This is a genomic window from Sphingomonas sp. JUb134, from assembly GCF_004341505.2.
In the GTDB taxonomy this organism is placed as follows: Bacteria; Pseudomonadota; Alphaproteobacteria; order Sphingomonadales; family Sphingomonadaceae; genus Sphingomonas.
On sequence record NZ_SLYP02000001.1, the window covers coordinates 755,001 to 810,322 of the forward strand.

52 protein-coding genes, 2 tRNA genes and 2 rRNA genes (1 of these 56 only partly in view) are annotated in these 55,322 nt (G+C 69.1%); 31 read left to right on the forward strand and 25 right to left on the reverse strand.

Going from position 1 to position 55,322, the window contains the following annotated elements; genetic code table 11:
• Positions 1-69 precede the first annotated feature (69 nt).
• From EDF69_RS03500 to EDF69_RS03510, 3 genes are all read left to right on the forward strand, one after another.
• Positions 70-2,863: ribosomal RNA gene (locus tag EDF69_RS03500) — 23S ribosomal RNA — on the forward strand.
• Positions 2,864-2,960: 97 nt separating this feature from the next.
• Positions 2,961-3,075 (forward strand): 5S ribosomal RNA (gene rrf / locus EDF69_RS03505).
• Between the two features lie 48 nt (positions 3,076-3,123).
• Positions 3,124-3,200: transfer RNA gene (locus EDF69_RS03510), tRNA-Met, on the forward strand.
• A gap of 339 nt (positions 3,201-3,539) precedes the next feature.
• Here EDF69_RS03510 and EDF69_RS03515 read toward each other — a convergent pair.
• Positions 3,540-4,541 carry a LacI family DNA-binding transcriptional regulator gene (locus EDF69_RS03515; RefSeq protein ID WP_132883930.1) on the reverse strand — a complete coding sequence of 334 codons (1,002 nt, stop codon included), beginning with the start codon at positions 4,539-4,541 and terminating at the stop codon, positions 3,540-3,542.
• Positions 4,542-4,662: 121 nt separating this feature from the next.
• On the opposite strand from EDF69_RS03515, the gene EDF69_RS03520 reads away from it, so the two are divergent.
• From EDF69_RS03520 to EDF69_RS03555, 8 genes are read left to right on the forward strand one after another with little or no spacing between them, the layout of a single operon-like run.
• A complete protein-coding gene (locus EDF69_RS03520) occupies positions 4,663-5,913 on the forward strand; it encodes an MFS transporter (protein WP_132883931.1) in 1,251 nt (416 codons plus the stop codon).
• The gene (locus tag EDF69_RS03525; RefSeq protein ID WP_132883932.1) at positions 5,910-6,974 is read left to right on the forward strand and encodes a sugar phosphate isomerase/epimerase family protein; all 1,065 of its coding nucleotides are present in this window, start codon (positions 5,910-5,912) and stop codon (positions 6,972-6,974) included. Before EDF69_RS03520 ends, EDF69_RS03525 begins: the two co-directional genes overlap by 4 nt.
• Positions 6,974-8,119 carry a Gfo/Idh/MocA family protein gene (locus EDF69_RS03530; protein WP_204991304.1) on the forward strand — a complete coding sequence of 382 codons (1,146 nt, stop codon included), beginning with the start codon at positions 6,974-6,976 and terminating at the stop codon, positions 8,117-8,119. The genes EDF69_RS03525 and EDF69_RS03530 overlap by 1 nt, the downstream gene beginning before the upstream one ends.
• A complete protein-coding gene (locus tag EDF69_RS03535; RefSeq protein WP_125961338.1) occupies positions 8,116-8,487 on the forward strand; it encodes a c-type cytochrome in 372 nt (123 codons plus the stop codon). The genes EDF69_RS03530 and EDF69_RS03535 overlap by 4 nt, the downstream gene beginning before the upstream one ends.
• 13 nt (positions 8,488-8,500) lie before the next feature.
• Positions 8,501-9,415 (forward strand): hydroxypyruvate isomerase family protein, encoded by a 915-nt coding sequence (locus EDF69_RS03540; protein WP_132883933.1) that lies wholly within the window; start codon positions 8,501-8,503, stop codon positions 9,413-9,415.
• A gap of 44 nt (positions 9,416-9,459) precedes the next feature.
• On the forward strand, positions 9,460-10,029 hold the full coding sequence (locus tag EDF69_RS03545) for a gluconate 2-dehydrogenase subunit 3 family protein (RefSeq protein ID WP_132883934.1): 570 nt from the start codon (positions 9,460-9,462) through the stop codon (positions 10,027-10,029).
• Complete coding sequence (locus EDF69_RS03550; protein WP_132883935.1) at positions 10,026-10,868, forward strand: sugar phosphate isomerase/epimerase family protein; 843 nt, start codon at positions 10,026-10,028, stop codon at positions 10,866-10,868. The genes EDF69_RS03545 and EDF69_RS03550 overlap by 4 nt, the downstream gene beginning before the upstream one ends.
• Before the next feature lie 26 nt (positions 10,869-10,894).
• Positions 10,895-12,568, forward strand: coding sequence for a GMC family oxidoreductase (locus tag EDF69_RS03555; RefSeq protein WP_132883936.1), 1,674 nt, complete (start codon positions 10,895-10,897; stop codon positions 12,566-12,568).
• Positions 12,569-12,664: 96 nt separating this feature from the next.
• On the opposite strand, the gene EDF69_RS03560 is transcribed toward EDF69_RS03555, so the two are convergent.
• The 4 genes from EDF69_RS03560 to EDF69_RS03575 form a co-directional block, all read right to left on the reverse strand.
• The gene (locus EDF69_RS03560) at positions 12,665-14,149 is read right to left on the reverse strand and encodes a carbohydrate porin (protein ID WP_165890045.1); all 1,485 of its coding nucleotides are present in this window, start codon (positions 14,147-14,149) and stop codon (positions 12,665-12,667) included.
• A 61-nt stretch (positions 14,150-14,210) separates the two neighbouring features.
• Complete coding sequence (dctA, locus tag EDF69_RS03565; RefSeq protein ID WP_132883938.1) at positions 14,211-15,530, reverse strand: C4-dicarboxylate transporter DctA; 1,320 nt, start codon at positions 15,528-15,530, stop codon at positions 14,211-14,213.
• Between the two features lie 35 nt (positions 15,531-15,565).
• Positions 15,566-16,621, reverse strand: coding sequence for a 4-oxalomesaconate tautomerase (locus tag EDF69_RS03570; RefSeq protein WP_132883939.1), 1,056 nt, complete (start codon positions 16,619-16,621; stop codon positions 15,566-15,568).
• Complete coding sequence (locus tag EDF69_RS03575; RefSeq protein ID WP_132883940.1) at positions 16,614-17,285, reverse strand: 4-carboxy-4-hydroxy-2-oxoadipate aldolase/oxaloacetate decarboxylase; 672 nt, start codon at positions 17,283-17,285, stop codon at positions 16,614-16,616. Before EDF69_RS03575 ends, EDF69_RS03570 begins: the two co-directional genes overlap by 8 nt.
• 104 nt (positions 17,286-17,389) lie before the next feature.
• On the opposite strand from EDF69_RS03575, the gene EDF69_RS03580 reads away from it, so the two are divergent.
• From EDF69_RS03580 to EDF69_RS03595, 4 genes are read left to right on the forward strand one after another with little or no spacing between them, the layout of a single operon-like run.
• Positions 17,390-18,640, forward strand: a complete 1,251-nt coding sequence (locus EDF69_RS03580) for a LysR family transcriptional regulator (protein ID WP_132883941.1) — start codon at positions 17,390-17,392, stop codon at positions 18,638-18,640.
• Between the two features lie 28 nt (positions 18,641-18,668).
• A complete protein-coding gene (locus EDF69_RS03585; RefSeq protein ID WP_132883942.1) occupies positions 18,669-19,556 on the forward strand; it encodes an NAD(P)-dependent oxidoreductase in 888 nt (295 codons plus the stop codon).
• Positions 19,553-20,575: an amidohydrolase family protein gene (locus tag EDF69_RS03590; protein WP_132883943.1), complete on the forward strand. Its 1,023-nt coding sequence runs from the start codon at positions 19,553-19,555 to the stop codon at positions 20,573-20,575. The genes EDF69_RS03585 and EDF69_RS03590 overlap by 4 nt, the downstream gene beginning before the upstream one ends.
• Positions 20,575-21,468 carry an amidohydrolase family protein gene (locus EDF69_RS03595; protein ID WP_132883944.1) on the forward strand — a complete coding sequence of 298 codons (894 nt, stop codon included), beginning with the start codon at positions 20,575-20,577 and terminating at the stop codon, positions 21,466-21,468. The genes EDF69_RS03590 and EDF69_RS03595 overlap by 1 nt, the downstream gene beginning before the upstream one ends.
• Positions 21,469-21,483: 15 nt before the next feature.
• On the opposite strand, the gene mgrA is transcribed toward EDF69_RS03595, so the two are convergent.
• From mgrA to EDF69_RS03630, 7 genes are all read right to left on the reverse strand, one after another.
• A complete protein-coding gene (gene mgrA / locus EDF69_RS03600; RefSeq protein ID WP_132883945.1) occupies positions 21,484-22,563 on the reverse strand; it encodes an L-glyceraldehyde 3-phosphate reductase in 1,080 nt (359 codons plus the stop codon).
• Between the two features lie 160 nt (positions 22,564-22,723).
• The gene (locus EDF69_RS03605) at positions 22,724-23,221 is read right to left on the reverse strand and encodes a hypothetical protein (RefSeq protein WP_132883946.1); all 498 of its coding nucleotides are present in this window, start codon (positions 23,219-23,221) and stop codon (positions 22,724-22,726) included.
• A 98-nt stretch (positions 23,222-23,319) separates the two neighbouring features.
• A complete protein-coding gene (aroC, locus tag EDF69_RS03610) occupies positions 23,320-24,399 on the reverse strand; it encodes a chorismate synthase (RefSeq protein ID WP_132883947.1) in 1,080 nt (359 codons plus the stop codon).
• Entirely contained in the window at positions 24,396-24,923 is a 528-nt protein-coding gene (locus EDF69_RS03615; RefSeq protein WP_132883948.1) for a GNAT family N-acetyltransferase, read from the reverse strand. Before EDF69_RS03615 ends, aroC begins: the two co-directional genes overlap by 4 nt.
• Positions 24,920-25,723, reverse strand: coding sequence for an enoyl-ACP reductase FabI (gene fabI, locus EDF69_RS03620; RefSeq protein WP_125961322.1), 804 nt, complete (start codon positions 25,721-25,723; stop codon positions 24,920-24,922). Before fabI ends, EDF69_RS03615 begins: the two co-directional genes overlap by 4 nt.
• On the reverse strand, positions 25,720-26,595 hold the full coding sequence (locus EDF69_RS03625; protein ID WP_132884007.1) for a YihY/virulence factor BrkB family protein: 876 nt from the start codon (positions 26,593-26,595) through the stop codon (positions 25,720-25,722). Before EDF69_RS03625 ends, fabI begins: the two co-directional genes overlap by 4 nt.
• A gap of 95 nt (positions 26,596-26,690) precedes the next feature.
• On the reverse strand, positions 26,691-27,614 hold the full coding sequence (locus EDF69_RS03630) for a DnaJ C-terminal domain-containing protein (RefSeq protein ID WP_132883949.1): 924 nt from the start codon (positions 27,612-27,614) through the stop codon (positions 26,691-26,693).
• A 96-nt stretch (positions 27,615-27,710) separates the two neighbouring features.
• On the opposite strand from EDF69_RS03630, the gene EDF69_RS03635 reads away from it, so the two are divergent.
• Positions 27,711-28,400: a DUF4197 domain-containing protein gene (locus EDF69_RS03635; RefSeq protein ID WP_132883950.1), complete on the forward strand. Its 690-nt coding sequence runs from the start codon at positions 27,711-27,713 to the stop codon at positions 28,398-28,400.
• Positions 28,401-28,409: 9 nt separating this feature from the next.
• Here EDF69_RS03635 and EDF69_RS03640 read toward each other — a convergent pair whose 3' ends face one another.
• The 4 genes from EDF69_RS03640 to ku form a co-directional block, all read right to left on the reverse strand.
• The gene (locus tag EDF69_RS03640) at positions 28,410-29,291 is read right to left on the reverse strand and encodes a transglutaminase family protein (protein WP_132884008.1); all 882 of its coding nucleotides are present in this window, start codon (positions 29,289-29,291) and stop codon (positions 28,410-28,412) included.
• Complete coding sequence (locus EDF69_RS03645; RefSeq protein ID WP_132883951.1) at positions 29,291-31,777, reverse strand: circularly permuted type 2 ATP-grasp protein; 2,487 nt, start codon at positions 31,775-31,777, stop codon at positions 29,291-29,293. Before EDF69_RS03645 ends, EDF69_RS03640 begins: the two co-directional genes overlap by 1 nt.
• An 81-nt stretch (positions 31,778-31,858) precedes the next feature.
• A complete protein-coding gene (ligD, locus tag EDF69_RS03650) occupies positions 31,859-34,366 on the reverse strand; it encodes a DNA ligase D (RefSeq protein WP_132883952.1) in 2,508 nt (835 codons plus the stop codon).
• Between the two features lie 127 nt (positions 34,367-34,493).
• Positions 34,494-35,432 (reverse strand): non-homologous end joining protein Ku, encoded by a 939-nt coding sequence (gene ku / locus EDF69_RS03655; RefSeq protein ID WP_132883953.1) that lies wholly within the window; start codon positions 35,430-35,432, stop codon positions 34,494-34,496.
• 122 nt (positions 35,433-35,554) lie between these two features.
• Here ku and pdxH point away from each other — a divergent pair, with 122 nt between their 5' ends.
• The 3 genes from pdxH to EDF69_RS03670 are packed head-to-tail and all read left to right on the forward strand — an operon-like array spanning position 35,555 to position 37,883.
• Positions 35,555-36,136: a pyridoxamine 5'-phosphate oxidase gene (gene pdxH, locus EDF69_RS03660; protein WP_132883954.1), complete on the forward strand. Its 582-nt coding sequence runs from the start codon at positions 35,555-35,557 to the stop codon at positions 36,134-36,136.
• Positions 36,133-37,086, forward strand: a complete 954-nt coding sequence (locus tag EDF69_RS03665) for a cation diffusion facilitator family transporter (protein ID WP_132883955.1) — start codon at positions 36,133-36,135, stop codon at positions 37,084-37,086. Before pdxH ends, EDF69_RS03665 begins: the two co-directional genes overlap by 4 nt.
• 2 nt (positions 37,087-37,088) lie before the next feature.
• Positions 37,089-37,883, forward strand: a complete 795-nt coding sequence (locus EDF69_RS03670) for a PhzF family phenazine biosynthesis protein (RefSeq protein WP_132883956.1) — start codon at positions 37,089-37,091, stop codon at positions 37,881-37,883.
• A gap of 221 nt (positions 37,884-38,104) precedes the next feature.
• Here the strand turns inward: EDF69_RS03670 and mnmA are convergent, their stop codons facing one another.
• Positions 38,105-39,214 (reverse strand): tRNA 2-thiouridine(34) synthase MnmA, encoded by a 1,110-nt coding sequence (mnmA, locus tag EDF69_RS03675; protein ID WP_132883957.1) that lies wholly within the window; start codon positions 39,212-39,214, stop codon positions 38,105-38,107.
• A 124-nt stretch (positions 39,215-39,338) separates the two neighbouring features.
• Here mnmA and EDF69_RS03680 point away from each other — a divergent pair, with 124 nt between their 5' ends.
• The 3 genes from EDF69_RS03680 to EDF69_RS03690 all read left to right on the forward strand — a co-directional run bounded on the left by EDF69_RS03680 (position 39,339) and on the right by EDF69_RS03690 (position 41,370).
• On the forward strand, positions 39,339-39,584 hold the full coding sequence (locus EDF69_RS03680; RefSeq protein WP_204991305.1) for a hypothetical protein: 246 nt from the start codon (positions 39,339-39,341) through the stop codon (positions 39,582-39,584).
• Between the two features lie 86 nt (positions 39,585-39,670).
• Complete coding sequence (gene sciP, locus EDF69_RS03685) at positions 39,671-39,970, forward strand: CtrA inhibitor SciP (protein WP_125961312.1); 300 nt, start codon at positions 39,671-39,673, stop codon at positions 39,968-39,970.
• A gap of 110 nt (positions 39,971-40,080) precedes the next feature.
• Positions 40,081-41,370: an adenylosuccinate synthase gene (locus EDF69_RS03690; protein WP_132883958.1), complete on the forward strand. Its 1,290-nt coding sequence runs from the start codon at positions 40,081-40,083 to the stop codon at positions 41,368-41,370.
• A gap of 278 nt (positions 41,371-41,648) precedes the next feature.
• Here EDF69_RS03690 and EDF69_RS03695 read toward each other — a convergent pair whose 3' ends face one another.
• From EDF69_RS03695 to EDF69_RS03710, 4 genes are all read right to left on the reverse strand, one after another.
• Complete coding sequence (locus EDF69_RS03695; protein ID WP_132883959.1) at positions 41,649-42,557, reverse strand: prephenate/arogenate dehydrogenase family protein; 909 nt, start codon at positions 42,555-42,557, stop codon at positions 41,649-41,651.
• Positions 42,557-43,648 (reverse strand): histidinol-phosphate transaminase, encoded by a 1,092-nt coding sequence (gene hisC / locus EDF69_RS03700; RefSeq protein ID WP_132883960.1) that lies wholly within the window; start codon positions 43,646-43,648, stop codon positions 42,557-42,559. The genes EDF69_RS03695 and hisC overlap by 1 nt, the downstream gene beginning before the upstream one ends.
• A gap of 253 nt (positions 43,649-43,901) precedes the next feature.
• A complete protein-coding gene (locus tag EDF69_RS03705; protein WP_132883961.1) occupies positions 43,902-44,594 on the reverse strand; it encodes an RlmE family RNA methyltransferase in 693 nt (230 codons plus the stop codon).
• Entirely contained in the window at positions 44,591-45,634 is a 1,044-nt protein-coding gene (locus EDF69_RS03710; RefSeq protein ID WP_204991306.1) for a Ppx/GppA phosphatase family protein, read from the reverse strand. Before EDF69_RS03710 ends, EDF69_RS03705 begins: the two co-directional genes overlap by 4 nt.
• A gap of 250 nt (positions 45,635-45,884) precedes the next feature.
• On the opposite strand from EDF69_RS03710, the gene EDF69_RS03715 reads away from it, so the two are divergent.
• Positions 45,885-45,958 (forward strand) — tRNA-Gln (locus EDF69_RS03715).
• A gap of 114 nt (positions 45,959-46,072) precedes the next feature.
• Positions 46,073-46,942, forward strand: coding sequence for a PEP-CTERM sorting domain-containing protein (locus tag EDF69_RS03720; RefSeq protein ID WP_132883962.1), 870 nt, complete (start codon positions 46,073-46,075; stop codon positions 46,940-46,942).
• Between the two features lie 104 nt (positions 46,943-47,046).
• Here EDF69_RS03720 and EDF69_RS03725 read toward each other — a convergent pair whose 3' ends face one another.
• Positions 47,047-47,604, reverse strand: coding sequence for a hypothetical protein (locus EDF69_RS03725; protein WP_132883963.1), 558 nt, complete (start codon positions 47,602-47,604; stop codon positions 47,047-47,049).
• A 64-nt stretch (positions 47,605-47,668) separates the two neighbouring features.
• Between EDF69_RS03725 and EDF69_RS03730 the strand changes: the two genes are divergently transcribed.
• Both EDF69_RS03730 and EDF69_RS03735 read left to right on the forward strand, forming a co-directional pair.
• A complete protein-coding gene (locus EDF69_RS03730) occupies positions 47,669-48,340 on the forward strand; it encodes a glutathione S-transferase family protein (protein ID WP_125961305.1) in 672 nt (223 codons plus the stop codon).
• 255 nt (positions 48,341-48,595) lie between these two features.
• Positions 48,596-49,447 (forward strand): glucose 1-dehydrogenase, encoded by an 852-nt coding sequence (locus EDF69_RS03735; RefSeq protein WP_125961304.1) that lies wholly within the window; start codon positions 48,596-48,598, stop codon positions 49,445-49,447.
• Between the two features lie 62 nt (positions 49,448-49,509).
• Here the strand turns inward: EDF69_RS03735 and EDF69_RS03740 are convergent, their stop codons facing one another.
• Entirely contained in the window at positions 49,510-50,133 is a 624-nt protein-coding gene (locus EDF69_RS03740; protein WP_132883964.1) for a YbhB/YbcL family Raf kinase inhibitor-like protein, read from the reverse strand.
• Positions 50,134-50,683: 550 nt separating this feature from the next.
• A complete protein-coding gene (locus EDF69_RS03745; protein ID WP_239555275.1) occupies positions 50,684-51,247 on the reverse strand; it encodes a peroxiredoxin in 564 nt (187 codons plus the stop codon).
• Between the two features lie 111 nt (positions 51,248-51,358).
• On the opposite strand from EDF69_RS03745, the gene hisN reads away from it, so the two are divergent.
• Positions 51,359-52,144 (forward strand): histidinol-phosphatase, encoded by a 786-nt coding sequence (gene hisN / locus EDF69_RS03750; RefSeq protein WP_132883965.1) that lies wholly within the window; start codon positions 51,359-51,361, stop codon positions 52,142-52,144.
• Between the two features lie 171 nt (positions 52,145-52,315).
• Here the strand turns inward: hisN and mscL are convergent, their stop codons facing one another.
• Positions 52,316-52,786 carry a large conductance mechanosensitive channel protein MscL gene (mscL, locus tag EDF69_RS03755; protein ID WP_132883966.1) on the reverse strand — a complete coding sequence of 157 codons (471 nt, stop codon included), beginning with the start codon at positions 52,784-52,786 and terminating at the stop codon, positions 52,316-52,318.
• Between the two features lie 82 nt (positions 52,787-52,868).
• Between mscL and EDF69_RS03760 the strand changes: the two genes are divergently transcribed.
• The 4 genes in view from EDF69_RS03760 to EDF69_RS03775 are tightly spaced (at most 8 nt apart) and all read left to right on the forward strand, a layout consistent with a single transcriptional unit that may run on beyond the window.
• Positions 52,869-53,459 carry a LemA family protein gene (locus tag EDF69_RS03760; protein ID WP_125961300.1) on the forward strand — a complete coding sequence of 197 codons (591 nt, stop codon included), beginning with the start codon at positions 52,869-52,871 and terminating at the stop codon, positions 53,457-53,459.
• Between the two features lie 8 nt (positions 53,460-53,467).
• The gene (locus EDF69_RS03765) at positions 53,468-54,364 is read left to right on the forward strand and encodes a TPM domain-containing protein (protein ID WP_132883967.1); all 897 of its coding nucleotides are present in this window, start codon (positions 53,468-53,470) and stop codon (positions 54,362-54,364) included.
• The gene (locus EDF69_RS03770; RefSeq protein ID WP_425336583.1) at positions 54,364-55,035 is read left to right on the forward strand and encodes a TPM domain-containing protein; all 672 of its coding nucleotides are present in this window, start codon (positions 54,364-54,366) and stop codon (positions 55,033-55,035) included. The genes EDF69_RS03765 and EDF69_RS03770 overlap by 1 nt, the downstream gene beginning before the upstream one ends.
• Positions 55,032-55,322 carry the 5' portion of an NUDIX hydrolase gene (locus tag EDF69_RS03775; RefSeq protein ID WP_132883968.1) on the forward strand. It continues 246 nt past the right edge of the window, so the window shows 291 of its 537 coding nt (coding positions 1-291); it begins with the start codon at positions 55,032-55,034; its stop codon lies off the right edge, out of view. The genes EDF69_RS03770 and EDF69_RS03775 overlap by 4 nt, the downstream gene beginning before the upstream one ends.

A 55,322-nucleotide genomic window follows, 5' to 3' on the forward strand; every position in this document is an offset into this window, starting at 1 on the left:
ACACTGCTCTGCCGAGTTTCGTGTCGGTCGCAAGACCGATCCAGTGTTGTCGTTGGTGGTGTGGACTCTCAAGCGTGAGGTAAGGGCAATTCGTGGATGCCTTGGCATGTACAGGCGATGAAGGACGTGGCACGCTGCGATAAGCGTCGGTGAGGTGTGAGCAACCTTTGACCCGACGATTTCCGAATGGGGGAACCCACCTTCACCATTTAATTCAGCCGGTGTGCGAACATCGGCCGGGTTAAATGGGAAAGGTATCACCGAAGTGAATACATAGCTTTGGTGAAGCGAACCCGGTGAACTGAAACATCTCAGTAGCCGGAGGAAAAGACATCAACCGAGATTCCGTTAGTAGTGGCGAGCGAACGCGGACCAGGCCAGTGCCTGATATTCAACTAGCAGAACACTCTGGAAAGTGTGGCCATAGCGGGTGACAGCCCCGTATGCGAAAGTGATGTATCAGGACTCGAGTAGGGCGGGACACGTGAAATCCTGTCTGAACATGGGGGGACCACCCTCCAAGCCTAAATACTCGTACATGACCGATAGCGAACTAGTACCGTGAGGGAAAGGTGAAAAGCACCCCGATGAGGGGAGTGAAACAGTACCTGAAACGGATTGCCTACAAGCAGTGGGAGCATCTTTAGGGTGTGACCGCGTACCTCTTGCATAATGGGTCTGTGACTTAATGTATCAAGCAAGCTTAAGCCGTTAGGTGTAGGCGTAGCGAAAGCGAGTCTGAATAGGGCGACCATAGTTTGATGCATTAGACCCGAAACCCGGCGATCTATGCATGACCAGGATGAAGGTGCGGTAACACGCACTGGAGGTCCGAACCGATTAACGTTGAAAAGTTACCGGATGAGTTGTGCTTAGGGGTGAAAGGCCAATCAAGCCGGGAAATAGCTGGTTCTCCGCGAAAACTATTGAGGTAGTGCCTCGAGCGAATACCCTAGGGGGTAGAGCACTGGATGGGCTAGGGGGTCGCGAGATCTACCAAACCTAACCAAACTCCGAATACCTAGGAGTACTACTCGGGAGACAGACGGCGGGTGCTAAGGTCCGTCGTCAAAAGGGAAACAGCCCTGACCTACAGCTAAGGTCCCCAAGTCGTGTCTAAGTGGGAAAGCATGTGGGAATCCCAAAACAACCAGGAGGTTGGCTTAGAAGCAGCCATCCTTTAAAGAAAGCGTAACAGCTCACTGGTCTAAACAAGGGTTCCTGCGGCGAAGATGTAACGGGGCTCAAGACACGCACCGAAGCTTAGGGTGTGCACTTTGTGCACGCGGTAGCGGAGCGTTCCGTACGCCTGTGAAGCGGGAGGGTAACCGACCGTGGAGGTATCGGAAGTGCGAATGCAGACATGAGTAGCGATAAAGAGGGTGAGATGCCCTCTCGCCGAAAGACCAAGGGTTCCTGCGCAAGGCTAATCCGCGCAGGGTGAGCCGGCCCCTAAGACGAGCCCGAAGGGGGTAGTCGATGGGAATGCGGTTAATATTCCGCAGCCTGGTGGTGTGTGACGGATGGCGTGTGTTGTCAGCTCTTATCGGATTGAGCTGGCTTCGAAGCTGTCCCGGGAAATAGCCCCACCGTATAGACCGTACCCGAAACCGACACAGGTGGTCAGGTAGAGTATACCAAGGCGCTTGAGAGAAGTGTCCTGAAGGAACTCGGCAAATTGCCTCCGTACCTTCGGAAGAAGGAGGCCCCATGTAAGCGCAAGCTCTCATGGGGGGCACAGGCCAGGGGGTAGCGACTGTTTAGCAAAAACACAGGGCTCTGCTAAGTCGGCTTCAAGACGACGTATAGGGTCTGACGCCTGCCCGGTGCCTGAAGGTTAAGTGGAGGGGTGCAAGCTCCGAAATGAAGCCCAGGTAAACGGCGGCCGTAACTATAACGGTCCTAAGGTAGCGAAATTCCTTGTCGGGTAAGTTCCGACCTGCACGAATGGCGTAACGACTTCCCCACTGTCTCCAGGACATGCTCAGCGAAATTGAATTCTCCGTGAAGATGCGGAGTACCCGCGGTTAGACGGAAAGACCCCGTGCACCTTTACTGCAGCTTCAGAGTGGCAGTGGACAAGAACTGTGTAGAATAGGTGGGAGGCTTTGAAGCACCGGCGCCAGCTGGTGTGGAGCCATCAAGTGAAATACCACCCTGTTGTTGTTTACTGTCTAACCTCGAACCATGAAACTGGTTCAGGGACCCTCTGTGGCGGGTAGTTTGACTGGGGCGGTCGCCTCCTAAAGAGTAACGGAGGCGCGCGAAGGTTGGCTCAGGTCGGTTGGAAACCGACTGTTAGAGTGCAATGGCATAAGCCAGCCTGACTGCGAGACTGACAAGTCGAGCAGAGACGAAAGTCGGTCATAGTGATCCGGTGGTCCCTCGTGGAAGGGCCATCGCTCAACGGATAAAAGGTACGCCGGGGATAACAGGCTGATAACCCCCAAGAGCTCATATCGACGGGGTTGTTTGGCACCTCGATGTCGGCTCATCACATCCTGGGGCTGGAGCAGGTCCCAAGGGTTTGGCTGTTCGCCAATTAAAGTGGTACGTGAGCTGGGTTCAGAACGTCGCGAGACAGTTTGGTCCCTATCTGCCGTGGGCGTCGAAATTTGAGAGGAGTTGACCCTAGTACGAGAGGACCGGGTTGAACGTACCTCTGGTGTACCTGTCGTCGTGCCAACGGCGCAGCAGGGTAGCTATGTACGGACGGGATAACCGCTGAAAGCATCTAAGCGGGAAGCCTCCCTCGAGATAAGATTTCTTAGGACGGTCGGAGACCACGACCTTGATAGATCGGATGTGGAAGCGCGGTAACGCGTGTAGCTAACCGATACTAATTGTCCTATTCGCGCTTGAAGAGTCCCACCATCAACGACAACCCTGGTTGTCCAAGATGTGGATGTACCCTCAGCCTTAACATCGATTTGAAAAACTTGTGTGCACCGGCTTCATTGCTTGGTGGCTATAGCGTCTGTGACCCACCCGATCCCATCCCGAACTCGGCCGTGAAACCAGACCGCGCCAATGGTACTATCGCTCAAGCGATGGAAGAGTAGGTCGTCGCCAGGCATTGAAGCCCGTGCACACACAACCCATTCACAATGCAATTCACCCTGGCGCGGGGTGGAGCAGCCCGGTAGCTCGTCAGGCTCATAACCTGAAGGTCACAGGTTCAAATCCTGTCCCCGCAACCAAACACCAAAGCCCGCTTGTCGCAAGACAGCGGGCTTTCGTGCGTCCGGCGTATGGGCGAGCCCGAGCTAAAGCAGGGCCGCTTGAGGCGCCCATTCGACCTTCGACGCTGTGGCCTGATCGCAGGCACCCCGCCACTCACCCCGACGCGCCCCGCTCTCCAACAAGGCGCACCCAACTGGACCCCGGCCTCCCCCGGGGTACGAAAAGGGCTGTCTGGAGGCGGGGGCGCCTTGGCTCTCGGACGCCTTGGGCAACTCTAGCGATCTAGCGGGCTAGTGGTCCGCGCAGGGTTGGCGAAGATCCTCAAGCACCGCTGCGGCCGACCACTGGCGGCGGCGCTAGCGGCGGGCCGGGGCGGTGCTGCTGCGGACCAAGAGCTCGTGGGCGAGGGTCAGCTGGCGACGGGCGGGGGTGGCGCCGCGCAGGATGTCGACCAGCAGTTCGACGGCGCGCTGGCCGATCAGGCCCTTGGGCTGGGCGACCGTGGTGAGCGACGGCGAGAAGAAGCGGGCGAGCGGCAGGTCGTCGAAGCCGATCACCGAGACCTGGTCGGGACAGGAGAGGCCCGCCTGGGCGATCGCGCTGATCGCGCCCATCGCCATCTCGTCGCTGAAGCAGAAGATCGCAGTGACTCCGCCCGCAACCAGTTCCCCCGCGCGCTGGAAGGCGGAGGCGGCGGAATAGTCGCCGGCGCGCAGCTGCAGTTGGTCGCCGAGGCCGTGGCGGTCGGCGGCGCGCAGGGCGCCCGTCAGGCGATCGCGGCTGATCGGGCTGATCGCCGGGCCGGTGATGACGCCGATGTCGCGGTGCCCGAGCGCGATCAGATGCTCGATTGCGTCGCTGCTGGCGGCGGCATTGTCGATGTGGACGCTCGGCACGCCGATGTCGGGGCTGTACTCGCAGCCGTTGACGATCGGCGCTGCCGTCCCCTGGGCGGCGAGCAGCGGGGCGAGGCTGGCCGGCAGGCGGTGGCCGAGGAACACCAGCCCGTCGACCTCGCGGCGCGAGAGCATGTCGGCGTACTGATCCTCCACCTCCGGATCGTGGCGGGTGTCGCCCACCACCACCGAATAGCCGGCATCGCGTGCCGCCTCCTCCGCGCCGCGGATGACACTGGCAAAGAAGGGGTTGGAGATGTCGGGCACGGTCAGCAGGATCTTGGCGGCGCGCAGCGTGCGCAGGCTGCGCGCGGCGACGTTGGGCTGGTAGCCGAGCGCATCGACGGCATCGAGCACGCGCCGGCGCGTCTGCTCGGCCACGCGCGCAGGCTGGCTGAGCACGCGCGACACCGTCGCGGTGGAGACCCCGGCGACGGCGGCGACCTGGATGATCGTCGTCATCCCCGCTTCATGTCGCCTGCGGCCAAGCGTGTCGATAGGGGTGATGTAATCCTTTACATGCCGGTTCGCGCTGTTAGGCTGCCCCCAAGAGCAGGAAAACTGCAGCGGAGGGGATGAGCGCATGGTCGCTGCCGAAGGGACGTTGACGGGTGACGTGCGCCCGGCGTCGGGAATGCTGACGGGGCGGCTGAGCGCCCTGATGTTCATGCAGTTCTTCGTCTGGGGCGCGTGGAACGTGACCCTGGGCCTGGTGATGCAGACGGTCGGCATCGGCAATTTGATCGCCAACGCCTTTTCGGTGGGGCCGATCGCCTCGATCGTCGGCTCGTTCCTGCTCGGCATGGCGGCCGCGCGCTATTTCAGCCCCAAGATGCTGATGGTGATCCTGCACCTGGTGGGCGGCGTGTTGCTGTTCGTGCTGCCGTCGCTGGTGACGCCCGAGCATGGCGACAGCTTCGTCTGGCTGCTGCTGGGCTACATGATCCTCTACATGCCGACCGTGGGCCTGGCGAACACCATCGCCCTCAAGAGCTTCGGCGAGCGGGTCGACCGCTTCCCGTTCGTGCGCGCGTTCGGCACGCTGGGCTGGATCGCGGCTGGGCTGATCATCGGCTGGGCGGGTCTGTCGGCGAGCCCGCAGATCTTCACCATCGCCGCGGTCGTCTCGATCGCGCTCGGGCTCTACAGCGTCACCCTGCCCAATGTGGAGGCGGACGCGCCGCGCGACGAGAGCGTGATCCGCCAGGTGCTGTGCGTCGAGGCGTTCGGCCTGGTGCGCCAGCGTTCGTTCCTGATCTTCATCGCCTGCGCGACGCTGATCTCGATCCCGCTGGCGATGTATTACGCCTATGCCTCCGCCTACATCGGCACCGCCGGTATCGAGAATGTCGGTGGCACCATGTCGATCGGGCAGATGTCCGAGCTCGCCTTCATGTTCTCCATGCCGTGGCTCTATCGCCGCTTCGGGGTGAAGCCGCTGCTGCTGGTGGGCATGATCGCCTGGGCGGTGCGCTATGCGCTGTTCGCGATCGGCGACGGCGGCGACTCGCTGTGGGCGATCTACCTGGGCGTGGCGCTGCACGGCGTGTGCTACGACTTCTTCTTCGTGGCGGGCGCGATCTACACCGGCACCATCGCCTCGCCCAAGGGCGTCAACGCGCAGGCGCAGGGGATGCTGACGCTGTTCACCTATGGCGTGGGCATGCTGCTCGGCTCGCAGATCGGCGGCCTGCTCTATGCCCAGCTGCCCGAGACGCCGAGCGTCGCCGACTGGCAGCACATGTGGTGGTACCCCGCGATCGCGGCGGCGGTGGTCGCGATCCTGTTCCAGATCAGCTTCCGCGACGAGACCAAGGGAGAGGCGCGCGCATGACCGCGATGAAGGGGCCGGGCATCTTCCTGGCACAGTTCCTGGGCGACACCGCGCCGTTCGACACGCTCGACGGGCTGGCCGAATGGGCAGCGGACCTGGGCTTCGTGGGCGTGCAGATCCCGTGCGACCCGCGGCTGATCGACCTAAAGACCGCGGCCGAGAGCAGGGACTATTGCGACGACCTGCGCGGGCGGCTCGCACGGTTCGGGATCGAGCCGACCGAATTGTCGACGCATCTCCAGGGGCAGCTGGTGGCGGTGCACCCGGCCTATGACGCGCTGTTCGACGGCTTTGCGCCGCCCGAGGTGCACGGCAAGCCCGCCGAGCGCCAGGCCTGGGCGGTCGAGCAGGTGACGCTGGCGGCGAAGGCGAGCGCCAACCTGGGGCTGTCGGCGCATGCGACCTTCTCGGGCGCGCTGGCCTGGCCCTATGTGTATCCCTGGCCGCAGCGGCCCACGGGGCTGGTCGAGGAGGCGTTTGCCGAACTGGCACGGCGCTGGACGCCGATCCTGAACGCGTTCGAGGATGCGGGCGTCGACTGTGCGTTCGAGGTCCACGCGGGCGAGGACATTCACGACGGCGCGTCGTGGGAGCGGTTCCTGGCGGCGGTGGGCGAGCACCCCCGCGCCCGCCTCCTGTTCGATCCGTCGCACTATGTGCTGCAGCAGCTGGACTATCTCGACTTCATCGACCGCTATCACGACCGGATCTCGTGCTTCCATGTGAAGGACGCCGAGTTCAACCCGAGCGGCCGGTCGGGCGTCTATGGCGGCTATGAAAGCTGGGTGAACCGGGCCGGGCGCTTCCGCTCGACCGGGGACGGCCAGGTCGACTTCGTCGGCGTGTTCAGCAAGCTTGCCCAATATGGCTACAAGGGCTGGGCGGTGCTGGAGTGGGAATGCGCGCTCAAGCGTTCCGAGGACGGGGCGCGCGAAGGCGCACCGTTCATTCGCGACCACATCATCCGCGTGACCGAGCGCCCGTTCGACGACTTCGCGGCGAGCGGCGTCGATCGGGCCGCGATCCGATCGCTGCTGGGCCTGAAGGAAGGCGACGCGTGATGCGGCAGCCGCTCCGGCTCGGCATGGTGGGTGGCGGCGAGGGCGCGTTCATCGGCGCCGTGCACCGCATGGCCGCCGCGCTGGATGGCGACTGGCGGCTGACCGCAGGCGCGTTCAGCACCGATGCGCGGCGCAACACCCGCACCGGCGAGCAGCTGGGGCTCGATCCCGCGCGCGTCTATGGCTCGATCGATGCGATGCTGGCGGCCGAGCGCGCGCTGCCGGCCGAGGCGCGCATCGATGCGCTGGCGATCGTGACGCCGAACCACCTCCACGCGCCGATGGCGATCGCCGCGCTGGAGGCGGGCTTCCACGTGTTCTGCGAAAAGCCGATGGCGATGAGCGTCGCCGAGGCGGAGGCGATCGCGGCGGCGGCCGAGGCCAGCGGGCGGAGGTTCGCGCTGGCCTTTACCTACAGCGGCTATGCGCTGGTCGAGGAGGCGCGGGCCCGCATCGCGCGCGGCGACCTGGGCGCGATCCGGTTGGTGCAGGTCGAATACCTCCAGGGCTGGCTGAGCGCGCCGATCGACGAGGCCGGCAACAAGCAGGCCGAGTGGCGCACCGACCCGGCGCGGGCCGGGATCGGCGGCTGCCTGGGCGACATCGCCACCCACGCGTTTCAGCTGGCCGAGCATGTCTCCGGCCTGCGTGCCGAGGCGGTGGCGGCGGACCTGACCATCCATGTGCCGGGACGGCGGCTCGACGACGACGTGAGCGCATTGCTGCGCTTCGACGGCGGCGCGCGCGGCACGCTCAAGGCGAGCCAGGTCGCGGCCGGCGAGGAGAATGGCCTGAAGCTGCGCATCCATGGCGAGCGCGGCGGGCTGGGATGGGCGCAGATGGAGCCCAACACGCTGACGCTGCGCTGGCTGGATCGGCCGGCCGAGATCCTGCGCGCGGGCGGCCCAGGCTTGAGCGACGGCGCGAACGGGCTGCTGCGCACCCCCGCCGGGCACCCCGAGGGCTATGTCGAGGCGTTCGCCAACCTCTACCGCGGCTTTGCCGTGGCGTTGCGCGGCGAGGGGGAGCGGTGGTTCCCCGGCGTCGGCGACGGGCTGCGCACCATGAAATTCGTCGAGGCCGTGGTCGCCAATGCGGCCTCGGACCGGAAGTGGACCAGCATCGATCCGGGAGAGAGTGTATGAAGCGTATCATCAGCCTGGGGGCGGCGGCAGCGATGCTGGCCGTCACCGCGGCACCTGCCGTCGCGCAGACCGCGCCGCCGCCGGCCTTTGCCGCCTGCAAGGCGTGCCACACGGTCGACAAGGGCGGCCGCAACGGCGTCGGCCCGAACCTGAACGGCGTGGTCGGCCGGCCCGCGGCCGCGGTGCCGGGCTTCAACTATTCCAACGCCATGAAGGCGTCGAAGCTGCGCTGGGACGAGGCGACGCTGGACCAGTTCCTGGCCGCGCCGACCAAGAAGGTGCCGGGCACGCGCATGCCGATCGGCATGGCCGACGCCGCCAAGCGCAAGGCGATCATCGCGTTCCTGAAGGCGCAGGGCGGCAAATGATCGGGCGGGGGGCATGACGGTCTCGCGTCGCACCGTGCTGGCTGCCGGCGCGGTCGCGCCGCTCGCGGCGAGCGCCGGCCTGGCGCAGGGCGACGGCGGCTCCAACGCCGCCCGCTTTTCGCTCGGCTATGCGCCGCATGAGGGCAGCTTCGCGAGCCGCGGCGGCCTGCTCGAGCAGATCGCCTATGCCGCCGACCAGGGCTTCACCGCCTGGGAAGACAATGAGGCGCGCAGCCGGCCGGTCGCGGAACAGCAGCGCATGGCCAAGGCGCTGCAGCAGCGCGGCATGGCGATGGGCGTGTTCGTCGCCAGCATGCCGAAATGGTCGCAGTCGCGGCCGCTGCTGGGTGCCAACGACGGGGCCGAGCGCGAGGCGTTCCTGGCCGACGTCCGCAGCGCCATCGACGTCGCCAAGCGGCTGAATGCGACGCGCATGACGGTGGTCACCGGCTTCATGGACCCCAAGGTGCCGGTGGAGATCCAGACCGCGCGGGTGATCGATGTCATGCGCCGCGCCGGCGACATCGTGGCGCCCCACGGCATCGCGATGGTGATGGAGCCGCTCAACACGCGCACCAACCATCCCGGCGTCTACATGCAGAGCATCGCCCAGGGCTATGCCGTGGCGCGCGGTGCCAACAGCCCGGGCGTGAAGATCCTGGCCGACCTCTATCACGAGCAGATCCAGTCCGGGAACCTGATCCCGGTGATGGACGCCTGCTGGAGCGAGATCGGCTATATCCAGTTCGGCGACAATCCCGGGCGCAACGAGCCCGGCACCGGCGAGATCCATTACGCCAACATCGTTCGGTGGCTCCGCCAGCGCCGCTATGCCGGGGTGATCGGCATGGAGCACGGCAATTCGGTCAAGGGCCGCGCCGGCGAGGACCGGCTGATCGCCGCCTATCGGGAAATCGACGCACAATAAGAAGGGGAGGCACGAATGCTTCGCACCACGGGAGGAGAGGCCAAGTGATCGATCGCAGAACGGCGCTTGCCGGCGTCGTCACGATGTTCGGGGCGGGACTGTTCGCGCCGATCGCGCGCGCGGCCGGTGCGGCCCAGGCATCGCGGGTGCCGGTGATCTCCGACGGCCCGCCGAGCACGGCGGTGTTCACGCCGGACCAGCGCGCGCTGGTGACGGCGCTGAGCGAGCGGATCATCCCGACCACCGATACGCCGGGCGCGATCGCCGCGGGCGTGCCGATGTTCATCGAGAAGCTGCTCGCCGACTGGGGCGTGCCGGACGATCGCAAGCCGATCCTGGCCGGGCTCGACGCGGTCGAAGCCCGCAGCCTGAAGGACTATAAGGTTTCTGCCGCCAAGGCGACGCCCAAGCAGCAGGATGCGCTGCTGACGCTGGCGATGAACGGCCAGATCCCGGGCGGCAAGGACTTCTTCGAGGCGATGCGCCAGATGGTGATCACCGGCTATTACACGTCGGAGATCGGCATCACCCAGGAGCGCGAATATCTGCCGGTGCCGGGCGAATACAACGGCGCCTTTCCCTATTCCCAAGTCAACAAGGTCTACAGCGCATGATCAGCCGCCGTACCCTGCTCGCGGGCGCCGGGGGCGCCGCGGCCATCGCCCTGTCGAACCGGATCGTCCCGGCCGCCCATGCCGCCCAGATCCCGGCGGTGGGGCTCCAGCTCTACACCGTGCGCGAGCTCTTCCAGAAGGACCCGGTGGCGACGCTGGGGCAGGTGGCGCGCATCGGCTATCGCGAGGTCGAGTTCGGCGGCGGCGGCTATGACGCGATGGATCATGCGCTGCTGCGCCGGACGATGGACCGGCTGGGCCTGCGCGCGCCGTCGGTGCACATCGGCTATGACGCGCTGCTCGGCCAGTTCGAGCGATCGGTGACCATGGCGAAGACCTTGGGCGCCGACACGGTGGTGCTGCCGTACATGACGGACCAGCACCGCACGGAAGCCGGATGGAAGGCGGCGCTGCCCAACATCGCGCGGTTCGGCGCCGATCTGAAGAAGGCGGGGCTGGGCTTTGCCTACCACAACCACGACTTCGAATTCACGGTGAAGCCGGGCGGCAAGAGCCTGTTCGACCGGCTGATCGAGGAGATCGACCCGTCGCTGGTGCAGGTGGAGCTCGACCTCTACTGGGCCGCGCACGCGGGCGAGGACGTGGCCGGGCTGATCGAGCGGCTGAACCGCCGCATCTATGCCTATCACGTCAAGGACATGCGCGCCGACCGCAGCATGACGGCCGTGGGCCAGGGCAAGACCGACTTCGCCGCGCTGTTCCGCCTGAAGGGAAGCGCCGGGGTCCGCCACTTCTATGTCGAGAACGACGAGGCGCCCGCGCCCTATCTTCCGGACATCACCACCAGCTTCAAGACGCTCCGCGCGCTGCGGTTCTGAGCACGTACGGGCAGGGGAACAACATCATGGCTTCGACCAACAGGTTCGACGCGATCGTCATCGGATCGGGCGTGAGCGGAGGCTTCGCCGCCAAGGAACTGACCGAAAAGGGGCTGCGCGTCCTGATGCTCGACCGGGGCGTCATGGTCGAGCACGGCGAGGGCTATCCGTACGACGGCAAGCCCGCGTCCGAGGTGCCGGCGCGCAACATCATGCCCAAGCCGGTGATGGACAGTAACTACTTCATCGCGCGTCACGGCTATGTGCAGCCCAGCAACCAGCGCTTCTACAACGACGACCGGCAGAACCCCTATGCCTATGACGAGGGGGACAAGTTCTACTGGATCCGCCCGGGTGCGGTGGGCGGCAAGTCGCTGATCTGGGGCCGGTGGAGCTTCCGCTGGGCGCCCGAAGATTTCGAGGCGAACAAGCGCGACGGCATCGATGGCGCCTGGCCGATCGGCTATGACGACGTCGCGCCCTGGTACAGCTATGTCGAGAAATATGTCGGCGTGTCCGGCTCGCGCGAGAACCTGCCCTATCTGCCGGACAGCGAGTTCCAGCCGCCGATGCCGATGAACGTCGCCGAGCAGTGGCTGAAGCAGCGGCTGGAGACGAAGTTCCCGGGCCGCAAGCTGATCCACACCCGCCTGTCCAACCTGACCGAGGACAAGCCCGAGCAGAACCGCACCAAGTGCCAGATGCGCAACCAGTGCAGCAACGGCTGCTCGTTCGGGGCCTATTTCTCGACCCAGGCGGTGACGCTGCCGGCGGCGCGCGCGACCGGGCGGCTGACGCTCCAGTCGGACGCGGTGGTGACCAACGTCGAATATGATCCCGCGCGCAAGCGGGTGACGGGGGTGCGCTATGTCGATGCCAAGACGGGCCAGGCGCAGACGGTGTCGGCCGATCTGGTGTTCGTCTGCGCATCGGCGATGGCGTCCGTGCAGATCCTGATGAACTCGCGCGCGCCGGGAAGCGAGCGCAGCCATTTCGACAGCAGCGGAACGCTGGGCCGCTATGTGATGGACCATATCTTCCGCGTGGGCGTGTCGGGCGAGATCCCCGGCATGACCGACCTGATCGAATATGGCCGGCGGCCGGGCGGCGTTTATATCCCGCGTTTCCGCAACATCGGCGGCGAGGAGGGCGTCGGGTTCAAGCGCGGCTATGGCTATCAGGGCAGCGCCAGCCGCGACCCGTCGCCGCCGGTCGGCTTCGGCGCGTCGATGAAGCAGGGCCTGCGCCGCTATGCGCCGTGGAAGTTCAGCATGGGCGCGTTCGGCGAATGCCTGCCGTACAAGGACAACCGCGTCTCGCTCCACGCCAGCAAGGTGGACCGGTTCGGGATACCGCTGATGCGGTTCGACGTGCGCTTCCGCGACAACGAGCTCAAGATGATGGCGGACGCGCGGGTGCAGGGCGAGGCGATGCTGAAGGGCGCCGGCCTCCTCAACGTGCGCAGCTGGGAGGGCGAGCATGTGCCCGGCGACGCCATTCACGAGATGGGCGGCGCGCGCATGGGCGCCGATCCCCGCACCTCGGTGCTGAACGGCTGGAACCAGGCGCACGACGCGTCCAACCTCTATGTCACGGACGGCGCGCAGATGGCGTCGGCCTCCTGCGTCAACCCGTCGCTGACCTACATGGCGATGACCGCGCGTGCGGCCGACCATGCGGTGAAGCAGCTGCGGGCGTAACCGGCGGCGCCCCGGGGGACTGCCCCCGGGGCGCTGCGCCTGACCGCGAGAGGCTTTGCGCGTGCTGCTGCGGGTCGGGTCCGCCCCACGCGGGGCCTAGCCTCCGAACAGCTGCGCCAGGTGCACGTCGACGCGCAGGCCCAGCACCACGGCGTCCGGAATGTCGGTCTTGCGGCTGGTCGCGTAGATCGGGTCCGGATTGATGACGTACTGGACGTTGGGCATGATCCGGAGCCCGGGCAGCGCCGCCCAGCCATAGTTCAGCTCGGTGATGATCTCGTTCGCCTCGGGCGATCCGGTGCCGCCCGCCTTGGCGCGCAGGTCGCGGAGATAGGCGATCTGCTGGTCGCTGAAATGCGTGTTGGTGACGAGCAGGCCGATCGTGTCGTTGTCGCGGCCCTTGAACGTCCCGGTCTTCACGAACCCGGCCGAGGCGAACCAGTCGATCGACTGGACGTTGCCGGCGTTGAGGAAGAAGCGCCCGAACAGCGCCAGGTTGCGCTTGCTGGCGCCTTGCGCGCGCGACACCGTCTGGTCCGCCATCGCATACAGGCCCAGCCGGTTGCCGCCGCGCCCGGCGCGGGGAAGGCCGCTCAGCGCCGCCGAATTGCCGTTCGCGTCATAATAGGGGCTCTGGCCGCCGTCGGTGTTGAGATAGAAGCCGAGCCGATAGCGACGCGGCAGGCGCTCCTGCGCGAAGCTGGTCTGGTAGCCGACCTCGCCCGGGATCAGCACGCCCGTTCCCTTGCCGAGCGAGAAGTCGAGCCCGCCCTTGCCCTTGGCATTGAGGTCGTTGTTGTATTCGAAGGCGCCGGTCTGGACGTACCAGCGGTCGTCGATCGCGTAGCGCGCCTTGGCCGCCCAGGAGGAGTTCGGATAGGCGGTGATGCCGATGTCGCTGATCGCGCCATAGGCGGTGAGGCAGCTGGTGTTGCTCATGAACGCGCAGTTGAGCGGCGAGTTGTTGAAATAGCTGTTCACTGCCGCGCGCCCGACCATCAGGTTGAGCTTGCCGAAATCGTGCTCGATGTTGAGCTGGGTGAGGCGGGGGCCGGAGACGGGGCGCCACGTCTGCTGGAAGCTGATCGAATTGCCGATCGAGTCCCGGCCCAGGCTGTCGCCGGTGAACCATGCGCCCTGGACGTGGAGCTTGGTGTCGGACCAGCCGAGCGCCTTTTCGAGATCGATGTCGGCAGCTGCCATCACCCAGTGCGATTCGGCGCTGCCGTGGCGCACGCCGCCGATCGGATTGGCGGCGACGTTGCCGACGAAGTCGAGCGTGAGATCGACGCCCTGGTCGTTGAGCGAGCGCAGCGCCTTGCCGATGGCGTTGTTGCGCTGGAACCGGGCGAAGCCGGTGGGCGCCTTGCTCTGGTCCGCGGGCGCCGCCTGCTTGGCACCGGGGGAGAAGGCGGCGGCGGCGTCGCGGCCGCTCTCGCGCTCGCCCTCGCCGGTCAGCGGCGGTGCGCTGGTGGTGGGGGCGGCGGTGGCGGGCACGTCGCGCGTGTCGGGCGGCAGCGGCGCCGCCTGCGCCTGTCCGGCGAGCAGCAGCGCGGCTGCGGTGGTGGTCAGAACGGGCATCGGAATCTCCTGTCCGGCCGCGTTCGCGCCGCGGCCGGTTATCATGGTCGTCGCAGCCGGATCAGGCGGCGGCGATGTCGTGCTTGGCGCGCAGCTTGCGCGTGCCGATGGTGGCGGCGAGGGTCCGCTCGTCGAGCTTGCCCTCCCACTTGGCGATCACGACGGTGGCGAGCGCATTGCCGATCAGGTTCACGAAGGTGAGCCCTTCGGCGAGGATGCGGTGGATGCCCAGGATCAGCGCGATGCTGGCGACCGGGATGACGCCCGTGGTGTTGAGCGTCGCGGCCAGCACGACGAAGGCCGCACCGGCGATGCCCGCCGCGCCCTTGGACGTGAGCAGCAGCACCGCGATCAGCGCCAGCTCGTGCCCGAAGGTGAGGTGGGTGTTGGTCGCCTGCGCCAGGAACACCGCGACGGTGGTGAGGTAGAGGCAGGTGCCGTCGAGGTTAAACGAATAGCCCGCGGGGATCACGAAGCCGACGACGCTTTCCTCGCAGCCGACCTTCTGCATCTTCTGGATGAGGCGCGGCAGCACCGTCTCGGTCGAGGTGGTGGCGGCGACCACGACGATCTCGTCCCACAGATAGCCGAGCAGGCGCCACAGGCTGACGCCGCACCACCAGGCGACCCCGCCCAGCACCACCCCGGTGAACAGGGCGCAGACGGCGAAGAACTCCAGGATCAGCTCGCCCAGCGACAGCAGCGATGCGGTGCCGAACTGGCCGACGGTGAAGGCGATCGCGCCGAACGCGCCCAGCGGCGCGAAGTACATGATGTAGCCGATGATCCGGAAGAAGCCCTGCGACGCGCTGTCGATCACGTCGATGACGGGCTTCGCGCGCTCGCCGATGGAGGCGATGGCGATGCCGAACAGCACCGCCACGAACAGCACCTGCAGCACATGCGCCTCGGTCAGCGCGCTCACGAAGGTGTCGGGGATGATCGCCATCAGATAGCTGGTGATCGACTGGTCGTGGGCGGAGGCGACATAGCCCTGGATCGAGGCGGTATCGATCGCGGCGGCGTCGATGTTCATGCCGGCGCCGGGCTGCCACAGGTTGACCGCGACCAGGCCGAAGACCAGCGCGATGATCGTGATCACCTCGAAATAGACGATCGACTTCAGCGCGACCCGGCCCACCGCGGTCATGTCGTTCATGCCGGCGATGCCGTGGACGACCGTCACGAAGATGATCGGGCCGATCATCATGCGGATGAGCTTGATGAAGGCGTCGCCGAACGGCTTCATCGCGACGGCGGTGCCGGGTGCGAAGTGGCCGAGCAGGATGCCGATCACCGTGCCGGCGAGCACCTGGAACCACAGCTGGCCCAGGATGCCGAACCGTCCGGCCCGCTTCGTCGTCTCTCCTATGCTTGTCATTCTTTTTATCTCTCGTTGGGGCGGCGGGCGGCGGTTCAGCCGAACAACATGCCGTCGAACAATTTGCGGGCGGTGCGCAGCATGGCCGCGCCGGTGATCGTGCCGCGCTCGTCCACGTCGATCACGCAACCGGTGGCGCCGGTCGGATGCTCGACGTCGACCGTCTTGGACCGGCCCTCCGGCACCACCGCCAGCGCGTGGGCGGGCGATCCGTCGATCAGGCAGGCGGTGGCGACGCTGACCGCGCCCAGCACGCCGATCGAGGCGTGGCAGCGGTGCGGGATGAAGGAGCGCACGCTGATGGCGCCGCCGTGTCGCGGGGCGGCGACCAGCATCATCTTGGGCACCGATTGGTCGGCGACATCGCCCAGGTTCATCATCGGCCCAGCCTCCAGCCGGATCGCCTCGATCCGCGCCTTGAGCGACTCGTCGGCGTCGAGGGTCTCGCGATCCTCATAGCCGGTGATGCCGACATCGGCGGCGCGCAGCACCACGCAGGGCATGCCGTTGTCGATCAGCGTGGTCTCCACGCCCCCGATCACGTCCACGGCGTTGCCGGTGGGGAGCAGCGCGCCGCAGCTGGAGCCGGCGATGTCGGCAAAGGCGAGCGGCACCGGGGCGGCGGTGCCGGGAACGCCGTCGATGCGGGCATCGCCTTCATAGGTGACGGTGCCGCCGGGGGTGCGGACGGTCGCGGTGGCGAGCTTGCCGGTGTTGACCATGAAGATCGAGACCGGGGTCTCGCCCTCCTGCGCCTCGACCAGCCCGCGCTCGATCGCGAACGGGCCGACGCCGGCGAGCATGTTGCCGCAGTTCTGCGCATCGGTGACGATCGCCTGGTCGACGAACACCTGGAGGAAGAGATAGTCGACGTCGGCGCCTTCATGGGCCGAGCGGGAGACAACGGCGACCTTGGACGTCAGCGGGTCGGCGCCGCCCATGCCGTCGATCTGGCGCGGATCGGGCGAGCCGAAGGCGCGCAGCAGGAAGGCGTCGCGTGCGGCCGGCTCCGCGGGCAGGTCTTCGGCGAGGAAGAAGCCGCCCTTGGACGTGCCGCCGCGCATCCACATCGCGCGAATGCCCTCAGACATAGCGAAGGCCCTTCTGTTCCAGCCGCTCGCGCATCGCATAGATGTCGAGGCCGAGTTCGCCCTTGGCCAGCCGCTCGCGCTTCTCGGCTTCCTTGGCCTCGCGCGCCTGCGCCTTTTCGAGCACCGCCGCGGCATCGGTGCGGCGGACCACGCAGACGCCGTCGTCGTCGGCGACGATCACGTCGCCCGCGTTCACCAGCTCGCCCGCGCAGACGATCGGCACGTTGACCGATCCCAGCGTCTCCTTGACCGTGCCCTGCGCCGAGATCGCGCGCGACCAGACGGGGAAGCCCATCTCGGTCAGGTCGCGCACGTCGCGCACGCCCGCGTCGATCACCAGCCCGCGGCAGCCGCGCGCCAGGGCGGAGGTGGCGAGCAGGTCGCCGAAATAGCCGTCCTCGCACGGGGAGGTCGGTGCCACCACCAGGATATCGCCTTCTTTCAATTGCTCGATGGCGACGTGCATCATCCAATTGTCGCCCGGCGGCACCGACACGGTGACCGCACAGCCGGCGATGCGTGCGCCGGAATAGATGGGGCGCAGGCGGCTGCCGAGCAGGCCGATGCGGCCCTGCGCCTCGTGCACGGTGGCGACGCCGGCATGGGCGAGACCGGCGACGACGGCCGGATCGGCGCGTTCTACGGTGGTGACGACGCTGGGCATCCTGGCTCCTTCGACAAACTCGTTGCGCCGCTCTCTAGGCCGCCGTTCCGGAATCGGGGACGTGGATTTGCGCACGAGCCATAAGCTGTGCTGAAGTGTGTCACATGATCGCATTCGCTCAGATGAACCTGCGGCACCTGGATGCGGTGGCGCAGGCGGCGCGCTTGGGAAGCATCAGCGCCGCGTCCCAGGCCATGAACCTGTCGCAGCCGGCGCTGACCCAGGCGGTGGCGAAGGTCGAGGCGCAGCTGGGCCACGCATTGTTCGACCGTCAGCCGGGCGGCGTGAGCCCCACCGAGGCCGGGCGGCTCATGACGGCGCGGATCGAGCGGGCGCTCGCCTATGTCGCGCGCGGCGGCCATCGCGTGCGGCGGGGCGCGCGCCTGCCGCCGCTGCCGCGCGTGGAACGGCGAATCACGCTCGGCCAGCTGCGCGCGCTGATCGCGGTGGACGAGGCGGGGAGCTTCGCGCTCGCCTCCACCCGCACCGGCATCTCGCAGCCAGCGCTGCATCGTGCCGCGCGGGAACTGGAGCAGCTGCTGGGCGTGCCGCTGCTCACCCGCCAGGGGCGCACGGTGCAGCCGACCCGGGCGGCGGTGCGGCTGCTGCGCTTCGCCAGGCTGGCGCGTGCCGAGCTGCAGGCGGGCGTGGATGAGCTGGAGGCGCTGCGCAACCAGGGGGCGGGACGCGTCACCGTCGGCACCATGCCGCTCGCCCGCGCGATCCTCCTGCCGCAGACGCTGGCGCGCTTCGCCCGCGCCTATCCGGGTGCGTCGGTGAACGTGGTCGAGGGGCCGTATCTGGAGATGCTGGGGGCGCTTCGGCAGGGCGACCTGGACCTTTTGGTCGGGGCGATGCGCGATCCCCTGCCGGTGGGCGACGTGGTGCAGGCGCCGCTGTTCCTGGACGATCCGGTGATCGTCGGGCGCGCCGGGCATCCGCTGCGCGCCGAGCCCGGCTTCGCATTCGAGCGGCTATTGGATTTCCCGTGGGTCATCGCCGCGGAAGGGGCGCCGGTGCGCGCGCGCTGGGAGCGGATGTTCGTCGATCGCGGGCTGGAGCCGCCGCGGCTGCGGATCGAGTGCGGATCGGTGCTGGTGCTGCGCGGGCTGATGCTGGAGGACGACTGGCTGACGCTGATGTCGCGCGACCAGTTTCTGTTCGAGCAGCGTGCGGGGCTGCTGGCCGAGATCGCCGGCGCGGGCGAGACGCTGCGCCGGAGCATCGGCCTCACCCACCGGGACGACTGGCACCCGACGCAGCTGCAAAGCGCGTTCGTGGCACTGTTCCGGGAGGTGTGCGCGGACTGGACTTCCGGAAAAGCAATGGAGAGCCAACCGTTCCGATATGCCTGAGGACGTGCCGGCGCACTAGCTCGGGAGCATGGACCGAGCAGTATCCCTGGCGTTCATCGGCTTCGGCGAAGCCGCGCAGGCCTTTTGCGAAGGCTGGGGCGCGCAGCCGCCGGGCGCGATCCGCGCCTTTGACATCAAGACCGAAGGTGCGGCCGCCGTCGCCAAGCGCGCCGACTATGCGCGCTGGCAGGTCACCGGCTGCGACCGCGCCGCCGACGCGCTCCGCGGCGCCGGGGCGGTGCTGAGCCTGGTCACTGCGGACCAGGCGCTTGCGGCGGCGAGCGATGCGGCGGCGGGGCTCGAACCGGGAAGCCTGTTCTTCGACATGAACAGCGTCGCGCCCGAGACCAAGCGCGCCGCGGCGGCCGCGATCGAGGCGGCCGGCGGCCGCTATGTCGACGTGGCGGTGATGGCGCCGGTGCGCCCCGCGCTGCTGTCGGTACCGCTGCTGGTGGCGGGACCCCATGCCGGGGCGGGCCGGGCGCTGCTGGAGCGGATCGGCTTCCAGGCGCGCGTAGTCCCCGGCGAAGTCGGTGCCGCGAGCGCGATCAAGATGCTGCGCTCGATCGTCATCAAGGGGCTGGAGGCGCTGACCGCCGAATGCCTGCTGTCCGCACGCGCCGCCGGGGTCGAGGAGGAGGTGCTCGCCTCGCTCGACGCGAGCTTCCCCGGCTGGGACTGGCGGACGCGGGCCGACTACAACCTCGACCGCATGCTCGTCCACGGGCTGCGCCGCGCCGCCGAGATGCGCGAATCCGCCGCCACCGTCGCCGGGCTCGGCCAGTCGGGCGCCATGGCGGCCGCCACCGTCGACTGGCAGCATCGGCTGGGCAGCCTCGGCCTCTCTCCGCTTCCCGAGGGGCTGGCCGCCAAGGCCGATGCCGTCCTCGCCGCCACAGGAAAGCACGACCAATGATCATCGACTGCCACGGACATTATACGACGGCTCCTGCCAAGCACACCGAGTGGCGCGAGCAGCAGAAGGGCGCGTTCAAGGCGGGCGGGGACATCGACCCCGCCTATCCGCCGATCAGCGACGACGAGATCCGCGAGACGATCGAGGCCAACCAGCTGCGGCTGCTGCGCGAGCGCGGGGCCGACATGACGATCTTTTCGCCGCGCGCCTCCGCCATGGCGCCGCACGTCGGCGATGCCGCCACCAACCGCATCTGGGCCGAGCGCTCGAACGACCTGATCAAGCGGGTGGTCGACCTCTACCCCGAGACGTTCGTCGGCGTGTGCCAGCTGCCGCAGACGCCGGAGCTGTCGATCGACCAGTCGATCGCCGAGCTGGAGCGATGCGTGACCGAGCTGGGCTTCGTCGGCTGCAACCTCAATCCCGACCCGTCGGGCGGCAAGTTCAGCGCGCCGCCGCTCACCGACCGCGCCTGGTACCCGTTCTTCGAGAAGATGGTCGAGCTGGACGTGCCGGCGATGATCCACGTGTCGGGCAGCTGCAACCCGGCCATGCACGCGACCGGCGCCTATTACATCGCCGCCGACACCATCGCCTTCATGCAGTTCATCGAGGGCGACCTGTTCCGGGATTTCCCCGACCTGCGCTTCATCATCCCGCACGGCGGCGGCGCGGTGCCCTATCACTGGGGGCGATATCGCGGCCTTTCGGACATGCTCAAGCGCCCGCCGCTTGCCGAGCATGTCATGAAGAACGTGTTCTTCGACACCTGCGTCTATCATCAGCCGGGAATCGACCTGCTGTTCGAGGTGATCGACGTGGACAACATCCTGTTCGGGTCGGAGATGGTGGGCGCGGTGCGCGGTATCGATCCGCAGACCGGGCAGTATTTCGACGACACCAAGCGCTATATCGACGCGCTGGCGATTTCCGACGCGGACAAGCGCAAGGTGTTCGAGGGCAACGCCCGCCGCGTCTATCCGCGGCTGGACGCGCAGCTGAAGGCACGGGGGCTCTGATGGCCGACTTCCAGATGGATCCGAACTGGCTGTGCTGGGATCCGGCGCCGAGCACGCCGCGCTTCACGCCGCCGCCGGGCGCCGTCGACGCGCATTGCCATGTGTTCGGGCCGGGCGACGTGTTTCCCTATGCGCCGGAGCGCAAGTACACGCCGTGCGACGCCAGCAAGGAGCAGCTGTTCGCGTTGCGCGATCATCTGGGCTTTGCGCGCAACGTGATCGTGCAGGCGACCTGCCACGGCGCCGACAATCGCGCGCTGGTCGATGCGCTCGAGGCGTCCGAAGGCCGCGCGCGCGGCGTGGCGACGGTGCGCGACACGGTGACGGACGAAGAACTGGCGGCGCTGGACGCGGCCGGCGTCCGCGGCGTGCGCTTCAACTTCGTGCGGCGGCTCGTCGATCCCAAACCCGACGCCTATTACCGCGCGATCATCGACCGGATCGCGCCGCTCGGCTGGCACGTCGTGATCTATTTCGAGGCGGCCGACCTGGAGGAGCGCTGGGACTTCTTCACGTCGCTGCCGACGACCGTCGTGGTCGACCATATGGGCCGACCGGACGTGACCAAGCCGGTCGACGGGCCGGAGTTCGGCCGCTTCGTACGGCTGATGGCCGAGCACGAGAATGTCTGGAGCAAGGTCAGCTGCCCCGAGCGGCTGTCGAAGTCGGGTCCGCCGAGCTATGACGACGTGGTCCCGTTCGCGCGCACGCTGGTGGAGCGCTTCCCGGACCGGGTGCTGTGGGGCACGGACTGGCCGCACCCCAACATGACCAGCCACATGCCCGACGACGGCGCGCTGGTGGACATCATCCCGCGCATCGCCCCGAGCGAAGACCTGCAGCGGCGGCTGCTGGTCGACAATCCGATGCGGCTCTACTGGGGCGCCCGCTAGGAGCGCCCCGTCCGGTCAGGCGGCGCTGCGGCCGCCGGCCGGCGGCGTCTCCCGGAGGCTGGAGGAGCCTTCCCACAGGTTGATCCCGCCTTCGGCCGCATGGGCGTCGATGCGGGCGAGCTCGTCGTCCGAGAAGTCGAGGCGGTTTAGCGCGTCGAGGCTGTCGTCGAGCTGGGCGACGGTGGGCGCGCCGATCAGCGCGGAGGTGACGCGAGGATCGCGCAGCACCCAGGCGATCGCCATCTGGGCGAGGCTCTGGCCGCGCGCCTGTGCGATCTCACCCAGCGCCCGTACCCGCGCGAGATTCTCTTCCGTCAGCAGCCCCTGCGATAGCGAGCCGCCGCGCGACGCGCGGGCATCGGCGGGGACGCCGCCGAGATACTTGTTGGTGAGCATGCCCTGGGCGAGCGGGGAAAAGGCGATGCAGCCGGTGCCGAGGTCGGCGAGCGTCTCCAGCAGGCCCCCTTCGATCCAGCGGTTGAGCATCGAATAGCTCGGCTGGTGGATGAGGAGCGGCACCTTGTGCGCGGCGAGGATGGCGGCGGCCTGGCGGGTCAGCTCGGGCGAGTAGGAGGAGATGCCGACGTAGAGCGCCTTGCCCTGGGCGTGGATCTGGGCGAGCGCGCCCATCGTCTCTTCCAGCGGCGTGTCGGGATCGACACGGTGCGAATAGAAGATGTCGACATAGTCGAGGCCCATGCGCTTCAGGCTCTGGTCGCAGCTGGCGATCAGATACTTCTTGCTGCCGCCGATGCCGCCATAGGGGCCCGGCCACATGTCCCAGCCGGCCTTGGTGGAGATCAGCAGCTCGTCGCGGTGGGCGCGGAAGTCGTGCGCCATCACGCGCCCGAAATTCTCCTCGGCCGAGCCATAGGGCGGGCCATAGTTGTTCGCGAGATCGAAGTGGGTGACGCCGCGATCGAACGCGCGGCGCAGGATCGCGCGGCCGGTCTCGAACACGTCCGCGCCGCCGAAATTCTGCCAGAGGCCGAGGCTGATCGCCGGCAGGTCCAGGCCGCTGCGACCGCACCGCCGGTAGGGCATGCGCCCGTCATAGCGGGCGGGATCAGGCTGGTAGGGGGGCTCGAACGACATTCGGCAGGTCTCCGGTTGCGGGGGCCTGCGCCTTGTAGATGCAACGGCGTGTCGGAGCTATTCCGGACGCGGCCCCGGAAAGGGAAAGCGCGCGCCAGCCAGCGGCGCGATGCCACTGGCTGGACGTGCGAAGGGTCCCGGCGGGTGCCGGGAGGGGCGATCAGCGGCCGCCCGAGCTGCCGCCGGTGCCGCCACCCGAGCTGCCACCGGTGCCGGTGGTGCCGCTGCCGGTGCTGCCGGTGCCCATCGTCCCGGTCGTTCCGGTGCCGGTGGTGCCGGTCGTGCCAGTGCCGGTGGTACCAGTGCCCGTGGTGCCGCTGCCGCCGGAGCTGCTCCAGCTACCGCTGGTGCCGCCCGAGCTGCCGGGGAGGCCGTCCGGAGACGTGGTGGTCGGGCCGCCCGGTGCGGTCGTGGTGGAACCGCGGTTGGTGCGCGAACCGCGGCGCGACGGGCGATCGGACCGGTCGGGGGTCGTCGTCGTCGACGTGTCCGGGCTGGTGGTCTGCGTGCCGCGCTGCGTGTCCGTCGTGGTTTCCGTGCCGGGGGTCGTGGTCGGATTGGCCGTCGGGTTCGTCGTCGTCGGACTCGTGGTCGTCTGTGCGATCGCGGCGGCTGAGCCACAAACCGCCAGCATACCGATCAGGATTGTCTTGCGCATGATGGGGTTTCCTTCTCCAAAACCGAGGGCTCAACGCCGTGGCTTCGAAGAAGTGCCATGTTTTCGCCAAGATTCTCGGCCGAAAAATCCTTAGATTATCATAGGTTGATTCCACCGCATTGGGCGCGGTGGAGCAGTTTCTGATCGGCGAGGACTAGCGCGACCATCGCCTCTACTACGGGCACGCCGCGAATGCCGACGCAGGGATCGTGCCGGCCGCGGGTGGCGAGCGTCGTCGCCTCTCCGGCCCGGTTGATGGTCTCCATCGGCGTCAGGATCGAGCTGGTCGGCTTGAAGGCGACGCGCAGGCGGACCGGCTGGCCGGTGGCGATCCCGCCCGCGATGCCGCCGGCGTGGTTGGCGAGGAAGCGGGGGCCGTCCTCGCCGGGGCGCATCGGATCGGCGTTCTCCTCGCCGGAAAGCGCGGCGGCCGCGAAGCCGTCGCCGATCTCGACGCCCTTGACCGCATTGATCGACATGGCGGCGGCGGCGAGCTCGCTGTCGAGCTTGGCATAGAGCGGCGCGCCCCAGCCGGCGGGGACGCCGGTCGCTTCGCAGGCGACCACGGCGCCGAGCGACGAGCCGGCCTTGCGTGCGCGGTCGACCAGCGCCTCCCAGCGGAGGGCGGCTTGCGGGTCGGGGCAGAAGAAGGGGTTGCGCCCGATCTCGGCGGCATCGAAGTTCGCATAGTCGATGGTGTCGCCGCCGATCGCCTCGACCCAGGCGGTGATCGTCACCTCCGGGATCACCAGCCGGGCGACGGCGCCGGCCGCCACGCGCGACGCGGTCTCACGCGCGGAGGAACGCCCGCCGCCGCGATAGTCGCGGAAGCCGTACTTGGCGTCGTACGCATAGTCGGCATGACCCGGGCGATAGGCCTGGGCGACCTCCGAATAATCCTTGGAGCGCTGGTCGACGTTCTCGATCATCAGCGAGATCGGGGTACCGGTGGTGCGGCCTTCGAACACGCCGGAGAGGATGCGGACTTCGTCGGGCTCGCGGCGCTGGGTGGTGAAGCGCGAGGTGCCGGGGCGGCGCGCGTCGAGGAACGGCTGGATGTCGGCCTCGGTGAGGGCGATTCCCGGCGGGCATCCGTCGACCACGGCGCCGATGGCGGGGCCATGGCTCTCGCCCCAGGTGGTGAAGCGGAACACCCGCCCGAAGCTGTTGACGCTCATGCGGCCTCCCCGAGCAGCGCAAAGGCGCCGGCGTGCGTCGCGTCACCGCGGACGCCGCAGGGCATGGCGCCCTGCTGCAGCGGCAGCGCCAGCAGATAGTCGCCCGCGTAGGGCGAGGCGAAGCCCTTCGCCCAATCGGCCGCAAAGCCGAAGCGGCCGTAATAGTCCGGATCGCCGAGCACAAAGCACAGGTGCACGCCCGCATCGGCGAGATGCTGGAGCCCTGCGCGGACCAGCGCCTCGCCCACGCCCTGGCGGCGGTGGGAGGCGGCGACCGCGACCGGCGCGAGCGCCACCGCGGCGACGGGCTTGCCCGCGATGTCCACGGCCATGCGGCTGAACGCCACCATGCCCGCGAGCATGCCGTCGTCCTCGTCATCGGCGACCAGCGTCAGCACCATGTCGCCGTCGATGCACAGCCGCTGGACCAGCATCGCCTCGTCGGGGGCCGGAAAGGCGGTGCGCAGCAGCGCGTCGATGGCGGCCACGTCCCCGCCCGAGGCCGGGCGGATGGTGATGCTCACGACAGTGCGATGTCGGGCGCGTCCTCGGCCTTCATGCCGATGACGTTGTAGCCACCGTCGACGTGGTGGATCTCGCCGGTGACGCCGCTCGCCAGGTCGGAGAGCATGTAGAGGCCGGCGCCGCCGACGTCCTCGATGGTGACGTTGCGGCGGAGCGGCGAGTTGAGCTCGTTCCACTTCAGGATGTAGCGGAAGTCGCCGATGCCCGAGGCGGCGAGCGTCTTGATCGGGCCGGCCGAGATCGCGTTGACGCGGATGTTGTCGCGCCCGAGGTCGACCGCCAGATACTTGACCGAGGTGTCGAGCGCCGACTTGGCCACGCCCATCACGTTGTAGTGGGGGACGACCTTTTCCGAGCCATAATAGGTCAGCGTCAGGAGGCTGCCGCCGTTCGGCATCATCTCCCGCGCGCGCTTGGCGACGGCGGTGAAGCTGTAGACCGAGATGTTCATGGTCATCAGGAAGTTTTCGAGGCTGGTGTCGTAATAGCGACCGCGCAGCTCGTTCTTGTCGGCAAAGCCGATCGCGTGGACGACGAAGTCGATCGTCGGCCACTTCTGCGCCAGCTCGTCGAACGCGCGGTCGAGCGCGCCCATGTCCGACACGTCGCATTCGATCAGCGTGTCCGAGCCCAGCTGCTCGGCGAGCGGCTTCACGCGCTTGCCCAGCGCTTCACCCTGGTAGGTGAAGGCCATCTCTGCGCCCTGCTCGTGGAGCGCCTTGGCGATGCCCCATGCCAGCGAACGATCGTTGGCAAGCCCCATGATGAGCCCACGCTTGCCCTGCATCAGTCCCGTCACGCCGCTGTATCCTCCTGTGGTCCGGCCGGCTCCTCTAGCCCCGCTTCGGGGGTTTCCGCCAGCGCCGCGTTCAACTCTGCGCCGACGACCACCCCCAACCCCACGACGAAGAAGAAGATCAGCGCGATCATGACGCCTGCCAGGCTCCCGTAGGTGAGATCATAGCCACCAAGCAAGTCGAGCGCCAAAGGCAGCAGCGCGGTGGTGCCCAGCCACCAGCCCGCCGTCAGCGCCGCGCCCGGCCATTTGGGGCATTTGCTGTAGCGATACTTGCTGGGGGTGAGGCTGTAGAACAGCATGTAGAGCGCGACGAACAGCGCGACCGCCGGCGCCAGCCGCGCGACCGAGAGGATGCGCGCCGTGTCGGTCAGGAACGGCATCACGCGCAGGATGAACTGCTCGACGCCCAAGAGCGCCACCTGGAAGCTGAACGCGGCCATCGCCAGGATCACCGAGCCGACGATCAGGCCGATCGAGCCCAGGCGATATTCCCAGAACGGCCGGCTGAAGGGGATGCCATAGGCCTGGCGCAGGATCGAGCGCACCGTCTCGATGAAGCCGGTGGTGGTCCACAGGCCGACCAGCGCGCCCAGCCACAGGAGCGAGCCCGAGCGGGCCTGGAGCACGTCCAGGATCGGCTTTTCGAGCACGCTTGCGACTTCGGGCGGGACGGTGCGCAGGAACGCCTCGACCGCATGGACGCCGTCGCCGGTGCGCCCCACCAGCCGCGCGACCGCAGCCGCCACGATGAAGAAGGGGAACAGCGTGACGAGCGACAGATAGGCGAGGTTGCCGGCGTGGGTGAAGCCGTCGGTATAGGTGCCGACCGCGACCCGGCGCAGGATCTCGATCACCCGTTCGCTCAGCCCCATGCGCGACAGGAGCGGCGCGCGGCGGTGCCGCCGCGCCTCCGGGCTTTCGGGGGAAACCGCGCCGACCGGAAGATCGGTGCCGGCGCGGGGATCGGTCACAGGCCGAGCTTCGAGCGGGGATCCTGATCGCGGCCGGGCCAGCCCTGCACGAACTCGACCAGCGCGTCGTCGCCGACCGGCAGGTCCACCATCAGCGTCACCAGCTGGTCGCCGCGGCCGCCGCCCTTCTTGTGGAAGCCGCGACCCTTGAGGCGCAGCACCTTGCCCGAGGTCGAGCCCTTGGGCACCTTCAGCATCACCGCGCCCTCGACGGTGGGCACGCGCACCTCGCCGCCCAGCACCGCCTCGGCAAGGCTGATCGGCAGGTCGAGGCGAATGTCGTCGCCGTCGCGGGTGAAGAAGCGATCGGGCTGCACCTCGATGGTGACGATCGCGTCGCCGGGGCCGCCGGGGCCCGGATCGCCCTTGCCCGCCAGGCGCATCTGGGTGCCGCTTTCGAGGCCGGCCGGAAGCTTCAGGTCGATGGTCTTGCCGTCGCGCAGCATGATGCGCTGCGGGCTGAGCGTCGCGGCATCGGTGAAGGAGACGGCGAGGCGATAGGGGACGTTGGCGCCTTTTGGTGCCTGGCGCCGGCCGAAGCTGCCGCCGCCGAAGCCGCCACGCTGACCGCCGCCGAACAGCCCCTCGAACAGATCCTCGAAGCCGCCGGCATCGCCGCCGCCGCCGAAGTCGAACTGGGTGCGTCCGCCGCCGCCCGGCCGCGGGCCGCCGCCGCCGAAGCCGAAGGGTGCGGTGGGATTGCCGTCGCCGTCGATCTCGCCGCGGTCGAACCGGGCGCGCTTGTCCTTGTCGGTGAGCAGGTCATAGGCCTGGGTCACCTGGCTGAAGCGCTCGGCGGCGTTGGGGTTGTCCTTGTTCCGGTCGGGGTGCAGCTCCTTGGCGAGCGTACGGTACGCCTTCTTGATGTCCGCTTCGCTCGCGTCGCGGGCCACGCCCAGGGTTGCGTAAGGGTCTGCCATGCCCGTTAGCTAGGCGGTGCAGGGCGCGGCGGCAATGGGGGCACGGCATCCATTTCCGAGGCGGAACGAAGCCGGGGCGCACCCGTTTCGCAGGCCATGACCGCCTGCGCCTCCCCCGCCCGCCGCCGCCTGCTCGTCCAGTCCGCGTTGCTGCTGCCGCTGCTTGCCCTGCCGGGCTGTGCCACGACGCTTGGAAGCTATGGCGTGGAGGAGGGGGTGCGGCGGCTGCTGACGCTGTCGAGCCAGCGCGCCTTTGCCCGGCTGACGGAGCCCGGCGGCTTCTATGACGACCAGCTGACGCGGCTGACGCTGCCCGATACCGGCGGCAACGACGTGCTGGGCGCGCTGCTGCGGACCAATGCGGTGCGCAGCCGGGTGGCGATGGCGCTGAACGACGTGGCGGTGGATGCGGCCGAGCGGGCGACGCCGGTGGTGCTCGATTCGATCCGGTCGATGACCGTCACGGACGCGATCGCGATCCTGCGCGGCGGGCCGACTGCGGCGACCGACCTGCTGCAGCGGCAGGTGGGCGGCGCGCTGGTGGAGGCGATGTTCCCCGAATTCTCGTCCGGCCTGCGATCGGACGCGCTGGAGATCCTGACCGCGGTGGCGGGCGCACGCACCGGCATCGACTATATGGCGCTGGCCCGCACGGGCGCGGAGCAGGCGGGGCAGGCGATCTTCCGAGCGATCGGGCGCGAGGAATCCGCGATCCGTGCCGACCCGCGCAGCACGCGGGACCCGGCGCTGATCGCGCTGCTGACGGGAAGCGCGCTGGTGCGCTGACGCGCGCCTTCAGTCCTCGATCGGCGCGACGTCGACCGAGACGGACATGGTCTGGGCGCCGGAGCCGAGTACCACGCCGTCGATGGGGGCGATTTCCGGATAGTCGCGGCCGACGGCGACGATGATGTGGTCGTTGGCCATCCAGATGCCGTTGGTCGGATCGACCCCGATCCAGCCGAGCCGGTCGCCGCACCACAGCAGCACCCACGCGTGGGTCGCGTCCGCCCCCACCAGCCGGGGCTGGCCGGGCGGGGGGAGGGTGCGCAGATAGCCCGAGGCATAGGCGGCCGGCAGCCCGGCGGCGCGAAGGCCGGAGATCATGATCTGCGCGAAATCCTGGCAGACGCCGCCGCGCTGGGCGAAGGCGACGTGCGGGGGCGTGTCGACCAGCGTGGCGGTGGTGTCGAAGGCGAACTCGCGCTGGATGCGCTGGGCGAGCGCGATTGCCGCCTCCAGCGCGCCGCGGTCCGGATCGAGCTCCTCGGCGCACCAGGCGCCGATGTCGCGGTCGAGCGGGATGTGGGGGGAGGGGAAGAGGTAGCTGGCCGGGCTCGCCGGGCCGACGTCGCGGCTGTCGCGCGCCCAGGCGGCGATTTCTGCCAGGGTCGGGTCGTCGGGGGCGGGCATCGGCAGCGGCCGGTCGACCGTCATCAGCGCGCGGCTTTCGATGGTGAGCTCGCGCTCAGGCTTTTCGACCACCAGCCGCATGACGTTGGCGAGCCCGGCCTGGGCGCGGGCGGGCGCGGTCTCGCCGCCGGGCTCGACCGAGAGGTGGTAATCGTCGAGCGTCTGGCCGGACCAGAGGATCGGCTTCAGCCGGAGGTTGCACCGCGCGAACCCCGCCGCATCGGCATATTCGAATCGCGTCACGTGCCGGATGGCATAGCGCATCATGCGAGCGTCAGCCCGGAGCCGCGCAACGGCTCGGCCCCCTGGAGGAAGTAGCGCGCGGCGATCGCGTCGGAGAGCTCCATGAGCTTGGCCTCCAGTGCGCCTATGGCGGCGGGATCGAGGCTGGCGGCAGTGGCGGTGGCGACCATCGCCTGCACCGCGGTCGCCAGTGCCTGCTGCGGCTCGGCGATGCCGGAGTCGGACAGCACGGGTAGCCGGGCGAGATGCTCGGCGATCGCCCCCACCTGAAAGGCGATGGCGCGCGGGTTGCCGGGATCAAGCGCGACCAGGTCCAGCACGGGCAGGCGCCCGAAGCTGGTGAGATAGCGTTGGCGATAGCTGATCTGGCTGTCGGCGAGGTCGAGCAGGGTGGAGAGATCGTCCGAGGTCGCCTCGCAACCGGCAAAGGTGCGAAGCGCGCGGGTGATCGCGAGCGCCCGCTCTATCCGCCGGCCGAGATCGTGGAAGCGCCAGGCGTCGGTGCGGGCCATGTGCTCGGCCGAAAGTCCGGCCAAGGCGGCGTAGCGGCGCTGGAGCGAGCCGGCACGGTCGAGCAGCCCCCCGCGGCTGGGATGGGGCGCGTCGAGCAGGCGCATCATGTCCGCCGACAGCCGATCGCGCGAGATGGCGCCGATGCCGGCGGCCAGCCGGTTGATCTGGCGGACGTTGTGCCACTGGCCCTCGGTACCGTCGATCGCGATGCGGGCGAACTCGACGAGCTCGCGGCGGCGGCGACCGGCAGGCGCAGGGGCGGCACCTGCGTCGGCGATCAGCGCGACCAGCCGCGCGACGGTCTCGTCGGCGAGTGCGGCGCCGGTGTCGGCGCTGATCGAATGGCCGAGCAGCACGCGGGTCGCGCCCAGCAGCGCCTCGCCGCGTTCCAGGTAGCGGCCGAGCCAGAAGAGATTGTCGGCGACCCGGCTGGGCAGGGTGCCGGGATTGCGGCGCAGCTCGACCGCGCCGGCGACGGGCAGGAGCGAGACGGGGAGCACCGGATCGGCGCCGTGGACGCAAACGTCGGCGGACCAGCTCCCCTCGCCCATCACGGTCGCGCGGGTATCCGGCTCACCGCCCAGGCGCGCGAAGCCGCCGGGAAGCACCGCCCACCGGCCGTCCGCGTCGCGCGCGGCGAAGACGCGGAGGGTGAACGGCCGCGGGGCGAGCCGCTCCCCCTCGGCAAAGGGCATGGTCGAGAGGCAGACCGCTTCCTGGCCGACATAGTCCTGCGGCCGGCGCGCCATGTCCTCGGCCAGGAGCCGGCGCGCGTCGGCATCGAGATCGGCACCGAGCACCGGGCCCCCGCCCGGAAGGCCGAGCGGGGCGGGGCCGAAGGCGGGTGCCACCACCATCTGATCGAGGTTGGCGAGCACGTGCGCGCGCTCGGCCGGCTGGCCGCACCACCAGGTGGCGATGTTGGGAAGCTGGAGCGGGGCGCCGTTCAGCCGCTGTGCGAGCGCGGGCAGGAAGGCGGAAAAGGCGGGTGCCTCGAGCATGCCCGCACCCGACGCGTTGGCGACGACGACGTTGCCGGCTGCCATCGCGTCGACGAGACCCGGCACGCCGATCGTCGAGCTGGCGTCGAAGGCGAGCGGATCGAGCAGGCGGGGATCGACCCGGCGGCACAGCGCGTCGATCCGCTTCAGCCCGGCGATGGTGCGGACGTAGAGCCGGTCGTCGCGGACGGCGAGGTCGGCGCCTTCGACCAGCAGGAAGCCCAGATAGCGCGCGAGATGCGCCTGCTCGGCATAGCTGGGGTTGAGCCGGCCGGGCGTGAGCAGGCCGATGCGCGGTTCGCTGCGGCGGCAAGTGGCGGCGAGGCCGTCGCGCATGGCGGCAAAGAAGGGGGCGTGCCGGCGGACGTTGAGCCGCCCCTGCAGGCCCCCCAGCGTGCGCGCGATCGCCAGCCGGTTCTCCAGCGCATAGCCGGCGCCGACGGGCGCGCGCAGATGATCGGCGAGCACGCGCCAGCGCCCGTCTGCGTCGCGGCAGAGGTCGGCGGCAAAGAAATGGAGGTGGTGGCCGCCCGGCGGCGTCACCCCCACCATCGGCCGCAGGAACAAGGGGCTGCCGGTGACCAGCGCGGCGGGGATCGCCCCCTCCGACACCAGGCGCCCGGGGCCGTAGAGATCGGCGGTCACCGCCTCGACCAGCTCGGCGCGCTCGGCGATTCCGGCGGCGATCGCCTGCCACGCGTCGCTGTCGATCAGCAGCGGGACCGGCGACAGCGGCCAGCGACGCTCCTCGCTCTCACCGGGCATGCGGTGGCCGAGGCCGACGTCGTCGGCCTGGCGCTGCGCGCGCTCGCGGGCGTGGTCGAGCGAGTCGCCGGTGGTGGCGGCAAGCTCCTCCAGCGCCGCGAGCCAAGGGGCGCGGTCCCCCGAATCGCACAGCACGTCGCCCGCAGGCGCCTGCGCGCAATAGTCGGCGGCCCACCGGCCGGCGATCGTCCGTGCGTCGAACAGGCTGGCTAGGGCGCGGCTCGCCAATTCAACACTCCGGTTGCAGCTGGAGGGTGTCGACCACAATCCTTGCCGCGGCGCAACCGCAGGCGGTGGCGGCGTGCTCCGTCAAAGATCGGGCAAGGGCTGGTCGGCGATGCCCCAGCCGGCGAGGCCGCGGCCGTTGGCGCGCTCGATGAGCTCGGCGGCATCGTGGATCGAGAAGCGCTTGGGCGTCTCGATGTCGCCGAACTCGGCCCAGCTGACAGGCGCCGCGACATGGGCGCCCGGGCGAGCGCGCGCGGAATAGGGCATGACGGCGGTGGCGCCGCGCTGGTTGCGCAGCCAGTCGATGAAGATGCGGCCGACCCGCTTGGCCTTGGACATGGTGGCGGTGAAGCGTTCGGGCTCGGCGGCGGCCACGGCGCGGGCGAAGCGATCGGCAAAGGACTTCACCGCCGGCCATTCGGCCTGGGGGGTGAGCGGCACGACGACGTGCACGCCCTTGCCGCCCGACAGCATCGGAAAGCTTGCGAGCCCCATGTCGGCGAGGTGGCGCTTCAGATCCTCGGCCGCGCGCTGGACGTCTTTCCAATCGAGGCCTTCGTCCGGGTCCAGGTCGAACACCAGCCGGTCGGGGCGCTCGACATCCTCGGCGCGGGATCCCCAGCCGTGGAACTCGATCGTGCCCATCTGCACGCAGGCCATCAGCCCATCGAGGTCGCGGACGTAGAGATAGGGCTGGGTCGAGCCGTCCTTCTCGCGAATGTCGACATGGTCGACATGGTCGCCGAAGCTGCCGGCGTCGTGCTTCTGGAAGAAGCACTGCTTGGCGCGACCCTGGGGACAGCGGACCAGGCTGATCGGGCGGTTGGCGACCCAGGGCAGCATGATCGGCGAGACCTGCGCGATGTAGGTGGCGAGATCGCCCTTGGTGGCGCCGTCCTCCGGGAAGATCACCCGGTCCGGGTTGGTGATCTTGATCGAGGAAGTCGGCACCTCGGCCTTGCCGCGCGCCGGCGCGGCCTCGGGCGTTTCGGCGACCACTTCCTCCGGGCGCTTGTCCTCGCGCAGGGCGATGAAGCTCGCGTGGCGGATGACCTGCTCGGCGGTGAATTCGGCGAAGGCGACCTCGGCGACGAGCTTGGGCTTCACCCAATGCGCGCCGCGCGCCGCCGCGCGGGGGACGGAGACAGGCGGCGTCTTGGTGGCGATCTTGTCGAGGCGTTCGCGCAGGTCGTCGATGGTGTCGGCGTTGAAGCCGGTGCCGACCTTGCCGGCATAGACCAGGCCGTCGGGCCCGTTCACCGCCAGCAGCAGCGAGCGCAGGCCGCGGCTGGCGGCGGTGGAGGGCGACCAGCCGACGATCACGAATTCCTGCCGGCGGATGCACTTGGTCTTGAGCCAGCCTTTGGTGCGGGTGCCGCGGTAGGGAGCGTCGGCGCGCTTGGAGACGACGCCTTCATAGCCCTCCCGGCACATCGCCTCGAACAGCTTCTCGCCGGCGCCGACGACATGCTCGGAGTAATGGAGCCGCGCGTCGACATTCTCGATGAGGGGGCGCAGCCGGTCCTTGCGCTGCACCTGGGGGAGGGCGCGCAGGTCCTCGCCGTCCACCTCGAGCAGGTCGAAGGCGAAAAAAGCCATGTCGCCGCCGTTGCTGATCGCCTCCTGCAGCGTCGAGAAGTCGGGGCGGCCATCCTTGAAGGCGACGATCTCGCCGTCGATCAGGGCGCTGCCGGCGGGGATGGCGGCGGCGGCCTCGGCAATGCCGGGGAACTTGGCCGTCCAGTCGAGGCCGCTACGGGTGTAGATGGTGGGGCCGCCCTTGCCGATCGCGACCAGCGCGCGATAGCCGTCGTACTTTACCTCGTGCAGCCAGGCGTTGCCGGCGGGTACGGCATCGACCAGCGTGCACAGCTGCGGTTCGGTGAAGGCGGGGCGCTTGCCGGCTTGCGCGGTCTTTGCGCGCGACTTGGCCGGGGCGCGGGGCTCGGGCCTGGCGGCGGCTTTGGTGGCCGTCTTGGCAGCCGGCTTCGCCTTGGGCTTGGTCGCGGCCTTCTTGCCAGCGGCGATCTCGTCCATCGTCCTGCCGGTCTTCACGCTGGTGAGCGCGGTTTCGACCAAGGTGTCGGCGCCGCCGGCCTCCGCGTCGTCGATCTTGCGCAGCAGCCAGTTCTCGTTCTTCTCGCGGCCGCGCGGTTTCAGCCGGATCAGCAGCCACTCGCCCTTCATCCGCTCGCCGTCGAGGACGAAGTGGAGATGACCCTTCTCCAGGTCCTTGGCGGACTTGCCGGCGATCGGCGCCCAGGTGCCGTCGTCCCACAGCATCACCGTGCCGCCGCCGTATTCGCCCTTGGGAATGGTGCCTTCGAAGTCGCCATAGGAGAGCGGATGGTCCTCGGTCCGCACCGCCAGCCGCTTCTGGTCGGGATCGAGGCTGGGGCCGCGGGTGACCGCCCAGCTTTTGAGCACGCCGTCGAGTTCGAGGCGGAAGTCCCAGTGGAGGCGGGTCGCGTCGTGCTTCTGGACGATGAAGCGGTTGCCGTGACCGGGCTCCAGCGTGCCCGCGGGCTCGGCGGTGCGGCTGAAGTCGCGCTTGGCGTTGTAGAGGGCGAGGGGGTCGGTCTTGGGCATTTAGCGGGTCCTCCCCTCGCGTACCCCGGCGGAGGCCGGGGTCCAGGTGGGACTCGCTGGCCGTTGCGCTGCTGGGCTCTGGATCCCGGCCTGCGCCGGGATACGGGTGTGGGGCGCGGGGAGAGCGTCAAGCACGTTTGCGGGCCGGGGCCTTGGCGGCGGGTTTGGCGGCCGGCTTCTTCGCGGCCGGCTTGTGCGCGGGCTTGTCTTCGGCCGCGTCGTTCGCCGCCTTGCTCGTCGTGCGCTTCTTGGGTGCGGGCTTGCCGCTGGTCTCCCCCGGCTTCTCCAGCGATTTCTTGAGCGCGGCCATCAGGTCGACGACGTTGGAGCCGGTGGGGCGGGCGTCCTCGTCGTCGCTGGTGTCGACGATCTTGCCCTTGGACTTCTTCTTGCGCTCGATCAGGTCTTTCAGCGCATCGACATAGCGGTCGTGGAATTCCTGCGGATCGAACTTGGCGGTCTTCTTGGCGATCAGCGTCTCGGCGAGGTCGAGCAGGTCCTCGTCCGGCTTCTCATCGGGGATGTCGCGGAAATAGCCTTGCGCGCGATGCACCTCGTCGGCGTAGCGCAGCGTCTCCAGGATCATGCCGCGCCCGCAGGGTTTCAGGCTCACCACATATTCGCGGCCGCGCAGCGCCAGCTGGCCCAGGCCCACCTTCCTGCTGCGGCGAAGCGCCTCGCGCAGGACGATGAACGCCTCCTCGGCGAGGTCGTCGGCCGGCACCACGAAATAGGGCTTTTCATAGTAGAGCACGTCGATCTCGTCGGCATCGACGAACTGGGTGAGCTCGAGCGTCTTCTTGGACTCGAGCTTCACGGCGTCGATCTCATCCTGTTCGAGCAGGATGTAGTTGCCCTTCTCGACCTCATAGCCCTTGACAATCTCGTCGGGATCGACCGGGCCGACGCCGGCCACGCTCTTTTCGTACTTGATCGGCTTGCCGGTCGGCTCGTGGATCTGACGGAAGGAGACCGCCGCGCCCGACTTGGTCGCCGAATAGATTTCCACGGGGATCGACACCAGCGCGAGCCGTATCTGCCCCTGCCAATACGCTCTTGCCGCCATCGCCGTTTCCTTGTTGCGCAACCGATGCAATTCCCAGGAGAAAGAGTCGTTCCCGGCTCCGCTCGGAATCGGCACGAGGGCCAGGGGTGCGAAACGGGCCGAAGCGGCGTATAGGGCCGCGCATGACGACCGACCCTTTCGCGCTGTTCGACACCTGGCTGGACGAAGCCGCGGCGAGCGAGCCCAACGACCCCAATGCCATGGCGCTGGCCACGGCGGACGCGGGCGGGCGCCCGTCGGTGCGCGAGGTGCTGCTGAAGGGCCATGGCCCGGACCTGGGTTTCGTCTTCTACACCAATCGCGAGAGCCGGAAGGGCACCGACCTGGCCGCCAATCCCCAGGCGGCGCTGCTGTTCCACTGGAAGGGGCTGCGCCGGCAGGTGCGGATCGAAGGCGCCGTCGTCCAGGCGAGCGACGCCGAGTCGGACGTGTATTTCGCGTCGCGGCCGCGCGACTCGCAGCTGGGCGCCTGGGCGTCGCTCCAGTCGCGCCCGCTGGAGGCGCGCGAGCGCTTCGACGAGCGGTTCGCAGAGGTGCAGGCGCGCTTTGCGGGCGGCGACGTGCCGCGCCCGCCGCACTGGGGCGGCTATCGCGTCGTGCCCGACACGATCGAGTTCTGGCAGGACCGCGCCTATCGCCTGCACGAGCGGCGGCTGTTCACCCGCACGGCGGACGGCTGGACCGAGGGGCTGCTGTTCCCATGACCGAGGCCGAACGCGGGCGGATCATCCCCTATGCGGTGCGGGCGGCGATCGCGTCGGTCGCGATGGCGCTGGCGCTGCTGTCGCTCAAGGGCGTGGCGGCCTGGACCACCGGATCGGTGGCGATGCTCGGCAGCCTTGCCGACACCGCGCTCGACCTGCTCGCCAGCCTCGTGACGCTGTACGGCGTGCGGCTGGCGGCGACGCCCGCGGACCACGACCACCGTTTCGGCCACGGCAAGGCGGAGGCGCTGGCGGCGCTGTTCCAGGTGGCGCTGATCGCGGCTTCCGCCGTCGGCATCGCCTGGCGCGCCATCGCCGCCTTTGCCGAGCCGGGCGAAACCGCCGACCCGGAGTTCGGCATCGGCGTGTCGATGGTGGCGATCGTCGGCACCTTTGCGCTGCTCGCCTATCAGCGTTCCATCATCCGAAAGACCGGATCGGTCGCGGTGCGCGCGGACAGCGTCCACTATCAGTCGGACCTGCTGCTCAACCTGGCGGTGATCGCGGCGATCGCGCTCGACCACTATGTCGGCTGGTCCGGCGCCGATCCGGTGTTCGGCATTGCCATCGCGCTGTGGCTCGCCTGGGGTGCGTTCCGCGCATCGAGCCAGGCGATCGACCAGCTGATGGACAAGGAGTGGCCCGAGGCCGAGCGGCGGGCGTTCCTGGACGTGGCGGCGCGCCAGGAGGGGCTGCGCGGCATCCATGACTTCCGCACGCGCCGCTCCGGCAGCCATGACTTCGCGCAGTTCCACATGGAGGTGGACCGCACGCTCAACGTCGCCGAGGCGCACGATATCGTCGAGGCGGTCGAGAAGAACCTGCGCCGCGCCTATCCGCGGGTGGAGGTGCTGATCCACCTCGATCCCGAGGGCCACGTCGATACCGACAATCCGCTGGTGGAAGCGGACGTGACGCCGCACTGGTTCGGCAAGCGGGTGGGAGGATGAGCATGCGGGTACCGTTCACGCAGGTCGATGCGTTCGCCGACGCGGCCTTCGGCGGCAATCCGGCGGCGGTGCTCCAGCTCGACGCCTGGCCCGAGGACGCGGTGCTCCAGCAGGTCGCGGCCGAGAACAACCTGTCGGAGACCGCGTTCCTGGTGCCCGACGCGAGCGGCGAGGCCGATCGCGAGCTGCGCTGGTTCACCCCCACCGAGGAGGTGATGCTGTGCGGCCATGCGACGCTGGCGAGCGGCCACACGCTGCTGTCGGCCGATCCGGCGCTGGAGCGGGTGCGGTTCCGCACGCGCCGTGCCGGGGTGCTGGAGGTGGCGCGCGACGGGGACGGCTATGCGATGGTGCTGCCGGCCTGGGCGCCCGAGCCGAAGCCGCTGCCGGAGATCGTGGCGGCGCTTGGCTGTGCGGTCGAGGAGACGCTGTGGCACGCCAACGGCTATGCGCTGGCGGTGGTGGCGCGTGCCGAGACGGTCGAGCAGCTCCAGCCCGATCCCGCGGGGTTGATGGTGGAGGGCGAGGCGATCGTGATCGTCACCGCGCCGGGGCGCGACACCGACGTGATCAGCCGGGTGTTCGCGCCGGGCTGCGGGATCGCCGAGGACCCGGTGACGGGCTCCGCCCATGCGGTGATGGCGACCTATTGGACGCAGCGGCTTGGGCGCGACCGCTTCACCGCCTATCAGGCGAGCGCACGCGGCGGGCGGCTGAGCGTGCGGCTGGACGGGGAGCGCGCGGTTCTGGGCGGGCGCTGCGTGACGGTGATCGAGGGAAGTTTCCTGCTGCCGTGAGGGTGGGGGCCGGGAGGCTTGTACTCCGTGCCGATCCATTCTTCCCCGTTCGTGCCGAGTAGAGACCGAGTAGCTGCGCCAGCAGCGTATCGAGGGCTCGTATCGAGGTACGGTTCCGCGCGCCCACCCTCCCTCGATACGCCCTCTCGATACGCGGCTGCGCCGCTACTCGATGGCTACTCGGGATAAACGGATTTGGTGGGGAGAGCGCTAAGGCTCCGTCAGGCCGCCAGCGCCATTGCCGACTCGGTCTCCGCGATCCAGCCGCCGCCGAGCACGCGGTCGCCGGCGTAGAGCACCGCCGCCTGGCCGGGTGCCACGCCATATTCCGGAGCCTCGAACACCAGCCGGTCGCCCTCCAGACGCGCGGGCACGGGCTTGGCCATCGAGCGGACCTTGGCGGTGAGCGGCTGGCCGCGGTCGCCGCCCAGCCAGTTGATGTCGGCGAGCCGCGCGGCGCCGACCGCCAGCGCGATGCGCGGACCGACCACCAAACGCCGGGTCTCCGGCTCCAGCCGGACCACGTAGAGCGGCTCGGGCTGGCCGCCGATCTCGATCCCGCGGCGCTGGCCGACGGTGAAGCCGACGAGGCCGGCGTGGCGGCCGAGGACGCGGCCCTCCAGGTCGACGATCTCGCCACCGGCGTCGGCGCCTGGGCGCAGCTTGCGGACCAGCCCGGCATAGTCGCCGTCGGGTACGAAGCAGATGTCCTGGCTGTCGGGCTTGGCGGCGACGCCCAGCCCCATCTCCGCGGCGATCTCCCGCACCCGCGCCTTGGGCATGCCGCCCAAGGGGAAGCGGATGAAGTCGAGCTGCGCGCGGGTGGTGGCGAACAGGAAATAGCTCTGGTCGCGCGCGGGATCGACCGCGCGGTGGAGCTCGGCACCCTCGGCGCCGAGCACGCGGCGGACATAATGGCCGGTCGCCAGGCAATCCGCGCCCAGATCGCGGGCGAGCGCGAGCAGGTCGGTGAATTTGGGCCCCATGTTGCACTTTACGCACGGGATCGGCGTGCGGCCGGCGAGATATTCGTCGGCGAAGTCGTCGATCACGTTCTCGCGAAAGCTGGTCTCGTGATCGAAGACATAGTGGGCGATGCCCAGGCTGTCGCACACCGCGCGTGCGTCGCGGATGTCGCGGCCGGCGCAGCAGCTGCCCGCCCGGCCGACCGCGGCGCCATGGTCGTAGAGCTGGAGCGTGACGCCGATCGTCTCGGCACCCGTGCGCGTGGCCAGTGCGGCCACCACCGAGCTGTCGACACCGCCGGACATGGCGACGACGATGCGGCGCGCGCGCACCGGGGACTCGAGCTGGAAATCGCCTTCGATCATGGGCGGCCACATAGGAGGCGCGACGAGCGGATGCAAAAAGCAGGACGGAAGGGAGCCGCTTTTACGGGCTGTTTAGCATCTTTCCCTAGACCGGACGGCTACCGAACGGTTGGAAGGAGTCTCGTTGGACCTGAGTTTCGCCCGATTGGAGCGCGGCATTGCGGTCACCGCCCTGCCCGTCGATCTGGCCGTGCTGCTTGCGGGGGCAAGCGCGCGCCAGGCGGCAAGCGCCACCGCCCGGGTGCAGGCAAAGGTCGCCATGGCACGGGCAAGCGAAGGCTTGCTGTCGCCGCGCCACGGGGCGTTCCATCCGGCGGTTGCGGAAGCGCTGCGCCCGCCGCGCGTGGCACCGGGGGAAGGGCAGGGGTGAAGGGAATCTTTACCCGCGAGGCATAACAGGGATCAGAACCGGGAGTCGGTCGTGTTGGGGCAGGCCGGCGCCCCTAGAGGTAGAAGATGATCGAGAACCAGAAGATCCGTCCCGCAAAGGTGATCGGGCCGCTCGGCGAGCCGCTGACGCTCGATTCGCTGCCGCCGCCCGACACGACGCGGTGGGTCGTCCGGCGCAAGGCGGAGGTGGTCGCGGCGGTGAACGGCGGGCTGCTGACCATCGACGAGGTCTGCAGCCGCTACAGGCTTTCGCCCGAGGAATTCGCCAGCTGGCAGCGCGCGATCGACCGGTCCGGCATGCCGGGGCTGCGTGTGACGCGCATCCAGCATTATCGCTCGCTCTACGAGCGCCAGCAGAAATACTGATCGGGCGGCGTCCCGGCTGCCCGCTGCGCCGCGCGTGGCCTCTACGGGTGGACGCGGACGCCCCCGCGCTTTAGGGCGGCCCCGCTTTTCACGCATATAAAGGAACTGGCGTGGCGAACGTGGCGGTAATCGGCGCTCAATGGGGCGACGAGGGCAAGGGCAAGATCGTCGATTGGCTGGCGGAGCGTGCCGATGTGGTGGTCCGCTTCCAAGGCGGGCACAATGCCGGCCATACGCTGGTGGTCGACGGCAAGACCTATAAGCTGTCGCTGCTGCCCTCGGGCATCGTGCGCGGCACGCCTTCGGTGATCGGCAACGGCGTGGTGCTGGACCCCTGGGCGCTTCGCGACGAAGTGGCCCGCCTGCGCGACCAGGGCGTGGAGGTCACCCCCGACACGTTGCGTATCGCCGACAATTGCACGCTGATCCTGCCGTTCCACCGCGACCTCGACGGGCTGCGCGAGGATGCGAGCGGCGCCGGCAAGATCGGCACCACCCGCCGCGGCATCGGCCCGGCCTATGAGGACAAGGTCGGCCGCCGCGCGCTGCGCGTGTGCGACCTCGCCCACCTCGATTCGCTCGAGCCGCAGCTCGATCGCCTGTCCGCGCACCACGACGCACTGCGCGCGGGCTTTGGCGAGCCGCCGATCGATCGTGCCGCGCTGCTCGAGCAGCTGCGCGAGATCGCGGGCTTCGTGCTGCCGTTCGCGCGGCCGGTGTGGCGGGACCTGAACGAGGCCCGCACCCGCGGCCGCCGCATCCTGTTCGAGGGCGCACAGGGCGTGCTGCTCGACATCGATCACGGCACCTATCCGTTCGTCACCTCGTCCAACACCATCGCTGGCACCGCGGCGGGCGGTTCGGGCTTGGGCCCTGGCGCCGTCGGCTTCGTGCTGGGGATCGCCAAGGCGTACACCACCCGCGTCGGATCGGGTCCGTTCCCGACCGAGCTGGAGGATGCGACCGGCCAGCGGCTGGGCGAGCGCGGCCATGAGTTCGGCACCGTCACGGGCCGCAAGCGCCGCTGTGGCTGGTTCGACGCGGTGCTGGTGCGCCAGTCGGTCGCGGTGTCCGGCGTGACTGGCATCGCGCTCACCAAGCTCGACGTGCTCGACGGGTTCGAGGAAATCTCGATCTGCACGGGCTACAAGCTCGGCGACGAGACGCTCGACTATTATCCGGCGCACGCCGCCGACCAGGCGAAGGTGGAGCCGATCTATGAGACGATGCCGGGTTGGCAGGAGTCGACGGCAGGCGCGCGCAGCTGGGCCGAGCTTCCGGCGCAGGCGATCAAGTACATCCGCCGCGTGGAGGAGCTGATCCAGTGCCCGGTGGCGCTGGTGTCGACCAGCCCGGAGCGCGAGGACACGATCCTGGTGCGGGATCCGTTCGCGGACTGAGGCGTACTTGTGCCCCGGCGAAGGCCGGGGCCAAGGTGGGAAGGCGGCGGGTGGGCCGCGGCACACCCGCCGCGCGCTGGCTCAAGAAGCAGGCCCGTTCGCCCCTTTACTGTATCCACGCGCAGGCGGGGATCCAGGGCCAAGCAGAGCAACGGCGGTTATGCCCGCAACCCTGGGCTCCTGCCCTTCGCAGGAGCACGGCTTGGGCATGCTCCATCACGGCCTGCTGCTCAACTGGGCCCCGGCCTTCGCCGGGTACGGTGTTGGGTGAGCCCCCGCTATTCGTGGTTGCGGCCGAAGTCGGCGCGGGCGTCGTCCTGGCCTTGCTCGACGATCGAGCGGCGGATCGCGCGGGTGCGGGTGAAGCGGTCAAACAGTTCGTCGCCCTGGCCCCAGCGGATCGCACGCTGGAGCGCCGACAGATCCTCCGAGAAGCGCTGGAGCATGTCGAGCACCGCCTCGCGGTTGTTGAGGAACACGTCGCGCCACATCGTCGGGTCGGACGCCGCGATGCGGGTGAAGTCGCGGAAGCCGCCCGCGGAATATTTGATCACCTCGCTCTGGGTCACTTCCTCCAGGTCGGAGGCGGTGCCGACGATGGTGTAGGCGATCAGGTGGGGCAGGTGGCTGGTGACGGCGAGCACGCGGTCGTGGTGCTCGGGCGCCATCCGCTCGATGTCGGCGCCCAGCCGGCGCCAGAATTCGGCGACGCGCTCGACGGCGACGGGGTCGGCGTCTTCGGCGGGGGTGAGGATGCACCAGCGGTTGCGGAACAGCGTCGCAAAGCCTGCCTCCGGCCCCGAGCGCTCGGTGCCGGCGACCGGGTGGGCGGGGATGACGGCGACGCCGGGAAGCGCTTCCGCCAGTGCCTGGGCGACGCTGGCCTTGCTCGAACCGACGTCGGTGACGATCACGCCTTCGGGCAGGTCGGGCGCGAGCTCGGCGGCGACGGCACCGATCGCGCCGACGGGTACGCACAGCACCACCAGCTCGGCATCGAGGACGGCGGCGCCCGGATGATCGGCGACGTCGTCGACGAGGTTCAGCGCGCGCGCGGTCTCGCGCACCTGGGGGTCGGCGTCGTGGCCGGTGAGGCGGACGTTCGGCATCGCCTCGCGCACCGCGCGCGCGACCGACGAGCCGATCAGCCCCAGGCCGATCACGGCGACGCGGGCGAAGGGCAGCATCAGCCGACGATCCCGCGCAGCGCCTCGGCCAGGCCGCGCATCTGCTCTTCGGTGCCGATGGTGATACGCAGGCCGTTAGCGAGGCCCTGACCCGGCAGCCAGCGGGTGATGTAGCCCGCGTCCATCAGCCCCTTGTAGGCGATCTCGGCCGAGACCGGCCCCTCGAACAGGACGAGGAGGAAGTTGGTTTCGGACGGCACGGCGCGCAGGCCGGCGTTGCCGAGTGCGGCGACCTCGCCCGCCAGCCACTCGCGCCACTGCCGGTTGTGGGCGCGGCTGCGCTCGACGAAGCCGGTGTCGCCGACGGCGGCGATGGCGGCGAGCTGGCCTGCGGTGGTGACGTTGAAGGGCGCGCGGATGCGGTGCATCGCGTCGATCGCCGCGGCCGAGCCATAGCCCCAGCCGATCCGCTCGGCGGCAAGGCCGTGGATCTTGGAGAAGGTGCGGGTGACGAAGACGTTGTCATGCGCCTCGACCAGCTGGAGGCCGAGGTCGTCGTCCTCCGGCTCCAGATACTCGGCATAGGCCTGGTCGAGCACCAGCAGCACATGCGACGGCAGTCCGGCGTGCAGGCGCGCGATCTCGGCGGCGGGCGCGAAGGTGCCGGTCGGGTTGTTGGGGTTGGCGACATAGACGAGCGTGGTGCGATCGGTCACCGCGGCCAGGATCGCGTCGACATCGGTCGCATAGTCGCGGTCGAGCGCCACCACCGGGGTGGCCCCTACGCGGCGGATGGCGATGTCGTAGACCGCGAAGCCGTAGCGGACGTAGATCGCCTCGTCGCCCGGGCCGGCATAGGCGCCGGCGGCGAGGTGCAGCAGCTCGTCCGAGCCGGTGCCGTAGATCACGCGCGCAGGGTCCAGGCCATGGGCGGCGGCGAGCGCCTCGCGCAGCGCGATCGCGCTCGGGTCGGGATAGCGCTCCAGGCTCGCCTGGGCTGCCGCGAATGCCGCCTTCGCCTCGGGCGAGGTGCCGAGCGGGTTCTCGTTGGCCGAGAGCTTTACGACCGGCCGGCCGCCGTCGTTGGTCGCGCGGCCCGGAATATAGGGCGCGATGTCGAGGACCCAGGGCTTGGGAGCGGGAGCGTTCATGGCGTGGGGAGTGGCGCAACGCCTCGCCGAAGGCAAGGCGTGGGCTGGGGCGTGGAAACACGGAGCCGTGGTAGCTCGTCCTTCGTCCCTGAACCCGTAGGCGCAGGCAGACCTGTACCCCGGCGAAGGCCGGGGTCCAGCTCCGGAGTTTTCGGTGGTGTGCGCTCCCTCGCCAACGCATCCCGACTGGGCCCCGGCCTTCGCCGGGGTACGATGCCCAGCTGGCAGTGGAAGGCCGCCCTCGCGGCGAGGCCTACTCGTCCGCCGAGTCTTCCGCCGCCACCTTCGCGCGGCCCTTGAAGCCCTGCGCGATCACATACCATTCCGACGAACCCTTGCGGCTTGCCGGGGGCTTGGCGTGCTTTACCGTCGCGAAGTTGCGCTTGAGTTCGGCGATCAAGGCATTGTCGGCGCCGCCCGCCAGCGACTTGGCGACGAAGGCGCCGCCGGGGCGCAGCACTTCGCAGGCGAACATCACGCCCGCCTCCACCAGCGCCATGGTGCGCAGGTGATCGGTCTGCGGGTGCCCGACGGTGTTGGCCGCCATGTCCGACATCACCAGGTCCGCCTCGCCGCCCAACGCCTCACGCAATAGGTCCGGCGCGGTTTCGTGGAGGAAGTCGAGCTGGAAGATGGTGACGCCGTCGATCGGATCGACGGGTAAGAGGTCGATGCCGGCGATGGCGGCGGAGGGCGCGAGCTTGCGCACGACCTGCGACCAGCCGCCCGGCGCGATGCCGAGGTCGACCACGCGCTTGACGCCGCGCAGCAGGTGGAAGCGCTCGTTGAGCTCCAGCAGCTTGTAGGCGGCGCGGCTGCGATAGCCTTCGGCCTTGGCGCGCTTCACATAGGGATCGTTCAACTGGCGTTCGAGCCAGCGGGTCGACTGCGCGGTGCGGCCGCGGGCGGTGCGGACGCGCTGGCGCCCCGGAGGTGCGCCCCTCATGCGTAGCGCCCCTGCATCAGGCGGCGCAAAATGCCCTCGCGGATGCCGCGATCGGCGATGCCGAGGCGCTCGGCCGGCCACAGGTCCAGGATTGCCTCCAGGATGGCGCAGCCGGCGACCACCAGGTCGGCGCGCTCGGGTCCGATGCAGGGCACCTTGGCGCGGCCGGAGAGCTCCAGCCCGGCAAGCCGGCGGCTGACCTGGCGCATCGCGTCGGCCGGCACGATCAGCCCGTCGATCGCCGAGCGATCATAGCTGTCGAGCCCGAGATGGACGCTTGCAAGCGTGGTCACGGTGCCGCTGGTGCCGAGCAGCCGGCGCTGGCCGGTGACCTCGGGCAGGCGCGCGGCAAAGGGTGCGAAGCTTTCGGACACGCAGGCGCGCATCGCGTCGAACGCGCCGCTGGCGATCGGCGCGGCGCGGCCGGCGCCCAGGCTTTCGGTCAGCGACACCACGCCCCAGGGGGTGCTGTGCCAGTCCACGACCCGGGGAACCGGCCCCGCGGTGTCGAGCAGGACCAGTTCGGTCGAGCCGCCGCCGATGTCGAACACCAGCGCCGGGCCGTCGCCCGGCTCCAGCAGCGCATGGCAGCCGAGCACGGCGAGTCGGGCCTCCTCCTCGGCCGAGATCACGTCCAGAAAGATACCGGTCTCCTCATGTACGCGCCGGATGAAGTCGGCGCCGTTGGTCGCGCGCCGGCACGCCTCCGTCGCGACGGCGCGCGACAGGGTGACGTTGCGGCGGCGCAGCTTGTCGGCGCAGATCCGGAGCGCGGCGATGGTGCGTTCGATCGCGGCTTCGCTCAGCCGGCCGGTCGCCGCAAGCCCTTCGCCGAGTCGCACGATTCGCGAAAAGGCATCGACGACCGCGAAGCCCGATCCTTGCGGCCGCGCGATCAGCAGCCGGCAGTTGTTGGTGCCGAGGTCCAGCGCCGCGAAATGGCGCGCCTTGGCAAAGCGCGATTGCGCTGGTGCATGTGGTCCCGAACGGGCGGGGGCAACGCCCCGCCGGTGCGGCAACCGGGCGGTGGATTCCCCCATGCCGTCACTTTCTTCTTATGTTCTGTTCCGTCACGGCGGAGATCCGCCGCTCGGTGCTTGACGGAAAAGCTAGCGGAACCTTCTGGCAACGGCAAGGCGAGGCTGGGACCGGAACGGCGGCGAAGACGGGTTCCGCGACGGGGCGCCCGCTGGGGTCGCCGGAGCGTGCGCGGCGCGTCGATCGCGCATCCGCGTGAAAACAGGCTTGACCGCGTCGCGCGCGCCCCCTAACAGCGCGCCCTCACGACGTTGCCCTGTCGTCTAATGGTAAGACTACGGACTCTGACTCCGTCAATCGTGGTTCGAATCCACGCGGGGCATCCACTCTCCCACAGTGCCGGATCTTTTCTCCCGCCTTGTGCAAAGGCGGTTGCAGTTGCGCGCCGAATGCCGATGAAGCGGCGGGCGGCCGGAGAGGCGGCGCATCGGGAGAGAGGCATGAAGTTCGCACGCTGGATCGGGATCGTGGCGGCCACGCTGCTGGCGGGGGCTGTTCCCGCGGGGGCGGAGACGATCCTGTTCGTCGGCAACAGCTTCACCTTCGGCGCCAACTCGCCCGCGTGGAAATATCGTCCCGACACCGTCACCGACCTGAACGGCGAGGGTCTGGGCGGCGTGCCGGCGCTGTTCAAGCGGTTCGCGGACCAGGCCGGGCTCGACTATCAGGTGTCGCTGGAGACGGCCGGGGGCCGCACGCTCAACTGGCACTGGCAGAACCGCCGCGACCGGTTCGACCGCGCCTGGGACCATGTCGTGCTGCAGGAATACAGCACCCTCGATCCGGAGAAGCCGGGCGATCCCGCCGGGCTGGTGGAGGGCGTGCGACGCCTGTCCGCCCTGTTCGCGGCGCGCAATCCCAAGGTGGACCTGCGGCTGATGGCGACCTGGTCGCGGCCGGACCTGGTGTTCCAGAAGCCGAGCCCGTGGAAGGGCAAGCCGATCGAGACCATGGCCCGTGACCTGCGCCGTGCCTACGATCGGGCGGCGACGGTGCGGCCGGGCACGCGCGTGCTGCCGGTGGGCGAGGGCTTCAACTGCGCGATGACGCGCGGCGTCGCGGATGCGAACCCCTATGACGGCATCGCTTACAATCAGGCGCCGCTCTGGTCCTACGACCAGTATCACGCGAGCGTGTACGGCTATTATCTGGAGGCGCTGATCGTGTTCGCCGAGATCACCGGCCGCGATCCGCGGACGCTGGGCCGCGAGGAGGCTTCCGCGATCGAGCTCGGCATCGGCAGCGACATGGCCGAGCGGTTGCAGGCGGTGGCGTGGGAGGCGACGCGGCCGGGCACCCGCTGCCGCTGAGCCTGTCGAAGACCCGTATCGAAGCACCTGAGGCGGTCCTTCGATACGCCATTTCGACTGCGTTCAATGGCACTCAGGACAAACGGATTGATGGCTGTCAGACGTCAGCCGATCCGCGCCTGCTTGCGTTGGCGGACGGCGAGCCAGCCGAAGGCGGCGTAGATGCCGAGTGCCGGCCAGCCGCCGTCGGTGACGAACAGATAGGCGATGCCGATCGCGCCGCTGCCCGCCAGCAGCCCGGCCAGCCACCTGGGCGGGAACTCGCGCGCCAGCAGCATTCCGCCGACGACGGTCAGCGCGAGCGCGTTGGCGGCGAGCCAGAGGTAGGAGGCGGTGGCGCCGATCGAGCCGGCGAACGGCAGCTTCACCGTCGCATAGCCGGTCATGGCGTTGGGGAAAGTGTCGGCGGCGACGTGCAGGCCGATGCCGAGCGCGAGCCCGGCCGCCGCGGGACGCCAACGTGACGGCCCGAGCAGCAGCAGAGCGGGCAGCAGCGGCCCGTGAGTGAGGATGCTGCGGTGGACCAGGCCCAGCGAGAGGTCGAGGTCGGGCAATGTCGTGCCCGACACGCACGCGAGCAGCACCGCGCCGGCGCAGGCGGCACGGTGGCGCGACACTTCCGCCAGCAGGATCGCGCCCGCAAGCCACAGCACTGCCGTCATTCTCTATGCCCGTCCTGCATCAAGCCCCTTCCGCCCGCGTGCCCGCCCGCCTAACAGCAAAGCCATGTGGCAGCTCCTGCAATTCCCGCTGTGTCCCTTTTCACGCAAGGTCCGCCTGCTCTTGTCGGAAAAGGGCGTCGGTTATGAACCCGTGCGCGAGTCGCCCTGGGCGCGCCGCGACGAGTTCCTCGACCTGAACCCCGCCGGGCAGACGCCGGTGATGGTGGACGTCGAGCGCGGCGTCACGCTGATCGATTCGATGGCGATCTGCGAATATTTCGAGGAGACGGTCGACAAGGCGGCGATGCTGAACGGCACCGCGGCCGACCGGGCAGAAATCCGCCGGCTCGTCACCTGGTTCGACACGCATTTCTTCCGCGAGATCACCGGGCCGTTGCTGCTGGAGCGGATGGAGAAGCGCATCGTCCACCGCCTGCCGCCCGACACGCGCGCGCTGCGCGACGCGATGAAGGCCGCGGTCGAGCATCTCGACTACATCGACTATCTGCTCGACCACCGCGCCTGGCTGGGCGGGGCGACCATGAGCCTGGCCGATCTGGCGGCCGCGGCGCAGATCTCGGTCGCGGACTATCTGGGCGGGATCGACTGGAAGACGCACACCACCGCCAAGCGCTGGTACGTCGGCATGAAGAGCCGCCCGAGCTTCCGCCCGCTGCTCGCCGAGCGGATGGAGGGCGTGGCCCCGCCGCCGGATTACGAGAAGCTCGACCTTTAGGGTCGCTCGACGTTGCGGGCGAGCGTGGACTCCTCGCCTTCTGTTCGTATCGAGCAGCCATCGAGCTTGTCGAGATGGCGTGTCGAGAGACCGGTTGCGGTGGCTCTCTCGATACGGGCTCTCGACAAGCTCGATCCCTACTCGAGACAAACGGGGTGGGCGTAAGGGGCAATCGGGCCGAGGCGACCACGTCGGAACATCGGCTGCGGCCTCCCGTTCTCCGGCTAACCCCCAGAGACGAAAAGGCCTTCCGCGATGAGCGACTTCGACCCGATGATCCATGAAGATGCGCTGCCCGGCCACGAGAGCCGGATGGACGACAAGCCGGACTGGACGCCACGCTACCCCGGCTCCGGCAGGCTGAAGGACAAGGTGGCGATCGTCACGGGCGCGGACAGCGGCATCGGCCGTGCGGTGGCGGCGCTCTATGCGCGCGAGGGCGCGGACGTCGCGATCGTCTATCTGTGCGAGCACGACGATGCCGAGAAGACCGCCGAGATCGTGCGCGGCGAGGGCCGGCGCGCGCTCACCATCGCGGGCGACGTCGGCGACAAGGCGTTCTGCGAGCAGGCGGTGGCGCAGGTCATCGCGGAGTTCGGCAAGCTCGACGTGCTGGTGAACAATGCCGGCGAGCAGCATGCCGACAAGGAAATCACCGACATCACCGAGGAGCAGCTGCGCCGCACCTTCCAGACCAACATCTTCGGCATGTTCTTCCTGGTGCAGGCGGCGATGCCGCACCTGAAGCCGGGGGCGGCGATCGTGAACTGCACCTCCGTCACCATGTACCAGGGGTCGAAGGAGCTGCTGGACTATTCTTCCACCAAGGGGGCGATCACTGCCTTCACGCGCAGCCTGTCCGAGAACCTGATCGAGAAGGGCATTCGCGTGAACGCGGTGGCGCCGGGGCCGATCTGGACGCCGCTCAATCCCTCGGGCGGGGCGACGCCGGAGAAGCTGGAGAGCTTTGGCGAGTCGACGCCGATGGGCCGCCGCGGCGAGCCCAATGAGGTGGCGCCGTCCTTCCTGTTCCTGGCGTGCGAGGATGCGAGCTACATGTCGGGGCAGGTGCTGCACCCAAATGGCGGGACGATCGTCAACGGATAGGCCAGAACCGGTGCTCCCGCGCGGGTGGGAGCACCGGATACTGCGCCGTGGTCGCGCGCCCGTCAGGTGGGGGACGGCACCGCGCTTCCGACCGGGCCGATGTCCGCGGGTTCGTCGCGCGAATAGGTGGCGGTCAGCAGGCCGGCGGCGAGCACGCGGCCGGCCATGGCATGGACGACGGCGCCGCGGCCCGGGGTGGGATCGAGATCCTCGCCCGGCCCGAGCGCGAAGAGCTGGAAGACATAGCGATGCTCGCCATGGCCGCTTGGCGGATCGGGCGGCAGCCAGCCTTCGCGCAGATAGCTGTTGCGGCCGACGTCGCTGCCGTCGAGCGCGCCGTCGCCATCCGCCTGGATCGCGCCCTCGCGCAGCTGGTCGGTCGACGGCGGCATGCCCCAGACGATCGCGTGCACCAGCGGCTGGGCGGCGGGGGCGTCGGGATCCTCCACCACCAGTGCGAGCGTCTCGGTGCCGGCCGGGACGCCCGTCCAGTAGAGCGGCGGCGACACGCCGGTGCCGTCGGCGGTGAAGCGTTCCGGCAGCCGCGCGCCGTCCGCAAAGGCGGTGCTCGCGAGGTTCAGCGCGGCGAAGTCGCCCAGCGCCGGGTCCACGATGGTGAGCTTGCTCGCCCCGGCGCGCACGTCGTGCAGGAGCGCACCGAGCCAGCGTGGTAGATGTTCGAGCATCCCATTTCCTCTTGCTGCTTTCCGCCGTGGAGAACCGCTGAGCGGCGGCTTGGCTCCGCGGCACACCCTAAGGGTCGTTGCGGATACGGAACAAGGGGCGGGCGCAAAGACGGGTTCGCGTCAGGCGATGCCGCCGGTGAAGGGCATGCTGGTCGCGACGATCACCGTGGCGGTGGTGAGGAAGGATGCGAGCGCGATGAGAAAGGGGCGCATGGCAGGTCTCCGGTTCGAAGGAGAAGCTGTCCCGGTCAGGCGACCGGGACGACCGATGCGGCGGCGCTGATCGTCAGCGAGGCGAAGGCGACGGCGGCGACGAGCGAAGCGAAGCTGAACTGCAGCGTCTGGAGACGGGTCGACATGGTGGAAACTCCCTGGTTCTTTCGGCCGCCGGACCATCCGGCGGCCGATGCCAGGGACTTTGCAGGGGTCGTGCCAGTTTCCTAAGTGCTTGAAAACATGAGTGCTGCATCGGTCAGAAGCGCCAAGTTGGCGAGACTCGCCGAGCGCGTGCGGCGCAATGCGCCACGACTTGGTGGAACGCGCGGGCGCGTCAGCTGCGCCCGCCGCCGTGCTGCCGGTGCCAGCTCTGGACCGCCGCCAGCGTGCGCTGGACGTGTTCGAGCGGGCTGGCGTCGTCATGGGCGTAGAGGATGCGGCCGTCCGGCGCGATCACATAGCTGGTGCGGCTGGTGCGGACCGGCGCGTTCTTGCCCGGAGCCGGGCGACCCAGCGCGACGTCATAGCCGCGCACCACGCGCGGGGTGGCGCTCGCCACCGCGAACTTGCCCGCGCAATGCTGGACGGAGAACGCCTCCAGCTTGTCCAGCGGATCGGCCGACATGCCGATCACGGTGGCACCGGCGGCGCGGAAGTCGTCGACCGCCTCGGCAAAGGCGCGTGCCTCGGCATTGCAGCCGCCGGTGAAGGCGGCGGGGAAGAAATAGAGCACCACCGGCCCCTTGCGGAGCTGCGAGCGCAGGTGGAGGGTGAAGGGCTTGCTGGCGATCGCGCCCTTGGCGACGAAGTCGGGCGCCTTGGCTCCTGGCGCGAGTGCCGCAGTGGCGGGCGCGGCGAACGGCAGCAGAAGAGAGGCAATCAGCAGCATCGGACGCATGGTCGAACTCCCGCAGGACATGCGCCAGCCTAGCCGGGCGGCCGGCCGCCGTCACGCAGCTTCGCGCGGCTTGGTGGTTGGCGCGCGGCCGTGCGGCGGGTAGGGGTGGGCATGGCCGTTTCCCAGACCGACATCGACCTCGCCCTGCGCCTCGCGGATGCCGCGGGCGCCGCGATCCGCCCCCGCTTCCGCGCCGAATTCGGGCTGGAGACCAAGGAGGACGCTTCCCCGGTGACGCTCGCCGACAAGGAGGCGGAGGCTGCGATGCGCCGGCTGCTGGTCGCCGAGCGGCCGATGGACGGCATTCTGGGCGAGGAGGAAGGCGAGCGTGTCGGCACCAGCGGCCGGCAATGGGTGCTGGACCCGATCGACGGCACCCGCGCCTTTATCGCCGGGCGGCCGATCTTCGGCACGCTGATCGCGCTGGTGGAGGACGGCTGGCCCGTGCTGGGCATCATCGACCAGCCGATCCTGCGTGAGCGCTGGCTGGGGGTGGTGGGGCGCCCGACGACGCTCAACGGGCAGGAGGCGCGCACCCGCCGCTGCCGCGACCTGGCCGACGCGCTGCTGGCAACCACCTCGCCCGCGCTGTTCACCGACGACCAGCTCCACGCGTTCGAGCATGTCGACGGGGCCGTGCGCAGCACCGTGCTGGGTGGCGACTGCTATAATTATGCGTGCCTGGCTTCCGGCCACCTCGACGTGGTGATCGAGGCGGGGCTGAAGCTCCACGACTTCGCCGCGCTGGTGCCGGTGGTGGAGGGTGCTGGCGGGCGGATGTGCGACTGGGCGGGCGACCCGCTCCACGCGGCCAGCAACGGCGAAGTCATCGCCGCGGGCGATCCGGCGCGAATCGAGGAACTGGTCGAGGCGCTCGCCTGCCGCGGCGGGCACTGAGGGGCGGGGCCCCTCTCTTCCGTTTGCCCTGAGTAGCCGCCGAGTAGCTGCGGCAGCGGCGTATCGAGGCTGCGTATCGAAGGGGCGCGCGTGGGGCGGTACCTCGATACGAGCCCTCGACACGCTCCTGCGGAGCTGCTCGGTCTCTACTCGGCACGAACGGTTCGGCGTTTACGCGCCCGCATCCTCCCTGCGCGCGCGCAGTTCGTCGCGGATCTCGCGCAGCAGCGCCACTTCGGGCGGGTCGGCGGCGGGGGGTGCGGTGCCGGTCTTCTGCTCCTCGTGGACGACCGCGATCGCGCGGTTCACGAACTTCACCAGCAGGAAGACGATGAAGGCGAGGATGATGAAGTTGATCACCACGCTCACGAACTGGCCATAGCCGAACAGCGGCACGCCTGCGGCCTTCAGCGCGGCGTAGTTGTCGGGGGAGCCGGTGTAGGTGGCGGGGATCGGCCCCAGGCGCAGGAAATAGCTCGAGAAATCGAAGCCGCCGAACAGCCAGCCGATCACCGGCATGATCATGTCGTCGGTCAGCGACTTGGTGATGGTGCCGAACGCCGCGCCGATGATGACGCCGACCGCCAGGTCGAGCACGTTGCCGCGCGCCACGAACTTCCGGAACTCGTGCAACAGCGTCATGAATCCCTCGTTGATCGATTGCCCTTCGCGGAGCGTTCCTGCCCCGCTACAAGCGACGATGGCAAGGCTTGAGGAGAGACAGATGCGCTTTCGGACGATGCTGACGATGCTGGGTGCGGGGCTGCTCGCGGCCTGCGGGGTGAACAGCGTCCCAACCGCGGAGGAGAATGTGAACGCCAAGTGGGGCGAGGTGCAGAACCAGTACCAGCGCCGCGCCGACCTGGTCCCCAACCTGGTCGCGACCGTGAAGGGCTATGCCGCCCATGAATCCGGTACGCTGACCAAGGTGACCGAGGCACGCGCGCGTGCCACCTCGATCAACATCACCACCGACGACCTGTCCGACCCGCAGCAGTTCGAGAAGTTCAGCCAGGCGCAGAACCAGCTGACCCAGGCGCTGGGCCAGCTGCGCACGGTGGTGGAGGCCTATCCGCAGCTGACGGCGAACCAGAATTTCATGGCGCTCCAGAGCCAGCTGGAGGGCACCGAGAACCGCATCGCGATCGCGCGGCGCGACTATAACGAGGCGGTGCAGGCCTATAACACCCGCATCCGCACCTTCCCCGACGCGGTGGGCGCGCGCATCTTCTATGGCGCCAAGCCCAAGGTGCCGTTCCAGGCGCAGGCGGGGGCGGAGACCGCACCCACGGTCAACTTCGGCAACGCCAGCTGAGCCGGGCCATGGCGCTGGTTCGGCTGCTGCTGGCGACGCTGCTCGCGCTGGGAAGCGCGCGCGCGGCGCAGGCGCAGGACTTTCCCCAGTTCACCGGCTTCGTGGTGGATGCGGCGAACGTCCTGCCGCCCGACCAGGAGGCGGCGCTCACCCAGAACCTCGACCAGCTCCAGCAGCAGACCAACCACCAGCTGGTGGTGGCGACGGTGCCTGACCTGCAGGGCTATCCGATCGAGGACTATGGCTATCGGCTGGGCCGGGCCTGGGCGGTGGGCCTGAAGGACGCGGACAATGGCGCGATCCTGCTGGTGGCCCCCAACGAGCGCAAGGTACGGGTCGAGGTCGGCTACGGCCTGGAGCCGGTGCTGACCGACGCCTATTCGAGCGTCGTCATCAACGGCACGATCCTGCCGCGGTTCAAGGCGGGCGACCTGGCGGGCGGAATCGTCGCGGGCGCCGATGCGCTGGCGACGCAGCTGTCGCTGCCCGACGCCGACGCGCAGGCGCGGGCCAAGGCGGCGGCCGCCGAATATGACCGCACCCACAGCACCGCGGCCAAGCGCGGCAACGGCGGCGGCTTCCCCCTGGGGCTGGTGTTCTGGGGCATGGTGCTGCTGTTCGTGCTGCTGTCGATGTTCCGCGGCCGGGGTGGCCGGAGCGGGAGCGGAGGCAAGTGGCGCGGGCGGCGCTATCGCTCGCGGGGGGGCGGCGGCAGCGACTGGCCGATCGTGCTGTGGACCATCGCCAATGCGATCGAACACGGCTCGCGCGACGACGACGACCGTGGCGGCTGGGGCGGTTGGGGCGGTGGCGGCGGCTCCGGCGGTGGCGGCTGGGGCGGCGGCGGCTTCGGCGGCGGCGGCGGCGGGTCGTTCGGCGGCGGCGGCGCTTCGGGGAGCTGGTGATGCATCTGAGCAAACAGGATCATGCGGCGGTCACGGCTGCCGTGGCCGCAGCCGAGCGCGGCACGGACGGCGAGATCGTGACGGTGGTCGCGGGCCGATCCGACTCCTACCACGACGTGGCGCTGCACTGGGCGGTGCTGGCGATGCTGCTGGTGCTGGCGCTGCTGTCGGTGTGGCCCGGCATGGCGTCGGCATTGTATGAGCGGGTGTTCGACCCCTGGACGCAGGTGGTGCACCCGAGCGTGCTGCTGCTGATCGCGCTGCTGCTCCAGACGCTGGCGTTCCTTGTCGTTCGGCTGCTGCTCGCCATCCCGAAGCTGCGGATCGCGATGACGCCCGGTGCCACCAAGACGCGGCGGGTGCGCAGGCGGGCGGTGGGGCTGTTCCGCACCGCGGCCGAGAAGCGCACGCGTGCGCGCACCGGCGTGCTGCTCTACCTGTCGCTGGCCGAGCACCGTGCCGAGCTGATCGCCGACGAGGCCATCCACGCCAAGGTCGCACCCGAGGTGTGGGGCGAGGCGATGGCGGCGCTGGTCGCCTCCGTGCGCGAGGGGCGCGTCGGCGAGGGCATGGCCCGCGCGGTCGAGCAGGTCGGCGTGGTGCTCGCCGAGCACTTCCCGCGCAGCGCCGACGACATCAACGAACTACCGGACCGATTGATCGAACTATGACCAAGGATGCGAATCTCCCCGTCGAGACGATGTGGGAGGGCAAGTACATCGTCGCCAAGAAGCAGGGGACGTGGGAATATGTGGGCCGGGCCCGCGGCATCGAGGCGGCGGTGATCCTGGCGGTGGACGACGAGGGCTGCGTGCTGCTGGTCGACCAGTTCCGCATGCCGCTGGGCAAGCGCTGCCTGGAGCTGCCGGCCGGACTGATCGGCGACGACGTCGCCGGCGAGGGTGCCGAGATCGCCGCCGCGCGCGAGCTGGAGGAGGAGACGGGCTATCGCCCCGGC

Coding starts and splice junctions, on each gene's coding strand:
- EDF69_RS03735 (WP_125961304.1), top strand. CDS start 48,596: ATGAGCGACTTCGACCCGATGATCCATGAAGATGCGCTGCCCGGCCAC.
- EDF69_RS03745 (WP_239555275.1), bottom strand. CDS start 51,247: ATGCGTCCGATGCTGCTGATTGCCTCTCTTCTGCTGCCGTTCGCCGCG.
- EDF69_RS03760 (WP_125961300.1), top strand. CDS start 52,869: ATGCGCTTTCGGACGATGCTGACGATGCTGGGTGCGGGGCTGCTCGCG.
- EDF69_RS03555 (WP_132883936.1), top strand. CDS start 10,895: ATGGCTTCGACCAACAGGTTCGACGCGATCGTCATCGGATCGGGCGTG.
- EDF69_RS03575 (WP_132883940.1), bottom strand. CDS start 17,285: ATGCCCAGCGTCGTCACCACCGTAGAACGCGCCGATCCGGCCGTCGTC.
- EDF69_RS03585 (WP_132883942.1), top strand. CDS start 18,669: ATGGACCGAGCAGTATCCCTGGCGTTCATCGGCTTCGGCGAAGCCGCG.
- mnmA (WP_132883957.1), bottom strand. CDS start 39,214: ATGATCGAAGGCGATTTCCAGCTCGAGTCCCCGGTGCGCGCGCGCCGC.
- EDF69_RS03570 (WP_132883939.1), bottom strand. CDS start 16,621: ATGTCTGAGGGCATTCGCGCGATGTGGATGCGCGGCGGCACGTCCAAG.
- EDF69_RS03530 (WP_204991304.1), top strand. CDS start 6,974: ATGCGGCAGCCGCTCCGGCTCGGCATGGTGGGTGGCGGCGAGGGCGCG.
- EDF69_RS03550 (WP_132883935.1), top strand. CDS start 10,026: ATGATCAGCCGCCGTACCCTGCTCGCGGGCGCCGGGGGCGCCGCGGCC.
- mgrA (WP_132883945.1), bottom strand. CDS start 22,563: ATGTCGTTCGAGCCCCCCTACCAGCCTGATCCCGCCCGCTATGACGGG.
- aroC (WP_132883947.1), bottom strand. CDS start 24,399: ATGAGCGTCAACAGCTTCGGGCGGGTGTTCCGCTTCACCACCTGGGGC.
- EDF69_RS03580 (WP_132883941.1), top strand. CDS start 17,390: ATGATCGCATTCGCTCAGATGAACCTGCGGCACCTGGATGCGGTGGCG.
- EDF69_RS03720 (WP_132883962.1), top strand. CDS start 46,073: ATGAAGTTCGCACGCTGGATCGGGATCGTGGCGGCCACGCTGCTGGCG.
- EDF69_RS03595 (WP_132883944.1), top strand. CDS start 20,575: ATGGCCGACTTCCAGATGGATCCGAACTGGCTGTGCTGGGATCCGGCG.
- mscL (WP_132883966.1), bottom strand. CDS start 52,786: ATGACGCTGTTGCACGAGTTCCGGAAGTTCGTGGCGCGCGGCAACGTG.
- EDF69_RS03740 (WP_132883964.1), bottom strand. CDS start 50,133: ATGCTCGAACATCTACCACGCTGGCTCGGTGCGCTCCTGCACGACGTG.
- ku (WP_132883953.1), bottom strand. CDS start 35,432: ATGGCGGCAAGAGCGTATTGGCAGGGGCAGATACGGCTCGCGCTGGTG.
- EDF69_RS03770 (WP_425336583.1), top strand. CDS start 54,364: ATGCATCTGAGCAAACAGGATCATGCGGCGGTCACGGCTGCCGTGGCC.
- EDF69_RS03635 (WP_132883950.1), top strand. CDS start 27,711: ATGACCGCCTGCGCCTCCCCCGCCCGCCGCCGCCTGCTCGTCCAGTCC.
- EDF69_RS03515 (WP_132883930.1), bottom strand. CDS start 4,541: ATGACGACGATCATCCAGGTCGCCGCCGTCGCCGGGGTCTCCACCGCG.
- EDF69_RS03540 (WP_132883933.1), top strand. CDS start 8,501: ATGACGGTCTCGCGTCGCACCGTGCTGGCTGCCGGCGCGGTCGCGCCG.
- EDF69_RS03765 (WP_132883967.1), top strand. CDS start 53,468: ATGGCGCTGGTTCGGCTGCTGCTGGCGACGCTGCTCGCGCTGGGAAGC.
- EDF69_RS03640 (WP_132884008.1), bottom strand. CDS start 29,291: ATGCGCTATGCCATCCGGCACGTGACGCGATTCGAATATGCCGATGCG.
- pdxH (WP_132883954.1), top strand. CDS start 35,555: ATGACGACCGACCCTTTCGCGCTGTTCGACACCTGGCTGGACGAAGCC.
- EDF69_RS03535 (WP_125961338.1), top strand. CDS start 8,116: ATGAAGCGTATCATCAGCCTGGGGGCGGCGGCAGCGATGCTGGCCGTC.
- EDF69_RS03695 (WP_132883959.1), bottom strand. CDS start 42,557: ATGCTGCCCTTCGCCCGCGTCGCCGTGATCGGCCTGGGGCTGATCGGC.
- sciP (WP_125961312.1), top strand. CDS start 39,671: ATGATCGAGAACCAGAAGATCCGTCCCGCAAAGGTGATCGGGCCGCTC.
- EDF69_RS03625 (WP_132884007.1), bottom strand. CDS start 26,595: ATGGGGCTGAGCGAACGGGTGATCGAGATCCTGCGCCGGGTCGCGGTC.
- EDF69_RS03590 (WP_132883943.1), top strand. CDS start 19,553: ATGATCATCGACTGCCACGGACATTATACGACGGCTCCTGCCAAGCAC.
- EDF69_RS03560 (WP_165890045.1), bottom strand. CDS start 14,149: ATGCCCGTTCTGACCACCACCGCAGCCGCGCTGCTGCTCGCCGGACAG.
- hisC (WP_132883960.1), bottom strand. CDS start 43,648: ATGAACGCTCCCGCTCCCAAGCCCTGGGTCCTCGACATCGCGCCCTAT.
- EDF69_RS03665 (WP_132883955.1), top strand. CDS start 36,133: ATGACCGAGGCCGAACGCGGGCGGATCATCCCCTATGCGGTGCGGGCG.
- dctA (WP_132883938.1), bottom strand. CDS start 15,530: ATGACAAGCATAGGAGAGACGACGAAGCGGGCCGGACGGTTCGGCATC.
- EDF69_RS03725 (WP_132883963.1), bottom strand. CDS start 47,604: ATGACGGCAGTGCTGTGGCTTGCGGGCGCGATCCTGCTGGCGGAAGTG.
- EDF69_RS03630 (WP_132883949.1), bottom strand. CDS start 27,614: ATGGCAGACCCTTACGCAACCCTGGGCGTGGCCCGCGACGCGAGCGAA.
- EDF69_RS03705 (WP_132883961.1), bottom strand. CDS start 44,594: ATGAGGGGCGCACCTCCGGGGCGCCAGCGCGTCCGCACCGCCCGCGGC.
- ligD (WP_132883952.1), bottom strand. CDS start 34,366: ATGCCCAAGACCGACCCCCTCGCCCTCTACAACGCCAAGCGCGACTTC.
- EDF69_RS03670 (WP_132883956.1), top strand. CDS start 37,089: ATGCGGGTACCGTTCACGCAGGTCGATGCGTTCGCCGACGCGGCCTTC.
- EDF69_RS03730 (WP_125961305.1), top strand. CDS start 47,669: ATGTGGCAGCTCCTGCAATTCCCGCTGTGTCCCTTTTCACGCAAGGTC.
- EDF69_RS03520 (WP_132883931.1), top strand. CDS start 4,663: ATGGTCGCTGCCGAAGGGACGTTGACGGGTGACGTGCGCCCGGCGTCG.
- EDF69_RS03525 (WP_132883932.1), top strand. CDS start 5,910: ATGACCGCGATGAAGGGGCCGGGCATCTTCCTGGCACAGTTCCTGGGC.
- EDF69_RS03710 (WP_204991306.1), bottom strand. CDS start 45,634: ATGGGGGAATCCACCGCCCGGTTGCCGCACCGGCGGGGCGTTGCCCCC.
- hisN (WP_132883965.1), top strand. CDS start 51,359: ATGGCCGTTTCCCAGACCGACATCGACCTCGCCCTGCGCCTCGCGGAT.
- EDF69_RS03605 (WP_132883946.1), bottom strand. CDS start 23,221: ATGCGCAAGACAATCCTGATCGGTATGCTGGCGGTTTGTGGCTCAGCC.